The organism is Clostridium sp. AM34-11AC, from assembly GCF_003435375.1.
In the GTDB taxonomy this organism is placed as follows: domain Bacteria; phylum Bacillota; class Clostridia; order Lachnospirales; family Lachnospiraceae; genus Pilosibacter; species Pilosibacter fragilis.
The window spans coordinates 1-44,189 of record NZ_QWGL01000026.1; the positions used below are offsets into that span (position 1 = coordinate 1).

Here is a 44,189-nt window from a genome sequence, read left to right on the forward strand (position 1 = left end):
AGAATTGGTGGTAGACAATCATTCATGCGTTTGTCGTGGGAAAGAGAACAGCACAGATTGACAAAATTATTTTCATGCTTTACACTTTAAATTACAGAACACTTCCCGGAACCAAGAACTGCCGGGAGAAATATGAAACGAAAGTAAAGGAGAACTCTAATGAAAAAACGGGGCGACTATTTAAAGAAAGCATATTATCACTTAATGAAGATCGAGCAGAAGAAAAACAAGATCCTTCAGGTGGAGAACTATGGCGAGATCAACGCGGAGTTAAACCGCAAGTTCGCGAAGGGCGAGTATTTCGATTCCAGCGAAGTTTATGTTGAGGACGGTTACCTCTGCGTGGGCGAAGGTTTCTTCCGCCTTTCCGGAAAAGAGCAGGACGCTCTGATTGAGTATCTCTGCCCGGAAGAGGACAGCACTGAAGAATAAATGAAGATAAAAAAGAATGTGTCTTCCTGTTAAACAAAAAAGATACCGGTATGAGCTGTGCGTTTCGCGGTCATACCGGTATCTTTTTATATGAGCACGGCATAGAAAAAATAGTCAGCCTCTGCACTGCGTGGACGTGCGAATTCTTATAAAATGCAAGTCAGACTTTTGATAAATGCGTCTTTCTCTGCAATCTCAGCCGCATTTGCGAGGAACTCAGCGATACCGCTGGTGGTCTCCTCGTCAGCCTCATAAAAAACAGCCCATGTGTAGAATACGCATTTTAAATGCTCCATCTCGTCTTCGCCGGCCTTTGCCAGAGCGATCATCTTATCAATGAATTCTTTTTCAGAAACTCCAGTGGTTGGAAATTCTGCTGGTGTAAAATCCATAGCTGCAAACTCCTTTCCTGTGATCCGGACTTGGATCGTAGTGCGTGATGATTCGGGATCCTCACGATCACTTAAGTGTTTTCATATCCGAGCTTCAGGGTGACCAGAGAATCATCATCCAGAACCTCGCCCTTTTTGTAGATATAATCGCGGATCAGCACTTTCAGCTTTTCGTCAACGGCAGAACTCGAATAGATCGTGTCCGGAACCGACTTTACGAATTCCTTGAGATCTGTTCCGGCAGTTCCCTCCGGACACGGAAGCGAAGCCTGACGGCACGCCATGCCGACTGCGCAGGATAATTCCATATGGTTGATCAGTCTCGCCGGTGTCTCAAAATTTTTGATCTTAATTTTCACGGACATCGGGACAAGCGTATGTACCATCGGACGGATCTCCTTTCTGTCCCTCGCGTTCACGGACCATCTTCCAGATCAGGTCGTGCATCCACTGGACGGTCTCCTGAAGCTTTGAATTTTCGTCCTTTAAACGGGCAATTTCGGCTTCCAGTTCCTGGATTTTTGCATCTTTTTCTTCGGACATGGTAAAAACCTCCCTGAAAACTGTATGAGAACAGAACAAGTATAACATCAGAATGGAAACATGTCCAGTGGAGGAGCGGGCAAAACAGGCGGAAAAAGAATGATTGATTCAAGTGTGACTTTGAGATATAATAAACTTTGTTTCTATTTCTGCGAGAAAATACATAAAAAGAGGAACATGAAATATGAGTTCAGTTTTACTAAAAGCGGGCTGCTTTTTCCTGATCATCCTGATGGGATATGGTCTGAAAAAAATTGGTCTTTTAAGCCAGTCGGATCTTCCGGTCTTCTCGAAGCTCGTCACGAAGATCACACTCCCGGCAGCGATCATCCATAACTTCAGCCAGGCGACCATGGATGTCTCCATGCTGGTGATCGTGCTGATCGGTTTCCTGTGCAGCGGTGCGTATGCGGTGATCGGATACGGACTTTTTGCGAAAGGGACGAGGGATCAGAAGGCGTTTGGCCTCGTAAATGCGTCGGGATACAATATCGGCTGCTTTACGATGCCTTTCGTCCAGGGATTCTTAGGAGCGCCGGGCGTGGCCTGTACCAGCCTTTTTGATACGGGAAACGCGGTGGTCTGTACTGGTGGTTCCTACGCGGTGGCTGTGTCAGTGGCAGGAAAAGGCGGTGCCGGAGATAAGCATCAGATCCGCAGGATCGTGATCCAGCTCTTAAAATCCATCCCGTTTGACTGCTATGTAATTATGACAGCACTGACGATGGCGGGACTCCGTATTCCGGTCTTCATGGACCAGGTAGCTGAGACTGTGGGGAACGCCAACACCTTCCTCTCCATGACTATGATCGGCCTCGGACTGGAGTTACATATGACAAGAGAGCAGACGGGCAGTGTCGCAAAAATCCTGGGAACAAGATTTGCGGTTTCCGCAGTCCTGGCAGTTCTGTTTTACCGGTTTTTGCCGTTCTCCCTGGAGATCCGCAGAACCCTGGCGATCCTGATGTTCGGCCCGGTATCGGCCCTTGGCGTTCCGTACACCTCCATGCTTGAGGGAGATGTGAACCTTGCCAGCGCGGTGAACTCGGCATCAATCATTCTCGGAATCGTGAGCCTGACAGCGGCGATCATCATCTTCTAAGAAATTTATAGTCGTGCATAGGGCGGTATCAGATATACCGCGGAGGCTCTGCATAGCTGTATCACACAAAATAAGGAGGAACACAATGGAATTACGGAACGAAAAGGACGCGCGGTTTATCATCCGGCATCATGTGACGGAAGAAAAGCTGCTTCATCTGGAAAAGGGAGTCCGGAAACTCGGTTTCCAGTCCGGCGGAAAGAGGATCATGTCGATCTTTCTTGGGCTTTTCCTGCTCTGCATGGCAGCAAAAGTCGTAATCGGAGGAACGATCGGGGACGCACTCATGATGATCGGCATTCTCTGTGCCATGGGATTCGTGTTTGGAACCTATGCCCTTTTGAAAGGCTGGCTGGACGCGAAAAAGCAGATCCATCTCCAGTTCGAGGCGGGGAGGATGGAAGATAACTATCAATGGGAATACCGCTTCTACGAGGACGGATATGAGGTTATCGGAAAGAATGAGAAATCCCGTGTGCAGTATAAAAACGTGGGACGCCTTATTGATATGTCTGGTATGTATGTGCTGGTGGAGCGCGGAAATGTGGTGCGTTACTTCATGAAAGATGACGCGGTTCAGGGAAATTCCGCGGAGCTTGCGGGATTTCTGACAGAGAAATGTCATCTTCCGATGGAACGGATCACAGTACGATAGGAGGTGCGGAATGGAACCAATATACGCAGTAAAATCTACATATGACGAAGATATGTTTTATCACCAGGTCGTGGCTTCCAAGCCGCGGATGATGCCGAAGGAGGGGGATGGGAAGAAGATCAAGTTCCAGCTTCCTGATTTCGGGCTGAAAGATACATTGATGGCGCTTCTTGTGGGCGCAGCTGTTTACATGGCATTCGGACAGCTTGAGCAGTCCACGAGGATCCTGCAGGCGGTGCTCTGCGGACTTGTGGCGGCTGTGGTGCTGCGGCGAATGAATGAGAGACAAAACGGGGAGACTTCCGGGAAGAAGGCGAATTCCGTATCGGCTGATAAAAATCAGGCCCTGCAGCTTCTGGAGAGTTCCGGATTAAAGGGTGACCGCTGCACTATGAATTTCTACGAGGACACCTTTACGGTGGAGCGGCCGGGCATCATTACGGAGTACCAGTACGAGGGAATCGCATGGATCAAGGAGACCAGCAAGTATTACATGGTCTTTTGGAACAGATCCCTTGCGATCCCTGTGGAGAAGGCGGGATTCTACCGCGGAAAGAAGGAGACATTCGGATCTTTCCTTGAAAAACGGTGCAATAAGGTGATCGAGAAGGTAAGAAACGTATAGAGGGACGAAGGACCATTTCTATATGGAAGTCCATAGCTCCGGACGGCGGAGCTGTGTAAAATAAAATGGAGAGGATCTTTTGGGGATGAAAATTAAAAAAGAAGAGAAAATGCAGATCGAAAAGCTGCCGACACTGAAGTTGAAGTATACACTGGTCGTGCCGTTCATGGGAATCGTGGATGCGCTGACTATGGGAAGCTTCTTTATGAATCCGGCGGCAGATGGAAAACTGCTCATCAAGGCGTTCTATGTGATCTGCGGAATTGCGGGGATTTTATTTGCACTGTGGGGACTTTTGTGGAAGACTACGATTGACGGCAAGACGATCAAGGTAAACCCGGTAATAGGAAAGAAAAAGGTGGTCCCGTTTTCAGATTTGAAAAAAGCGGTTGTTTATAAGAAGAAAAAGACGGGATCTATCGTGAGTTATGAGCTGATCGATAAGAATAACCAGTCCATCGTTACGATCTATCCGCTTATGAAGGACAGCAGTACATTGATGGAGAGATTGAAACGCCTGAAATATCCGGTGGAGGAAGCGTAAGGCAGAAATCCCATCAGGGAAGCTGAACTGGAATGGATTTTTGCGCGTAACTATGAAGGTACTGAATAATTATGCTGGTTTTAGGAAAAATCCCGGGAGAGTGAATACTTCGGGATCTTTCTGCGCATAATGACCTCTGATGAAACAGGAAAAAGGAGGCCATTTTATGACAAAACTGGATTGTACCGTGACGACATGTGTCCATAATGCGGAGAAGTGCTGCTGCAAGAGCGGAATCCTCGTGGAGGGAGCGCAGGCGAAGAACTGCTGTGATACCTGCTGCGGAAGCTTTGAGGAGAACAGGGGCGGTCTTTTTAAGAATCTTTTTAAGACGCCGGAATCAAAGCTTGAGGTGGAATGTGATGTAGCGAACTGTCTCTACAATGATGACCATCAGTGCAGGGCAGAGCGGATCACGATCGCCGGGGACGGCGCCATGGCTGTCGGGCAGACGGAATGTGCAAGCTTTAGGGAGAAGTAGGAATAATGAAGGAACTGGCTGCGGAGAAAGCTGATGACAGCAGACTGACCGTTGCCGGTTCCTTTTTTACTTAGCAGGAAAGCCGCTGTTTTGCCTGAAAGAAAGGCACTATGGATTTGCGATATGGGTCTTTGCAAAGATAGATCCATGGGAGCAGTATGAAAGGTCTGTGGAGAATACCGGGCAGAATCATGGAAGGTGCACTTGAACCGAAAAAAGTATTGGAAATTCTGGGAAAAGTGATTGACAAAACGATAGCGGTATAGTAAAATAACAAAAGTTGTGAGAACAACTGACAGGAAAGCAGGTATCCGCCTCACCCTGGCACGAGTAAGTGACCCGGGTTCATAGACATCGGTTTTTATCATGCAGCAGCATGCCAAACCAATGCAGTTACGAGCGGATAGTTACCTATCTGCTTTTTCTTTTCTATCGACATATGTAGAGTATGAGAGTTGGAGGTGTACGGCTATTAGCGAGTTAATGATTAACGAGCAGATCCGTGATAAGGAAGTTCGTTTAATTGGAGAAAATGGTGAGCAGCTTGGAATCATGTCTGCAAAAGACGCTTATAAAATGGCGAGAGACGCAGAACTGGATCTTGTAAAGATTGCTCCGGCAGCGAAGCCGCCGGTATGTAAGATCATTGATTACGGTAAGTACAAGTATGAGATGATCCGTAAGGAGAAGGAAGCGAAAAAGAAGCAGAAGACGATCGAGGTGAAGGAAGTACGTCTTTCCCCGAACATCGATACAAACGATCTTAATACAAAGATCGGATCTGCGAGAAAGTTCATCGAAAAAGGCAACAAGGTAAAAGTTACGCTTCGTTTCCGCGGTCGTGAGATGGCTCATATGAACCAGACAAAGTATATTCTGGATGATTTCGCTGAGAAACTTTCCGATATCGCTGTTGTCGATAAGCCTTCCAAGGTAGAGGGAAGAAGCCTGGTAATGTTTTTAACTGCAAAACGATAAGGGAACAATTTTAAGGAGGAAACAACAATGCCTAAAATGAAAACAAGCAGAGCAGCTGCAAAACGTTTCAAAAAGACCGGAACTGGTCAGTTAGTGAGAAATAAAGCTTATAAGTCCCATATCTTAACTAAGAAATCCACAAAGCGTAAGAGAAATCTTAGAAAAGACATCGTTACCGATATCACAAACAGCAAGGTAATGAAGAAGATTTTACCGTATTTATAATTTGTTTCGGAAGTAAGATTAAGGAGGAAATTAAGCAATGGCAAGAATTAAAGGTGGCTTAAACGCCAAGAAGAGACATAACAGAGTGCTCAAGTTAGCCAAAGGTTACAGAGGAGCTCGTTCCAAACAGTATAGAGTAGCAAAACAGTCCGTTATGAGAGCATTAACAAGCTCCTACGCTGGCAGAAAAGAGAGAAAGAGACAGTTCAGACAGCTCTGGATCGCTCGTATCAACGCTGCAGCAAGAATCAACGGCCTTTCCTACAGCAAGTTCATGTACGGCTTAAAGCAGGCTGGTGTTGTTATGAACCGTAAGGTATTATCCGATATGGCTATCAATGACGCAGAGGGCTTTGCAAAGCTTGCTGAGTTAGCAAAAACAAAACTGGCTTAATTAGTCGATGAGAATAGAAAAAACCTTTCCGGTGGAGTGATCTGCCGGGGAGGTTTTTTTGCGTTTTTTGGGAGAGGCTCATAGTGGTGGGAGTTACGCGCCGACGGGCCTCCGGGCGCGGACGCTTCACGGGATTCCGGGAGGGTTCCTCTAAGCTCCCGGAAAAATGCTAAGGGCGGAGGTCCGAGGACACAACTCGCAACTTTCGTTGCTCAAACAAGTGTCCTCGGACCTCCAACGCATTTTCCTGCGAGCCAAGAGGAAACCAGCTCCCTCCACCCAGGCTCGTCCGTGCCCGGATGCCCGTCGGCGCTGTGTATTGGCGGGATGAGGGAAGGAAAAGGAAGGGTGTGGAGGGAGAGATGGGATTGGCGGAAGCCAGACGATACGCGGGGCCCTTTGGGCGCCGCGGCATCGCGAGATTGTTGATGTGAAACTAAAAAAGGCTTAAGTCTTTCGACTTAAGCCTTCGTGCAGAAGAAGGGACTTGAACCCTCATGATATTGCTATCACACGGACCTGAACCGTGCGCGTCTGCCAATTCCGCCACTTCTGCATCTCGTCAGATGACGTATCTCATTGACAAAACATATTATAGTATAAGGCGTGGGATTTGTCAAGAGTTTTTTAAATATTGCTAAAAAAACATTTTTTTTAAAAAATTCAAAAAAGTACTTGTCAAACAGAAAGAACTATGGTATATTAATATGCGTCGGTGAGAGATACAAAATCTTGAAACACCCGATACGCGGAAGTGTCGGAACTGGCAGACGAGCAAGACTAAGGATCTTGTGGTGGTTACATCGTGTGGGTTCAAGTCCCATCTTCCGCACGAAAGACTCAAGTCGAAAGACTTGAGTCTTTTTGCGTTATAGAGAAAATAGCGATAGATGTGGAGAGCCTGGTGATTGAGGTGATGGTACTGGAATTGTCAAATTAATGTATGAATGCGTATTTTGAGGAAAATGCCACGCAAAGTGTAACATGGAGAGAAGGAAGCGCGGTTGCGATGAGCACCAGAGGGAAGCGCTATATCCGGCATTTGTGGGAAGAGCAGGAGAAAAGGCGATGGAAATTTAAGATAGATGATATTTCTGAAGGATGACTGCAGAAGATGTTTTGTGAGATATAGCCGTAGAGATCATTGCATGATATCTTTGGGATGGGTCTTACTGTGGAGATGATCTCTTTAGCGGATTTCGGTTATGCCATGGGATAGAATATAGTACAAATTGAGTAAAAAAAATATGTTATTAAAAAAATAAAAAAAGTTTAAAAAAGTACTTGCCAAACAGAAAGAACTATGATATATTAATATGCGTCGGTGAGAGATACAAAATCTTGAAACACCCGATACGCGGAAGTGTCGGAACTGGCAGACGAGCAAGACTAAGGATCTTGTGGTGGTTACATCGTGTGGGTTCAAGTCCCATCTTCCGCACGAAAGACTCAAGTCGAAAGACTTGAGTCTTTTTGCGTTATAGAGAAAATAGCGATAGATGTGGAGAGCCTGGTGATTGAGGTGATGGTACTGGAATTGTCAAATTAATGTATGAATGCGTATTTTGAGGAAAATGCCACGCAAAGTGTAACATGGAGAGAAGGAAGCGCGGTTGCGATGAGCACCAGAGGGAAGCGCTATATCCGGCATTTGTGGGAAGAGCAGGAGAAAAGGCGATGGAAATTTAAGATAGATGATATTTCTGAAGGATGACTGCAGAAGATGTTTTGTGAGATATAGCCGTAGAGATCATTGCATGATATCTTTGGGATGGGTCTTACTGTGGAGATGATCTCTTTAGCGGATTTCGGTTATGCCATGGGATAGAATATAGTACAAATTGAGTAAAAAAAATATGTTATTAAAAAAATAAAAAAAGTTTAAAAAAGTACTTGCCAAACAGAAAGAACTATGATATATTAATATGCGTCGGTGAGAGATACAAAATCTTGAAACACCCGATACGCGGAAGTGTCGGAACTGGCAGACGAGCAAGACTAAGGATCTTGTGGTGGTTACATCGTGTGGGTTCAAGTCCCATCTTCCGCACGAAAGACTCAAGTCGAGAGACTTGAGTCTTTTTGCGTTATAAAAGCTACTTTTTTTCAGGGGTTATGACAAAAGAGTAAGGGACCAATCGTTAAATAGGTGTGTGAATATGTTTTGCACAGAAAATTTCAACACGCCGCTGTCAGACAGAGAGCGGAAGAGTGCACTGGAGACATGGATCGAGCTGATACAGCCGGGGGAGACCATGAAATCGGTAGGCTGCGAATGGACCGATGATGGAAAAATATCAGCCGAGAGGGAAGGAGAGAGGCTGGTATGAGGATCAGGGAGAAGAATACCTCTTCATCAAAGCCCCGGCAGTGAGTTGCGGAGAGTCCGAGAGGAAGAGGGAGAAAAACTCTGTAAACAGGTCCGACTGTGATCATTAAGGGCGATGAGCTTATGAATCAGGCTTGTCGCTTTTTGTTTTGACAATACAAATGATCCGGGGGAAGTTTTATAGAAATGTAAAGAAAAATCAATAGGTCTGTCATGAAAGTTATGATAAGATATTAGAACAGAGGGACGATTCGGAACGTAATACTGAGATGTGCGCGCGGAAGGATCGGAATACCGGAAAGACATCATACATGACAATAGAAGAGAGGTTTTACATATGCCGGAATTAAGCAGAAGAGTACAGACATTTACAGACTCCGTCATCCGCAGGATGACAAGGATCAACAATATGACACCGGGAAGCATTAACTTAAGTCAGGGATTCCCGGATTTTGATCCGCCGCAGGAGATCCTGGACGCGTTAAAGGAAGCGGCGGAGCATGGTCCACACCAGTATTCCATCACCTTTGGGGCGAAGAATTTCCGGGACGCGCTGGCAGAAATGTATACAAAGAAATTTGCCCGTGAGATCGATCCGGAAAAGGAGATCGTTGTGACCTGCGGGGGAACGGAAGCGATGATGGCGGCGATGATGACCGTGTGCAATCCGGGAGATAAGGTCGCGGTGTTCAGCCCGTTCTATGAGAACTATGGGGCGGACGCGATCCTCTCCGGGGCAGATCCGGTCTATGTGCCGCTTGTGCCGCCGGATTTCCATTATGACAGCGAAGCTCTGGAACGGGCGTTTCAGGCCGGTGCGAAGGCACTGATCCTCTGTAATCCGTCGAATCCCTGTGGAAAAGTATTTACGATGGAAGAGATGGAGGAGATCGCGGAGCTCGCAAAGCGGTATGACGCCTTTGTGATCACGGACGAGGTGTACGAGTACATTATCTACGGTGAGAACCGCCATATCTCCATGGCTGCTTTGCCCGGAATGTATGAGCGGACGATCACCTGCAGCTCCCTCTCAAAGACATACTCCATGACCGGATGGAGACTCGGCTATCTGATCGGACCGGAACATGTGATCGAGGCGGCGAAGAAGGTCCATGATTTCCTGACCGTAGGCGCTGCGGCACCGCTTCAGGAAGCGGCAGTCACTGGTCTGAAATTTGGACCAGCGTACTATCAATGGTTAAAGGATCTCTACACAGAAAAGAGAGATTATCTCTGTGGAAGGTTGGAGCAGATGGGACTTTCCCACACGACACCTCAGGGCAGCTATTTTGTTCTCGTTGATATCTCGGGATTTCTTGAGAAGCCGGAGTTTACCGGCTGGACAGATTTGGAATTCTGTGAATGGATGATAAAGAATTACGGTGTGGCAGCTGTGCCGGGTTCCAGCTTCTTTAAGGAGCCGGTAAACAATTACATCCGTCTGCATTTTTCCAGAGGGAAAGAGACGCTTGAGGCGGCTGCTGACCGTCTGGAAAAGATGGCAAAAGATTACGGATTTTGTTAGTTATCCCTTTTGTTTCTGTTTCGGACGTACTTTAAGATCAGCGCGTAGCCGTAGAGCATCACCGGGATGACGATGACGCAGAACAGGAGCGCCAGGATGACATTCTCCGGGCCACCGGTGAAGGTCAGGACGATGAGGGCGAGGAAGACCGCGGCGATGATGAGGATCCCGGCCCAGGCGAAAAATCGTTTCATATATTTAGGTTCCTTTCATGTACATACTTTGAGTTCCTGTTTAGTATAAGGTATTTTAAAGCGGGATTCAAGATAATGAGGCATAAAGAATGTAATTCCGGTTCCGGAAGGAAGATTTTTGAACAGAATATATTGTAACCATTCAGCAGGTCTGCGCACTTGCTGCGCTGATCGTAAGAAAACATAGGCCGGAAGACAAAAATCCCATCAGCAAAGCTGATCTGGAATGGATTTTTGCGCGTAACTATGAAGGTACTGAATAGTTACCAGCATTTGATAAAAACGGAAAGGAGGAGTGACCATGAAGAAAAAACGAACACTTATCCTGATCGGCGCTGTCGGCATCCTGCTTGCTGTGCAGACTATAACATCTTTCGCTGCGGATGGAAAATGGACGCTCACGGATGCCGGTTACACCTTCACATACTCGGATGGGCGCAAAGCCCGGGGTACCTGGGAGGATATCGACGGCGAGTGGTACCATTTTGACAGAAACGGGATCATGGAGACCGGATGGAAGACGGTGGGAAACATCCGTTACCATTTCAACCAGGACGGTTCCCTCTCGGAGGGCTGGCAGTACGACGGTCCGGGCGGCGGAAACTGGTACTACTATGATTCCGCGGGGAACGCGAAGATCCAGTGGTTTCAGGATAAGGGAAACTGGTACTGGTTTGACTCGGACGGAAAGATGAACAAGGAAGCTGTCCGCACAATAAAAGGAAAGACATACGCGTTCCGCCCGGATGGAAGCATGCGGGTAAATGAGTACGCGGGCTTTTCCTACACCGACTACGACGGACAGCCGGATCCGGCGGGGGATATTCTGGCGGTCAACGCGGATGGAACGGCGAAGACGGTGAGCGAGGCCGAGAAAAATGAGATCGCCGTGTATATCAACGCCTTCCCGGATGGTTGGAGAAAGAAGTTCCGGGATGACGGATGGAGGTTTGTGTACTGTCCGTCGGGCGGGGCATATAGAACCTTCAAAGATAAGAGGGGAAACGTACTCTATTCCTGCAATTATTCTCTGGATGAGGAGAAGAAAGAACTCCGGTTTTCGAAAACGGATGCCGTGAAGGGCGGATTCGGGGCGTATGTCTATGAAAATTCCGGGGATGAGATGAAGAAAGACCAGTTCCCAAAGGCGGCGAGGTACCGGTTTGCGGAGATCGCCCAGGCGACGGGCCTGCCGGAAGGCGCGAAGAGAGAGTATGACGTGATCTTTGGAGCGCTGTTTCATATATATCAGGACCCGGATGTCTGGAACGCGCTGAAAGCAAAAGCTTCAGATATTACTTGGACTATCGAGCGGATCGCGGATAACCGGTCGGCGGATGGACGTCTGGACTTAGAGTAGGAAAATATAATACTTTGAGGCGAAACTGCAAAGCAGGCAAAAATGAAAGTAGAACATACGTACGAATAAACTTTGGTTTCACTTGACGAACACCACACAATCTGTTACTATACACATATAACAAATGGAATACTATGATACCGGAAACGCATAAACGGTCCCGGCATCAAAAATATTAAGAAAAAAGATGGTGATCAAATGGTACTGAAGATCGATTTTGACAGTGAAGAAGCACTCTATACCCAGCTCTGCAACCAGATCATCTGCGGCATCGCAATGGATGTGCTTCACGATGGGGATAGTCTCCCGTCGGTGAGACAGCTTGCAGATGAGATCGGAATTAACATGCATACAGTCAACAAGGCATATGCTGTATTGAAACAGGAAGGATTTCTGCGCCTGGACCGCAGACGCGGGGCCGTGATCGCCCTGGATATGGATAAACTGCGGACGATGGAAGAGATGAAGAACGACCTCGCGCTGATCGTTGCCCGGGGAATCTGTAAAAATGTCGGCAGAGATGAGATCCACAGCCTTGTAGACCAGATCTATGATGAGTTTGGCGGACAGGCGTAAAGGAGGGGCAGTATGCTTTGTGAACATTGCAAAAAGCGGGAAGCAACCGTAAAATATGTGGAAGTGATCAACGGCGTGAAGACAGAGCACAACCTCTGTACCCAGTGTGCCGCCCATGCGGACCTTGGACAGTTCTCAGCTCTCTTTGAGGGAGAATTCCCGTTAGGAAAACTTCTCTCCGGACTTCTTGGAACCCAGGAGACGGAGGAAGAAGATGAAAAGTACTCCGGCGTCGTGTGCCCGACCTGCGGAACGACTTATGAGGAATTTGTAAAGGACAGCCGGTTCGGATGCCCGGACTGCTACAGCGTGTTTGATCCTCTGATCAGCGACAATATCCGTCATCTTCAGGGCAGCGAAAAGCACGTCGGAAAGCGTCCGGCGGGATACTGGTCCGAGATGGAAGAAATGAACGGGACGGGAACTACTGGAGAGGATCCGGTGAATATTCCGGAACTCTCAAAGGAAGAGAAGATCCGCCTGATGGAGACGAGATTAAAAGACGCGGTGCGCCGGGAAGAGTACGAGGAGGCCGCGAAGCTCCGGGATGAGATCCGGGTGTTGAAAGAGGAGAGACAGAATGGATAAATGGTATGAAGTACCGGGAAAAGCAGGTACAAATGTGATCTACAGCCGTGTCCGTCTGGTTCGAAATCTGAAAGAGTATCCGTTTCCTGGCCGCCTCACCAAGGAGCAGAGCGCGGAGCTTTCGGAGAAGCTTCTCGGCGGACTCACCGGCATCGCGTCCATGGACCGGATGCAGTATCGGTTTACACACTTAGAGCGGATGGGCGACCTGGAAAAAACAGCGCTTTTAGAGCGCCGGGCGATCAACCGCAGTGTAATAAAGAAGAAAGACCCGACGGGAATGATCCTGTCGGAGGACGAATCAACGGCGATCCTCCTAAATGGGGATGATCATGTGCGAATCCAGACGCTGCAGACGGGGCTGACCCTGGAGCAGCTTTACGAGAGAGCAGATAAGATCGATGACTATATCAGCGAGCGTTTTGATTACGCCTTCGATGAAAAATACGGCTACCTGACCTCGTTCCCCACAAACGTGGGCACAGGACTTCGGGCAGCGGTGGTCCTGCACCTGCCGATGCTGTCCAAGAATAAAAATTTCAACAGTCTCGTTGCGGATATGGGCCGGTTCGGGACCCAGGTCCGGGGCGTGTACGGTGAGGGCGCGGAGAACTTCGGCTCCCTGTACCAGATCTCAAACCAGAAAACCTTAGGACAGACGGAGCGGGAGATCATCGATATCGTCAGGAAGGCAGCCCTGGAGCTGGATGTCCAGGAACGGCGGGTACGCCGGGAATACCGTCAGAGAAAGCCGGTGCAGGCGGCCGATGAATGCTATAAATCCTACGGCGTCTTAAAGTACGCGAGACGGCTGACGAGAAAAGACGGAATGGAATTCCTGTCCCAGATCATGACAGGAATCACGGATGGGATCTTAAAAGTGAAGGAACCGTACTCTGTATACGGTCTGATGCTGGGGATCCAGCCTGCGAACCTTTTGAGTCTGGCGGACCGCCCGCTTGACAAGGATGAGCTGGATGCCGCCCGGGCAGAGTTCCTGAGAAGGCGGCTGCCGGAGATCATAGAGATAGAAAATTAGTTGACTGTTCGGCAGATCTGCGCTTTTGCTGCACCGACCGAAAGAAAACATAGGCAGGAAGGCATAATTTTAATCGGCGCAGTTGATTTGGAATGGAGTTATGTTCGTAACTATGAATGGATTGAATGGTTGCGCAGTTGACGGAAAAGTTCAGGAGGAAATTAGAACAGATGGCACAATATACAGAAAAAGCCCAGGAAGCTCTCGTCCTCGCCGGTGAAGCGGCGGAGGACATGGGTTCCCCTGTGATCGGAACGGAGCACATCCTGGTCGGGCTGATCGAGGAGGGGAGCGGTACCGCTGCCATGGTCCTCGAGGCCAACGAGGTGAAGCTCGACAGACTGCTGGCTCTTGTGGAGCAGCTTGTCTCTTCCTATCAGAATACAGCCACCAAAGAGCGGGACGGCTACACTCCAAGCGCGAGACATGTGCTGGAAAACAGCTATAAAGAGGCTGTCCGGTTTCATGCGCCGCTGATCGGTACAGAGCATATTCTGATGGCATTATTAAAGGAATCGGACTGTGTGGCAGTCCGCCTGTTAAACACCTTAAATATCAACATTCAGAAGGTCTACATCGACCTTTTATCCGCTATGGGTGAGGACGGAAATGCAGGAAAAGAGGACCTGGCCCAGGGACGCCAGCAGCGGGGCGGACAGAGCGCCACACCGACACTTGATGCCTACAGCCGCGACCTTACAGTCCTCGCAAAAGAAGGAAAATTGGATCCGGTCATCGGCAGGGAGAAGGAGATCCGCCGCGTGATCCAGATCTTAAGCAGAAGAACAAAAAACAACCCGTGCCTTATCGGAGAACCAGGTGTCGGAAAGACGGCTGTGATCGAAGGTCTCGCGCAGCTCATCGCTTCCGGCGACGTCCCGGATACGATCCGCGGAAAACGCGTGGTGATCCTTGACCTCTCCGGCATGGTAGCGGGATCCAAGTACCGCGGTGAGTTCGAGGAGCGCATTAAAAATGTGATCAACGAGGTGACAGAGGCGGAGAATGTCCTCTTATTTATCGACGAGATCCACACGATCATTGGCGCAGGCGGAGCGGAGGGTGCGTTAGACGCGTCTAACATCTTGAAACCATCCCTGGCCCGCGGTGAGATCCAGCTCATCGGTGCTACGACGCTTGAAGAGTACCGGAAATATATTGAAAAGGACGCGGCATTAGAGCGCCGGTTCCAGCCGGTGACCGTGGAGGAGCCGACGGAGGATGAGGCGTTCCAGATCTTAAAGGGACTCCGCCCGAAATATGAGGAACATCACCATGTGACGATCACCGACGCGGCCTTAAAGGCGGCAGTGCGCCTCTCCGCCCGCTATATCAACGACCGGTTCCTGCCGGACAAGGCCATCGATGTGGTGGACGAGGCGGCCTCCAAGACGAGACTGACCGTCTATGTGGAGCCGAAGGGAATCAAGACTCTCGAGGAGGAGATCAAGAAGCTCGAGAAAGAGAAAGAGGACGCGATCCGTGACGAGGCATATGAGCTCGCCGGTGAGATCAAGAAGAAACAGGCCTCAAAGCGGGAGAAGATCCGCAAGCTGAAGGAGAAATGGGAGAGTGAGAAGGAGAGCCGGGAGCTGACCGTCGACGAGAATGACATTGCAGACGTGATCTCCGGCTGGACAAAGATCCCGGTGAGCAAGCTGGCGGAAGGCGAGACGGAGCGTCTCTTAAAGCTGGAATCCATTCTCCATGAGCGCGTGGTCGGGCAGGACGAGGCGGTGGTTGCCGTCGCGAAGGCGATCCGCCGCGGAAGAGTCGGCTTAAAAGACCCGAAGCGCCCGATCGGTTCCTTCTTATTCTTAGGACCCACAGGTGTCGGAAAGACGGAGCTCTGCAAAGCCCTTGCGGAGGCCATGTTCGGAACGGAAAACGCCCTGATCCGCGTTGATATGTCAGAGTACATGGAGAAGCACAGCGTCTCCAAGATGATCGGATCCCCGCCAGGATATGTGGGATACGAGGGCGGCGGGCAGCTGAGTGAAAAAGTCCGCAGAAACCCGTATTCTGTGATCCTCTTTGATGAGGTGGAGAAAGCCCATCCGGATGTTTTCAATATTCTTTTACAGGTGCTGGACGACGGTCACATCACGGACTCCCAGGGCCATAAGATCGACTTTAAGAATACCGTTATCATCATGACCTCCAATGCGGGCGCCGAGAACATCATCGCGCCGAAGCAGCTTGGATTCATGTCCCAGGACGATGAGAAGGTCCGCTACCAGAGAATGAAGACCGGCGTCATGGACGAAGTGAAACGGATGTTCAAGCCAGAGTTCTTAAACCGTATTGATGACACCATCGTGTTCCATCCGCTGACGAAGGATCACATGAAGGAAATCGTGACGATCCTCTTGAATGTCCTCGCAAAGCGGACAAAGAATCAGATGTCCATCCGCTTAAATGCCGGGGATGACGTGAAGGAATACCTTGTGGAAAAGGGATACGACGAGAAATACGGCGCGCGACCGCTTAAGCGCACGATCCAGAACCTCATCGAGGATAAGCTCGCGGAGCTGGTCCTGGAAGGAAAAGTGCGGGAAGGCGATTCCGTGAAGATCACCTGCAAGGACGGAGAACTGAAATTTTCAGCAAGACATCCACAAACTGCTGGAAAAACTTCCGCCAGTGTGGTAAAATCATAGGCACGACGTAACGGTTAGAAGGGACGGCTGCCTGTGACCGTTACCTATTACAATAGCAATAGCAATAGGGAAAATTTAGTCCTTGTTGAAACACACAAAAGGAGAGTAAGCATTATGTCAGTAATCAACGAACTGATCCGCACAGAGGCAAATGGAACCTTAAGCTTCGGAAACTACAGCCTCGCGGCAAAATCCAAGGTAGAAGACTTCGAGCACGAAGGTGATCTTTATAAAGTTAAGACATTTAAGGAAATCACAAAGTTAGAAAGAAACGGAATGTTCGTTTACGAGTCCGTTCCAGGAACTGCAGTAACAGAATTTGCAGTGACCGATACAACCGTTACCTTCAAGGTTGAGGGCTTTGAGGATGCCCAGATCACCGTACAGTTAGAGGACGACTGCGAGTACGAGATTTACGAGGACGGCGTTGGCGTCGGCGGAATGAAGACAAATATGAGCGGCAAGCTGAGTCTTTCTGTTGAGCTCAATGAGGGCAAGGAAGTAGAAGTTAAGATTGTTCGCAAGTGATCAGGAAATTGAAGATTGCTGCTGGCCGGGGTATGGACGGTAGTATTTTATGGCGCTCCGAGGGATGAACTTCGGAGCGTTTCCTGTTTTATGAAATATTTCTGTTCACCAAGAAAGCATTGCACAAAGGTCGTGCGAATTCACGCAGGAATATCGATTGGCGCAGGCAGTCAGGTAAGGCAGCTAAACGTATCATGGCATTTTGACTATAAAAAGGGAGAATATTGTGGCAAAAGCAAGAAACACAGCTTTTTTCTGTAAAGAGTGCGGCTATGAGTCCGCAAAGTGGCTCGGACAGTGTCCGGTGTGCAAGGAATGGAATACATTTGTTGAGGAGCCGGTGGCCCAGGCGAAAAAGGCACCGTCGGGGCAGATCGCCGCGGTGGGAGCCGGAAAGACGGCGGTCCCGGTCCATATCTCGGAGATTTCTCTCGATGAGCAGGACAGGACGCCCACAGGCTTCGGGGAGCTTGACAGGGTCCTCGGAAGCGGGATCGTGAAGGGAAGTCTCGTGCTTGTCGGCGGTGATCCGGGAATCGGGAAGTCGACGCTGCTTTTACAGGTCTGCAGAAACCTCGCCGGGGCGGGAAAACGTGTCCTCTATATCTCCGGTGAGGAATCCTTAAAGCAGATCAAGATGCGCGCAAACCGCATCGGGATGATCACAGGAGACCTTTTATTCCTCTGCGAGACGAACCTCGATACGATCCATGGCGCCATCGAGAGGTCGAAGCCGGACATTGTGATCATCGACTCGATCCAGACCATGTTCCGGGAAGATATTTCTTCTGCACCGGGCAGCGTGAGCCAGGTCCGGGAGTCCACGAACCTTCTGATGCAGATCGCGAAGGGATACGGGGTGACGATCTTTATTGTCGGACATGTGACGAAAGAGGGCGTGGTGGCAGGTCCCCGGGTGCTGGAACATATGGTGGACACGGTGCTCTACTTTGAGGGGGACAGAAACGACGCCTACCGGGTCCTCCGGGCGGTGAAGAACCGTTTTGGTTCCACGAACGAGATCGGCGTGTTTGAGATGGAGGAGAAGGGGCTTTCGGAGGTGCTGAATCCGTCGGAGATGCTGATCTCCGGGCGGCCGAAGGAGGCGTCGGGGGCGGTTGTTGCCTGCTCCTTAGAGGGAACGAGGCCGATCCTTCTGGAGGTCCAGGCGCTCGTGACCGCAACAAATTTTGGTATGGCGAGACGGACAGCGAACGGAGTGGATTACAACCGGATCAATATTCTGCTTGCGATCCTGGAGAAACGCTGCGGCTTCGCCATGAGCCGGTATGATGCTTACGTGAATATCGCAGGTGGAATGAAGATGAATGAACCGGCCCTGGATCTGGCGGTGGTGATGGCACTCGTGTCGAGCTTCAAAAACCGGGAAGTGGATCCTGGAATGCTGATCTTCGGAGAGGTAGGTCTCTCCGGCGAAGTAAGAGGCGTCTCCCAGGCTGCCCAGAGAGTGTCCGAGGCTATCAAGATGGGCTTTACGAGCTGCCTGCTGCCGAAATCGAATCTGGAGAAGCTGAAGGATGAGAAACGGATCAGGCTGATCGGGGTGGAGAATGTGAGAGAGGCGATACAGTTGATCTGATGTTGGCTGGGTGGTGCGATCTTCTTGTTTTCATTTGCAATGAAAACAAGAAGCATATGCCGCCTGTTCAAACTGGCAAAATAAATTTTCAAATTAGTGTTGACAATTAAAACATTTCATGCTATTATAATGGAGCATTAAGTGATGAGCAACAAAATATAGGGGAATAGTTCAATGGTAGAGCAGCGGTCTCCAAAACCGTAGATGGGGGTTCGAGCCCCTCTTCCCCTGCTTCTGATGTACCGGAAAATTTCGATTTTCCGGTTATTTTTTTATACCGGAAAAGAGGCAGATCAGTTTGGAGAAATTATCTAATGGATTGATAAAAAAGCGTCCGCGGATCCAGGGTGCCGCATGGCGGCGGCTGGACAACACGGCGAAGCTCTTCGCGGCGGTGTCCGGGGAGGACTTGAGCAGTGTGTTCCGGATCGCGGCGGTCTTAAAGGAGCCGGTGGAGCCGGAGCTTCTGCATAAGGCGCTTCTTCTGACGCTTCCGGAATTTGAAAACTTTCGAGTAAAGCTTCGAAAGGGCTTTTTCTGGTACTATTTTGAGACAAATAACCGGGATCCGGTGGTGGAGGAGGAGCAGAGTGCGCCCTGCCGCTTTATCGATCCCCACCGGGGCGGGAGGTTTCTATTCCGCGTGAGTTACTATGGCTGCCGGATCAACTTTGAGGTGTTCCATGGCCTTACAGACGGTCTTGGGGCGGTGGGGTTTGTCTCGCGGCTCACGGAACATTATCTGGAATTAAAGAATGGTCTTCCAACGGAGATAAGGAAACGTGAGTTTTCTCCGATGAGGGCGGATGATTATCTCCGTTATTATAAAAAACTGCCCCACAAGCGCTACGAGAGCCGGCCTGCGATCCAGGTGAGCGGGGAGTTTCTTCCCTTTGACCAGATGGCGGTGCTCCATGGGACGTTCCATGTGGATGACCTTAAGAAACGCAGCAAAGAGGTGGGAGTCAGTATCACGAAATACCTGGCGGCAGCCCTTTTGTGGTCCATCATCCAGACCGAGACAGACGGAAAAGAGATGAAGCATCCGGCAGCGTTAAATCTTCCGGTGAATCTGAGAAGTTTTTTCGAGTCGGAGACGTTAGCAAATTTCTTTGCGGTCATCAATATCTCCTGGTCGGAGCGGCGGGCACCGGAAAGCTTTTCGGAGGTCCTGGAGGCGGTGAGCCGCCAGATGGACGAACAGATCGTGAAGGAGCGCCTGGAGAAGACGATCTCCTACAATGTGGGGAACGAGAAAAAATGGTATGTGCGGGCGATCCCACTGTTTGTGAAACACCTGGCGATGCAGATGATCTTTCTGCATAGCACCCGCGCCCATACAATGACATTTTCAAATATCGGGCGGATGGATGTCCGGGAGGAGCTGCGGGATCAAGTGGAATCTTTCCAGCTCCTCGTGGGCGCGTCCCCGAAGCAGAGGATGAAGTGCGGGGCGGTTGCCTATGATGGAAAACTCTGCCTCTCCTTTGCCAGCGCTATGGCGGAGAACCGGCTGCCGGAGTATTTCTTCCGGTTTCTGGAAAAGCAGGGGATCCCTGTGGAACTCGAGAGCAACGGGATTTACGACCGGGAACATGACAAAGGGCGGTATCCGGTGGTCGGCGGCGATAAGAATAAGATAAAGAGGGCTGTCAGGTTCTTCTATATTTCCCTGGCTGTCGTCTCGGTCCTTGCGGGGGTCGTAAATCTCGCCACTTACCGGCAGATCCCGTTCAAATGGGCATTTCTCACCTGGGGAGCGGCGGCCTATGTGGCGATGACGCTGCGGTTTTCCGTCATGCGTCGCGCCAGTATGTCCGGGATCCTGGTGCGGCAATGCCTGGGAATCCAGGCGATCCTGCTGCTGGTCGACACGATGACGGGGCTGCACGGCTGGTCCGTGGACTACGCGATCCCTTGTGTGGTGCTGTTTGAGGTGGCGGCGATCCTGCTCATGCTGCTTGTAAACCGCATGAACTGGCAATGCTATTTCATGTACCAGATCGCGGTCACGTTTTTGAGTCTTGTACCGCTCGTGTTCTTAAGGATCGGATGGACGAAGCATCCGCTGCTCACGGTGATATCGGTGGTAATCTCGGTGAGCGCGCTGGTGCTTACGATTCTATTGGGAGATAGAAGTGTGAAGAGAGAACTGCGCCGGCGGTTTCATGTTTGAGAAAGAACAGAGCGAAAAAGAACAGTTCCAGAAACACGCAGAATAAAGAAGGAGATGAACTATGAGCCGGAAAGAAGTCAGCATGATCGGGAATCTGACCCGGGACATGATGAGGGATGTGATGGAGACATCCTTAAAGAAGCCGATCCAGACGGGAGAGTTCCGGAAAAATCCGGTGGAACCGGCCTGGAGATGTCCGGGTGACTATATTTATGAACTGGTTCCCACAGGGAAATTTGTGATGGAATATTTAAAGCCGAAGCAGGCGGTCACAGGCCGTGTGGTCTTACAGCTCCACGGCGGCGGCTATATTGGTCCGATGAAAAACATTTATCGCCGGTTTGCGGTAAAATACTCGGAACTGGGTCTCGGTGCGGATGTCCTGACACCGGACTACCGCGTCGCGCCGGAACATCCGTTCCCTGCGGCGCTTGAGGACACTGTTTGCGCCTACAAATGGCTTTTAAACGAGAAGAAATACGCCCCGGAACAGATCGTCATCGCGGGAGACTCCGCGGGCGGCGGACTTGCCCTGGCGCTCTGCCTCTACGCGAAGGACCACGCCCTGCCGCTCCCTGCGGGCATCATCACCATGTCCCCGTGGACGGATGTGACCCTCAGCGGAGCGTCCTATGAGGAGAATTACACGATCGATCCCCTGTTCGGAAATTCGAAGGAAAACATGCTCTACCAGTGCAGCTATATCGGGAACGCGGACAAGAAAGACCCTTATCTTTCCCCACTTTTCGGAAACTTCGAGGGATTCCCGCCGATGCTGATGCAGGTCGGCGCCTACGAGGTCCTCTTAGATGACACGAGGGCCGCCGCAAAGAAGGCGAGGGAAGAGGGCGTAAAGGTCCGCTGCTCCGTCTATGACGGAATGTTCCACGTCTTCCAGATGGGCCTCGACCTGATCCCGGAGAGCCGCGAAGCCTGGGAAGAAGTCGGAGAATACCTGCGCATCGTCTACCACATCCGCCGCGACCAGGAGGGAAAGGTCGTAAAAAAGGTGAAGACGAGGCGAAGAGACACCGAAGAGCGGGCGAAACTGAATCTTCTGGCATTTTTAAAACGGGAGCTGAAAAGCAAATGATTATTAAAAAGCCTTCTTTCTTAAGTTTTCATGAAGCCGTGCTTTTTCCAGCCCTTAGCGCTTGCGTTATCCTGAAAACCCCTGTATAATGACTTTAGCTGATAAAAACCCATAAAGGAGTGGATTTCAAATGAAATTAAAGAAAGTTATGCTCATGGCAGCTCTCGCTGCAGCAATTGGCAGTGTAAATATGGTGACTGCTCTTGCGGATGAGAACGAGACAGAGACAAAGTACGGTTGGGAAGGCAGCGGAAATACCTGGCGCTACTATGATTCCAACGGAAACTTAAAGAGCGGCTGGATCAAGGCTGAAGATGGTGATGGACGCGGAAATGATGTGTGGTATTATATCGATCCGTCCACAAACCTTATGATCTATAATACAACAAGAACCATCGACGGCGTATCCTACACATTCAGCGATGACGGAAGCTGGGTTGCTCCGGTTCAGACAGCACCGAAGGGACACGTTACAGGCGGAAGATACTACAACACATGGTCTAACCTCTGCATCCCGCAGATCATTGGAACAACAGAGTCTGATTTCGAGGCAGCTGACCAGTACACAGGCGGCGAGTATGCGGCAATCGGAAGACCGTCCCTGACACATGATCTCTATATGAGTACAGACTTCGGTGATGTGGAAGTCTACTATCTTAATATGAAGGACAAGCAGGATATGGATGCCCAGACATTCGCAAATACTCTTGCAGGAATCGAGAAAGGTCAGAAAGGTCAGGCTACAACAGCTGAGACTGTGACGATCGCAAACCAGCAGTACTCCAAGGTAACAGTAAGCGGAAAGAAGACATCAAGAACGTACTACTGCCGCAAGCAGGACGGCTATATGGTAGTTGTCCAGACAACTGGAAGAACCAAAGATGTAGCTTCTCTCAACAGCATCGTTATGAGTATGACAACAGCACAGTAATTAAATAAGACGTGACATTTGCCCCCGGCCCCGATGGCTCTGGGGGCTTTTTAATATTGTTTTTGAGAAAACGAAAGTCTTAAATAAAGCATGCCGCATAAAATATTCAGAATGGGATCTGTCTTTCAGAAACGGCATGGAAAAATGCGGGACAGACAGAATATAGAATGGATGTGGCGCGGCAGAGATGGAAGATCAGAAGGCGGAAAATCTATTGAATCTGGCACTTTCTGTCCCTGAGGAGACGAGGGAGCGGACAGAAGAGCTGAACGTGGGATATGACAGGGTGGAGCGGACATGGGAGATCATCGTGAAATACCATGGGAACCTGGAGAGCACTTTGAATGAGCAGTTTCCGGGTGTCTCCGGAACATACCTTTTAAGCAGCTTTGCGATCCTGCGTGTCCCGGAGCGGGATGTCCCGGGGGTGATCGCACTTCCTGAAATTGAATACGCGGAAAAACCAAAGAGGCTGTTTTTTGCCCTGAACCGGGCGAGGGCGGCCTCCTGTTTTCTTCCGGTGCAGACAGGGACCGATGGGCTTACGGGAAAAGGTGTCCTGGTGGCGGTGATCGACTCGGGAATCGACATCTTTCATGAAGACTTCCGGAATGAGGACGGAACCACGAGAATCCTGTATTTGGATGACCAGATCAGTGGGAAAACATATGAAAGGCGGGAGATCAATGAGATCCTGCGGGGAGAGAATAAATCCGGCGGAACAGGCGGTCTTTCCCTGGATACCAGCGGCCATGGCACGGCGGTGGCGGGGATCGCGGCTGGAAACGGGAGAACAAGCGGCGGACTGTACCGCGGGGCGGCCTATGAGAGTGAACTTATCATTGTCCGTCTCGGAATCCCGGATTCAGTTGGATTTCCGAGAACCACGGAACTCATGCGGGGGATGGATCTCGCGGTGCGGAAAGCTCTGGAACTGGGACGCCCCATGGCAGTGAATCTGAGCTTTGGAAATACATATGGATCCCACGACGGCGGCGGACTTTTAGAGCGGTACCTCGATTCTCTTGCACAGATGGGGCAGTTTGTCTTCGTCACAGGATCGGGAAATGAGGGGGACTCCGGGGGACATGCGAGACCTGTGATCGAACCCGGGAAGATCACGGAGATCCGACTCTCTGTTGGGACATACGAGACGGGATTCGGCATGCAGATTTGGAAAAACTATGAGGACGGGATGCGGATCTTTCTGAGGGATCCCTTTGGCGGTGCGGAGATCGAGCTTGTCCCGGTGAGGGGAACGGACCGGATCCGGGTCGGAGAGACGGAACTTTTGATCTATTACGGGGAACCGTCCCCTTTTAATGCGGCCCAGGAGATCTATATTGAGTTTGTGCCGGAAAGAACTTATGTGGAGAGCGGGATCTGGACATTCCGATTCCTCGGAACAGGGGATGAGGAGACGGCAGCGGATCTCTGGCTTCCCTCCGCGGCGGCAGTCGGGCGGGACACGGAATTTTTGGAATCGTCGCCGGATACGACCCTGACGATTCCCTCCACGGCGTTCCGACCGGTGACGGTGGGCGCCTATGACAGCGGGACCGGAATCTATGCCCCGTTTTCTGGCCGCGGGGACACCAGGGTCTATCGCGCCCAGAAGCCGGACCTCGCCGCCCCAGGGGTGGGAATCATGGCCCCGGACCGGGACGGCGGCTATTCCCCTGTCACCGGAACATCCTTCGCGGCGCCCTTTGTCACCGGGGCCGCGGCGCTTCTCATGGAGTGGGGGATCGTCAGGGAGAATGATCCGTATCTTTATGGGGAGAAGGTGAAGGCGTACTTAAGAAAAGGAGCGAGAAGACTTCCTTCTGAGCTGGCCTATCCGAATCCGAGGCTGGGATATGGAGCGCTCTGCGTGGCGGACAGTCTGCCGAAATAATTTGTAAATTTTCTTGAAAATTTCTAATAACAGATATATTATAGAAACGTATACAAAATAGAACTCGGATTTTTAAGAGATGAGGCATAAATACTTTTAAATCTTAATGGAAATCTGAATTCAAATGAGGGATGCCGGGGATCATTGCGGAGAATCATCCCAGAAAAATTTCCGACAATACAGAAAAATTGAATCATGAGGAGGAAAAAGCTATGGAAGCGTTGTTTCAGGCCGTAAATGTCATATGCGGAAAGATCCAGATCGTCTCGAACCTGTTCTGGGATTTCCCGACGAACTTTGACTGGTACGCGAATATCCCGATCCTCGGAAACTTCAGTCTGGCGATCATCCTTTTAGTGGGAACAGGAATCTATTTTACATTCAGACTCCGGTTTATCCAGGTGCGGAAATTCCGCCACGGACTCCATGTCCTGATGAGACAGAAGAGCAGCGGCACAGGAATCTCATCCCTGGCGTCATTCCTCCTGTCGACGGCCATGCGTGTCGGCCCCGGAAATATCTTAGGCGTCACCGGCGCGATCTCCACCGGCGGTCCGGGCGCCCTGCTCTGGATGTGGATCTCCGCCTTCTTTGGTATGTCCACAGCTTTCGTTGAGGCGACACTCTCCCAGATCTTTAAGGAGAGAAAAGATGATGAGTATGTGGGCGGCCTGCCGTATTACGGAAGAAGACTCTTAAAGAATGCGGCATGGGCAGGAGCGGCGCTCAGTGTCCTCTACATTATCTATGCGTTCCTCTGCTTCCCGGCCCAGGGCTTCAACACGATCTCCGCGGTGGGAGCGATCGCGGGCGTATTTACGGGAACCGTCATCGAGACAAACTCCGCCCTGTACTGGATCTCCTTCGCGGTCCTCATCGCGGCGACGGCGGTCATCAGCTTTGGTGGAATCAAGAAGGTGACAAAGGTTACAGACCTCTTAGTTCCTGTGATGGCAGTGATCTATATCCTGACAGTCATTCTTCTCATCGTATTTAATATCCCGAGAATCCCGTGGTTCTTCGGAGCAGTATTCTCCGAGGCTTTCCGGCCGGAAGCAGTCTTCGGCGGTGCCTTCGGTATCGCGCTGAGCCAGGGAATCAAGAGAGGCCTTATGTCAAATGAGGCTGGACAGGGAACGATCACCATGCCGGCAGCGGCGGCGGACGCAAAGCATCCCTGTGACCAGGGCTGTGTCCAGGCGCTTGGCGTTTTCTTAGATACCATCGTGATCTGCACCCTGACAGGATTCGTCGTTGTCATGGGAAGAGTGTGGCTCACGGAGGACAGCGCAGCATGGTTTGAACTCGGAAAACTTGACAGGTTCTTAGCATCCTGCGGAGCGCTCACCGGGAACGGAACGATCTATCACCTCGTGACGATGCTCGTCAGCGTCTGCTTCGGTCTGTTCGCGTTTACCTGCCTTGTGGGATTCATGTCCTTCACGGAAATGTGCGCGAACCGGATCTCCACGAGACCTGCCTTTATTAACACGATCCGCGTGCTCTGCCTGGTAGTCATCTCCTTCGGCGTTATCACGAACATTGCGGGCATGGACTTAAGTGCCCTGTGGGATCTCAGCGATTTCGCGAATATCCTCATGGTATACTGCAACCTGCCATTACAGTACATAGGCTTTAAGTATGTGCTCCGGGCATGGGAACACTTCGAAAAGAACGATGGAACCGCATTCACATCAAAGATCGCCGGAATCGATGTTACGGTGTGGGATGAGCGGGCAAAGATGAAATAAGAGAAAAAAGATGCCGCCCGGTGGATTCAGAAAGAAACGCAGGGCGGCATTACTATGCGGATAATAACAGAACCAAAGTACAGGAAGCAGGGCAGTTAAAAGACCTGCGGGAAGCTTCCATATTATATTAAGTAGAAACGGATTCCGGACAGTGGAAAAAGAGGCTGCCGGATCAGCCGTCAGCCTTCTCCCAGAAATCCCTGAGCGCAAAGCGGCAGACGCTTTCCACGAAGGTCTTCGCGTCATATTCATCCGCCAGCTCTAAATAAGATCTTAGCGTCGTCAGATAAAAGCTTGACATAAACGAAACATAGAGTGGGAGCGGGATCTTTAACCGAACGCCCTGGTTCTCGCCCTGCCAGCCGCTCTCCGTGAGGATCTTCGCCAGGTCTCCCTGGATCGTGAACATCAGGGAGCCGTTTTTGTTCGTCTGGTAGATCCGGCGGTAGAGAGTGATATTCTCATCCACCTGAGCGATCAGATATTCTAAAAACTGACGCAGGGAATCGGTGCTTTTAAAGTAGATCAGATCCTCCACCGGGCGGAGTCCCTCAATGTACATGTTCACGCAGTAGTGCAGAAGATCATATTTGTCCTCAAAATACCGGTAGAACGTGGACCGGGAGATCATGGAGACCCGGCAGAGATCAGTGAGGGAGATCTTCTCAAAAGGCATTTCCGCCAGAAGGTCCAGGAGCGCCTTCATCAAAAGCAGGTAGGTCCTGCGGACAGAAACATGTTCTTCCTGGATCGGTAATTTTATCATAAACTACAAAACTCCTCTATCCATTCCAAATTGGACAAAAAGTGATAATTTGTCTCATTTGGTACACTTTTCAAAAATTGGTTCTTGAGTATTTTAGCATAAACATAGATAATATTGCAAGTGAAAAGGAAAGAAAAAAGCGGAGGCGATCATATGATCCGAAGAAGAGAAGTACGAAGAATGGCAGCGATCCTCTGCATGATCACGGGAATGACAGCAGTTCCCGCATATGCGGCAGCTCCGGAGCCATTCGGAGCGGTACCGGGATGGAATCAGATCTCGGGAAAGTGGTACTACCTTATGGAAAACGGTGCCTGGAGCACAGATTTTATAGAAGATGAGAATACATGCTACACGTTTACAAAGGACGGGACGCTGTCCTATGCGCGGAAAACCCCGAATACGCAGGGCGGCGCGTATCCTGTATACGTGCTGGATCAGAAGGAACAGGAACTCTTTGATGATATGAATGATGAGAAGAGCGACCTGTTTTTTGACACTTATCCGGAGGCGGAGGATGATTACGACAACGGGGATGTGGAGTTTTACGATGGACGCGCCACATTTGTCCTCGACATGGATCTCTGCGATATCGCAAAGGCAAGACTTTCTTCCGCTATGGAAAAGGGATATTCCAAGAGCAAAAATACGATCCCGGGAGAGGGAACCGTAAGCGATTACGTAAAGACAGCATTTCCGGAGCGAAAGAGTGCCACATTTTTTGAGATGTACCTCTGGGGCCCTGAGGAGACATACGATCCGTATGATTCTGTTATGATCCGGATGCAGGAAAAATTCGACCGGAAGGACGATAAAAAATATTCCCTGGAATACTACCGTAGAATGGGAATTGCCCATGAAAACCAGAATGGAAAGGACTATTACATGGTGGTTCTGGAACGGTAGGAATGTGGACGGTGACGGAAAATGACCTGTGTGGGTACTGAACAGTTACGGACAGGGAATATAAGGAGAGAAGACATGGGAGAGAAAATAAAAAACATGTTCCGCGGGCATAAAGAAAAGAAAAAGAACCAGAACGGCGGCTTTTCCTACATGCTCGCGTCATTTATCATCCATAAACGCGGCTGGATCGAGTCGGTCTTCGTGATCGGCTGCCTGCTCTCGCTTTTGACGATGAACTTTGTAAATGTAAACTATGACCTGACGAAATATCTTCCGGAAACGGCGGAATCCGCTATCGGACTTGACGTTATGCGTGATAAGTTCGGTTATCCCGGAACGGCGCGGGTCATGGTGAAGGACGTCTCGCTGTACGAGGCGAAGCAATATAAAGATGAGATCGCCGATATCGATGGCGTGGACCAGGTCTTATGGTGCGACAGCACGGTAAATATCTATGCCGGTGAAGACTTCATTGATGAGAGTGAGATCAAGGATTATTACAAAGACCGGAATGCGGTCTACGATATCACATTTGTGGAGGAGAGTGATTCCACCCGAACCTCCACTGCCATCGACGAGATCAAGGATCTCTTAGGGGACAAAGGATGCTACGTCGGCATGGCGGTCCAGAACAAATCCATGACAGAGTCCATGGCAAGCGAGATGAGCAAGATCCTCGTTGTGGCGGTGATCATGATCTTCGCTGTGCTTTCCGTGACGACAACGGCATGGACGGAACCGATATTATTCCTGTTGGTTATGGGCGTCGCTGTCCTGCTTAATAAGGGAACGAACATCTTTATCGGAACCGTCTCGTTCCTGACGGAAAACGTGTCGATCATCCTGCAGCTGGCAACATCCATGGACTACTCGATCTTCCTGCTTGACGCGTTCATGAACTACAGAAAGCAGGGAATGAACGAGGAGGACGCGATCATCAACGCCGTTCAGGAGGCGATCAATTCCATCTTCGCCAGCAGCCTGACGACAGTCGTCGGCTTCTTGGCCCTTGTGACGATGAAGTTCTCCATCGGATTTGACTTGGGTCTTGTCCTGGCGAAAGGTATCGTATTCAGCTTGCTGACAGTCGTCTTCTTCATGCCGGCGATGATCCTGAAGTTCGCGAAGCTCAATGAGAAGACAAAGCACCGTTCCTTTATGCCGGATTTCCACGGACTTGGAAAAGCGATCTACCGGATCCGTCCCATCGTGTTCGCGGTGATCGTCCTCGTGACACCGCTTGCATACACGGCCCAGGGCCTGAACGATTTCCTTTACGGAAACGACTCCATGGGTGCCTCGGAGGGAACACAGGTTTATGAAGATGACCAGCAGATCACGAAGATCTTCGGCCGAAGCAACATGCTGCTCGCCCTCTATCCGAACACATCGGAGGTCAATGAGCGGGCCATGGCGAAGGAGATCAAGGATCTATCCTATGTAAAGAACGTTACAGCTTTAGCGGATACGTTGCCGGAGGGGATCCCGGAAGAGTTTCTCCCGAAGTCCACGGTGGAGCTCTTACATAAAGACGGCTATTGCCGGATGCTGATCTACACGAGAACGAAGACCGAGAGTGCCGAGGCATTCAAGGACTCCGACGCGATCCAGGAGATCGTAAAGAAGTATTACCCGGAAGGAAGCTATCTCGTCGGTGAGACTCCGTCCACCCAGGATATCAAGTCCTTCATCGTAAAGGACTATGAGAATGTAAATGTTCTGTCCCTGGCGGGCGTATTCCTCGTCGTCATGATGAGCTTCAAGTCGGCTGTCATGCCGATCCTCGTCATCATTCCCATCGAGGTGGCGATCTTCATCAACATGGCGATGCCGTATTTCCAGGGTGTCGAGATGGTGTACATGGGTTATATCATCGTCAGCAGTATCCAGCTGGGTGCCACGGTCGATTACTCGATCCTGCTTGCAAACAACTACCTGGCGAAGAGAAAGACGCTGCCGAAGAAAAAGGCATGTGTGGAGGCCATCGCAGCGTCCTGTTCCTCGATTTTTACTTCCGGATCCATCATCACGCTGGCCGGATATATCGTGTATATGATCTCGTCCACAACGGCCATCGCGGACCTGGGACACCTGATCGGACGAGGCGGACTGTTCAGCCTTGTGCTGGTACTGACGGTGCTTCCGCTGCTGTTAACATTATTTGACAATTTTATCGTCGGCGAGAAACCGGCGGCAGCTCTTGCGAGACGCCTGCACCGCCGTGTGAAGAACCAGAGAGAGAAGAGACGTTCCGGAAAGAACGGGGACGAGACAGAAGAGAGTACAGATGAAGGCGGAGATCCCTACGAGGACGATGAGAACGAGGCGGCGGCCAGCAGGGAATCGGAGCCGGAATTGACAGATAGAGAAGAAATGGAGGAGAACGGTGATGAGACAGAAAAATAGAAGGATCATGGCAGCGGGCATGGCGGCTGTCACACTCTGCACCAGCCTTGTTTCTGCGCCGGTCTATGCGGCAGAGGCGTCTGTGAGCGTCGATGAAGCGATGTACGTGAACCTGGATTACTATGGTTCCGTTGATAAGGTGAATGTCGTGAAGGGTGTGAGCTTAAATGGTCTCACAAGCTTTACGGATTATGGAAATTATCTTGATGTGACAAATATGACCAACAACACAGCTCCGGAGATCAGTGACGGAAAGGTCACATGGAATCTCCCGGCGGACACCAAGGGATATTTCTACTATAAGGGAGCGATCGATAAGGACGCGGTGACACTTCCGTGGACCATGGATGTGTCCTACAAATTAAACGGCGTCCCGACGGACGCTGAGAAGCTTGCGGGTGCTTCCGGTCTGGTGGAGGTACATGTGACAGCGACACCGAATGAGGCGGCGAGAGATTACTATAAGAACAATATGATGTTAGTGGTAGCGATGCTTGTTGATATGAGCAAGTGCTACAGTGTGGAAGCGGAAGATTCCCAGACCCAGAGCCTCGGTTCCCAGACCGCGATCATGTACACGGCGCTTCCGGGCGAGGAGGGCGATTACACGATCCGCATTGGCAGCGACAAGTTTGAGACCTCCGGTGTCATCATGGCGATGGTTCCGGGAACGGTGAAAGACTTAGAGCACATCGTTGACCTGAAGGACGCCAAGGACACCTGGAAGGATGCCGGTGACCAGTTATACGACAGCATGGACCAGATGGCGGCTTCCGTCGAGGCCATGAGAAGCGGCGTCAACGAGCTGCGCCAGGGCTTAAATGAGGCGGAGAGCGCGAGAGGCGTCATCAGCGGTTCCAAGGACGAGATCCTGGACAGCAATGACCAGACACTGGCTTCCCTGACGGCGCTCTCCGAGCAGCTTGGAACCATCGTTCCGTATATCCAGACTGCAAAGGATGCCTCCGAGGTTGCCCACAACAGCATGACAGACGTTGTCAACACACTCGGAAACATGCAGGAGCCGATCCGCAGACTGGACACGAGCTTACGGGGCTTAAGGGATAGCTCTGAGGGCGCGTCCGGCAGTATTGGAAACGTAGTCGCTTCCGTTCAGCTGATCAAAAAGCTTGACACACAGCTTCAGCAGAGCGTTCTGGAGTTTATCAAAAACCTGGCTTCTGCCCAGGAGTCCATGCAGGACGCGATCGCAGATTACTGCAACGGTGAGGCAGGGGATGAAGATACCCAGGCACTGGCAGCGGCAGCAGCGGGAGCAGACACCTCCGCCGGACATGCGGGAATGCTGAATGCCCAGGAACTTATCGGAATCTTAAAGCAGAAGGAGAAAGCGCTCCGCCAGGTGGCTTCCTCCAGCAATGCCCTTGTGGCAGATACAGCAGATATGCTCGACGATGTATCCAATACATCAAAATACCTGGCACAGACCACAGACCAGATGGACTATCTGATCGAGGATGTGAAGGCGTTAAAGGATTCCCTGGATGTGTATTACCCGGATCTCCAGTCAGCCCTGGATGATTCCGGGGAGCTCGTAAACCGAACCACGGATGCCCTTAATAAGAGCACGGATTCCCTGACTCTGGTACAGAATACCGTCCGTGCCAGCGCGGACAGCCTTGACGCGGCGGCGAAGGACTCCATCAAGGGAAGTTTGAATGTCCTCGACAAGAGTTTAAGCGTCCTCGACAGCACCAGCTCCATGAGAAAGGCCGGCCGGACTATGAAGGACACCATGGACAATGAGTGGAACGACATGGAGGACGACAACAATTTCTTAAATATGGATCCAAACGCGGAGAAGGTTTCCTTCACTTCCGATGAGAACGCGGAGCCGAACACCCTGCAGATCATCATGAGAACCGAGGAGATCAGCGTGGACGATGACGCGGAGCTTCTCGATGCGGAGACAGCGAAGGCGGATGTGAACCCGCTTGAGAGAATGTGGAACATGCTGGTCCAGATGGTCAGGGCGATCATTGAGATCTTTAAGAACAGATAATGAAAGAATATCTGATGGATTTGTGCAGGAGGATGTACGGCAGAATTGTTCTGCGTGGACGTTTTTCTGCACAAACTGGTATATGAGGGGATAAAGAGAAGCGAGTGGAAGAACTTCTTACGGGAAGGAGAAGACATGAAAAAATTTGGAAAGAAGATTGCGGGATTTCTGCTGGCGGCGGTTCTGGCAGTGACTGCGGCGTTTCCGGCTTTTGCAGCCAGCAAGACAGCGGTCGGAAAGATATACCTGACCATCGACAGCACTGTGGGACTTAAAAATGACTCTGAGGACGTCACAGTGACGCCCTACGGGGATAATACAGATCTTTACTATGTAGATAACATTTATATCGAAAATAACGACGGAAACGGCTATACGGAGTCCAATCCACCGAAGATCACGGTGACGCTGGAGGTAGCGGACGAGGATAATTATTATTTCTCCGGGACAGCCTCAAAGGACTTCCGCCTGACACTGTCCGATTCCGCAAAAAACGGATACGGAAAAGCGGAGTACGTGAAGGCGGTAAAGAAAAATGACAGAAGTACCGTCGAGCTGACGTTCCGCCTGACATTCGATAAGAAAACCACCGCATCCACCACAAGTACCGTCAAGGCGCCCACAGGTGTGGCCTGGTCTCCGAACGCCTACGGAACGGGAACATGGTCAGCGGTCAGCGGGGCGAAATATTACCAGCTCCGCCTCTTAAAGGACGGCAGTCTCACGGGGGACGAGTTTACGATCTACGGAACGAAGTACGATTTTTCGAGACTGATGGGAACCTCTGGATCCTACAGCTTTGAGGTCCGCTCCGTGAAGTCCACAAACAACACGAAGAGCGCCTGGGTCCGCTCAGGGGAGATCGGATCCTACGCCGCAGGCTCCTGGAAGCAGAGCGCTGACGGCAGATGGTGGTGGGACTACGGTGATGGCACATGGGCGGCGGCAGAGTGGCTCTACATCAGCGGAAAGTGGTACTATTTCCGGGAGGACGGATATATGGCCACAGGATGGATCACCCTGTACAACAAGTCCTACTATCTGGATCCGGTGAGCGGGGCCATGTATAAGAGCGGGAGGACGCCGGACGGGCTCTATGTGAATGAGAGCGGCGTGTATGTGCCGGGGATGTAAGACCAAAATCGGGATGATCCGTTCAGGGCATATAAAAGCTGAAGGTACTGATATGAAATTGTCATCAGGAGATAACAGAGGTCGAAAATCCGGTCTCAGCGGTCAAACCTGCGGATTTAACATCACAGACGCGTAGAATATTCCGTCTTTCCACCTAAATCTCGCGTCCCCGCTGTACCGCTCTGCGATCATGCGGATAGACTCCGTTCCAATGCCGTAGCCGGAGTGCTTTGTGGAAAGCAGCTTATCTCCGGACCAGTTCGGACTTCCGGAGCTGGTGTTGTCGGCGGTGATGGAGAGCATGGAGGAGCCGGTCTGGACTACATGGAGTCGGATGAAAGACTGGATCTCCGCATCGGTATCCGCGCAGGCGTCCACTGCGTTTTCCAGTAAATTTCCGACTAGAACACAGAATTCCGTTTCCGGGATCACCGGCGGGTCAGCCATCTGGATGGTGACCTGCATGGAGATCCCGTTTTTTTCTGCCTTTTCCGCGTAGAAGGAGAGGATCGCGTTGACTGCGTAGTTTTTGCAGTAGGTGCGGACCTCCTGAATCGGGAACATGTTTTCGTAATCGTTCAGATAATTTTTCAGGGAGGCGAGATCCCCGCGGTCGGCGCAGTCCCTGATGACGGCCAGATGCTGGCGGAAATCGTGCCTTGCCCGGCGGTTGTCCTGGATCCTGGCGGTGAGAAGGCTGTATTGGTCTGACTGGATCTCCAGGAGCTTTTCCATGGTCTCCGATTTTGCCGCGGCTTCTGCCTGGTCCTTAAAGAAGCGCAGGAGCATGATCAGCGTGTGGCTGATGAGGAACATGCAGACGAGCAGCAGGACTCTGGCGAAAAGGTCTGCCTGATCAAAATTCCCATCCCGGATATTGCCGGTGAGAAGGAAGATGATCATCGTGGCGGAAAATGGAAGAAGCCATGCGGTTTTCCAGATTGCAGGCGCCTGGATCGCGGAGAGACTGTCGATGATCTCTGTGAGCCGCTTTATCATAAACCGGGTGGTGAGGAGCACCAGGAGTAACGTAGTGACGCCGGACTGCCAGGTGTAGAATCCGCAGTGCAGAAACTGTCTGCAGATAAAAAAGGAGGAGGCGCGGATAACCATGAGGTAGTCAAGGACAAAGGTGTACTGGAATGTGACGATTCCGATGTTTGCCTGAACCAGATGGTAGAGAAAAAATCCCAGAATGGGAATCGCAAGATACTGTACAGATACGGCTGGAAACCCCGCATGGACCAGTATCGCGAAGACTGCCAGATATATGATCTCCGCAAGGGCAGAGAGCAGGATCGTTATTTTTCCCGGATAACGCAGATTCGTGTGAAACGGAAGATACGCGAACATGTGGAACGGATAAGTGCTGAAAAATTCATTAATAAGCAGTTCCGCCATACTGACCTCCCCGGACTTTCGAATAGGAATACTCAAGAAATTGCTCCCGCACATTCCGGTATTTCAGACGGCTGATAGGGATCTGGATCCCGCTTTTTAAGAGAAAACGGTCTTCTAAAAGCTTATCCACGTCCTCAAAGTTTACGAGGATCCCCTTGATGCAGTCGCAGAACCACGGATACTGGAGCAGAAGGGCGGAGAAATCCTTCTGGCTCATGGAGACTTCCATATCCTGCCCGTTCTTAAGGTGTATGAGAACCTGCCGTCTGACATACTCGGTGTAGGAGATATCGTGGACCGGGAGAACTGTCTTTCCAAAATGTGTTGCAACCTCCACCGCCCTGGTGCGTTCAGCATCCTGGAGCCCGCACCGGTCGAGGGCAGCGAACACACCGTTCTTTTCAATAGGTTTCAGGAGATAGAAGGATGCGCTCACGTCGTAGCTCTCCACGGCAAATTCAGGGGAGGTGGTGATAAAGATGATCCTGCAGCCATGATCCGCCCGCCGGATCCGCTTCGCCGTCTCCATCCCGGTGATGCCATCCATGTAGATATCAAGGAAGATGAGATCATACTTTCCGGCCGTAAACGCGCCCAAAAACTCTTCCCCGCTGGAAAAACGGTCCATTGCCCCCCACTGAAGCCTATGCTGTTCCGCATATGTATCAATAAATCCGACAAGCCGGTCAGAATCCGTCTTTCGGTCATCGACGATCGCTATGTTCATGTTCGGTCGCTCCTTTGATGTTAAACTGTTAAAGCTATTTTAACATGTTTTTGGGGAAATGTGTGGAAGAATGAAACTTTTCTTCCATTTTCCGCCAAATAATGATATGATGGATACCGGCAGCATAAAGCGCAAAGGAAAAATGCCGCTGTTTTGGCATTTTATGGCGGCGGAAAAGACAGAAAATTGGATGCTGCATAGAAAGGTGAGCACGACAATGAATTTTATTGTACCAGCCGGTTATACTCCGGATATTGACTTAAAAGAGACCCAGATCGCCATCAAGGTCGTGAAGGATTTCTTCCAGAAGGAACTTACAAAACAGTTAAATCTGACCCGAGTTTCCGCTCCGTTATTTGTAACGCCGGAATCCGGATTAAATGATAACTTGAACGGTGTGGAGCGCCCGGTTGCCTTCGATATTAAGGAAGGCGGAAGAAAGGCAGAGATTGTCCACTCCCTGGCAAAATGGAAACGTTACGCGTTGAAACAGTACGGCTTCCAGCCGGGTGAAGGTTTATACACCGATATGAACGCCATCCGCCGCGATGAGGACACCGATAACATCCACTCCATCTATGTGGACCAGTGGGACTGGGAAAAGGTGATCACGAAGGAGGAGAGAACCCGCGGGACACTGGAAGAGACTGTCCGTGCCGTATATAAGGCATTAAAGATCACAGAGGACTATATGGCATACGAGTACGACTATATCGGCCGTGTTCTCCCGGAGCACATCGAGTTTATCACATCCCAGGAGCTTGAGGACCTCTACCCGGATCTCACCCCGAAGCAGAGAGAGTATGAGATCGTGAAGCTTCACGGCGCTGTGTTTATCGAGCAGATCGGCGGAAAGTTAAAATCCGGAGAGCCGCACGATGGACGTGCTCCGGACTATGATGACTGGAAATTAAACGGCGATATTATCGTCTACTATCCGGTTCTCGACATTGCCCTTGAGTTAAGCTCCATGGGTATCCGTGTGGACGAGATCTCCCTGCACGAGCAGTTAAAGGCGGCAGGCTGTGAGGAGCGCGAGAAGCTTGCATTCCAGAAGGCATTGTTAAACGGAGAGCTTCCATACACCATCGGCGGAGGTATCGGACAGTCCCGTATCTGTATGTTCTTCTTAAGAAAAGCCCATATCGGTGAGATCCAGTCTTCCTTGTGGCCGGATGAGGTCCGCGAGGAGGCGAATAAGGCGGGAATTCCGCTGCTGTAAGCAGCAGGCGGATGCGGATCTGCACAGACTTATTATGAGAACGACCCGGCGGCGCAAGCCTGACCGGTATTAAATATTCAGGAAAACAGTTACGGTCCACAAAGATGTGTGCGGTAACTTTTCCTGCTTATGGAGGTAAAAAAATGGCAAATGAACGTTTGAGGGAACTCAGGACCCTGATGAAAGTGAGAAATGTGGACGCGTACTATGTTCCGTCTTCTGATTTCCACGATTCTGAGTATGTGGAGGATTATTTCAAATGCCGCGCATTCCTGTCCGGCTTCACAGGTTCCGCGGGGACCATGGTGATCACCCAGGCTTTTTCCGGCATGTGGACAGACGGAAGATATTTTGTCCAGGCGAAGAAAGAGCTGGAAGGCCAGGACACACGTCTGATGGCGATGGGCGAGGAGGGCGTCCCGACCATTGAGGAATACCTGATGGACCATATGCCGGAAGGCGGCGTTTTAGGCTTTGACGGCCGCGTGGTAAATGCTGCCCAGGGAAGAAAATTTGAGACCATGATGGCAGAGAAACATGCCACACTTTCCGTCGGCGATGACCTTGCGGGTGAGGTCTGGGAAGAACGCCCGATCCTTCCGGCACCGGAGGTGTGGGTCCTCGACGTGAAGTACGCAGGCGAGACCGTTGCGGAGAAGCTTGCCCGCCTCAGAACCGCGATGAAGAAGGAACACGCGACCGTGCACATCCTGTCAAGCCTTGACGATGTGGCATGGCTCTTTAATATCCGCAAAAATTCCGACGACGGAAATGTACTGGCACCGGCATTCACCCTGATCACAGAGGATGAGGCGAGACTTTTTATTAACAGCCGCAAATTCTCCCCGGAGCTCCGCGCTTATTTTGAGGAGAATCATGTCGCCATCGAAAAATACGACGCGATCTACGACGCGGTGGCAGGGATCAGAAACGAGACGGTCCTCTTAGAGCCGGGTAAGGTAAACTTTGCCCTCTATAAGAAAATCGATGCCTCCAACCGCATTGTGGAGGCTATGAACCCGACTTCCCGGATGAAGGCAGTGAAGAACCCGGTGGAGATGGAAAACCTTCGCAAAGCTCATTTAAAGGACGGCGTGGCGTTGACGAAATTCCTGTACTGGATGAAGAAGAACGCGGGAAAAGTGGAACTCACAGAGACAGAAGCCGCAGAGCGCCTGGAGGATTACCGCAAGGCCCAGGAAGGTTACCTCGGACCGAGCTTCACGACGATCTCCGCATTCGGCTCCAACGCGGCGATGTGCCACTACCATGCGACAAAGGAGCAGGAGAGCCCGGTGGGAACAGATGGCTTCTATCTGGTAGACTCTGGCGGACAGTACTATGAGGGAACCACGGACGTCACAAGAACCATCGCGGTCGGTCATGTGACAGACGAGATGAAGGAACACTTTACACTTGTCATGATGGGAATGCTCCGCCTGATGAACGCGAAATTTTTATACGGCTGCCGGGGTCTCAATGTGGATTACCTTGCGAGAGGACCGCTCTGGGAGCGGGGGTTCGACTTCAACCACGGTACCGGACATGGCGTTGGCTTCTTATCCGCTGTCCATGAGCGACCGAACGGCATCCGCTGGCGCATCGTTCCGGAGCGTCAGGATTCCTGCGTTTTGGAGGAGGGCATGCTGACATCCGACGAGCCGGGTCTTTACATCGAAGGCAGCCACGGAATCCGTACTGAGAACCTGTCCCTCTGCAGAAAGGCGGAGAAGAATGAGTACGGTCAGTTCATGTGCTTCGAGAACATGACATTCGCGCCCATCGATCTCGATGCGGTGGATATTTCCGTGATGGAGCCGTCTGATGTGAGAATGCTGAACGCGTACCATAAAGAAGTCTGCGAGAAGCTTTCCCCGTATATGACTGAGGAAGAGAACGAGTGGTTAAAAGAAGCGACAAGACCGATTGGAGAGGATTACACATGGCGGATTTAGAGAAAAACATTCTGGTGGTGATCCCGGTAAACGAGGCTCATAAAAAGTTCCTTGAAGAAAAAGCTGCCTCAGGTGACAAGAACTGCTGCATCCGATATGTGAGCGGCGAGGAAGTCACAAAGGAGGACGCGGAACGGGCAAATGTTATCATCGGAAACGTAGATCCATCCCTGCTCTCCGGCACGAAGAACCTGGAGCTGCTCCAGTTAAATTCTGCTGGGGCAGATCTCTATATCAAGGCCGGTGTGATGCCGGAGGGAGCAGTGCTCGCAAACGCCACAGGTGCTTACGGACTCGCGGTCTCCGAGCATATGCTGGGTCTTACGTTCGACCTGATCAGACGTTTAAACCAGTATCATGCCAATCAGGCAGAGCATGTATGGAAAGCCATGGGAAATATCATTTCCGTGGAAGGTTCCACGATCCTTGTCCTGGGTCTGGGCGATATCGGCGGGGATTACGCGAGAAAGGTCCACGCGCTGGGCGCCCATGTGATCGGTGTCCGCCGTACGAACCGGAATAAGCCGGATTACCTGGATGAGCAGCACACGATGGATGATCTGGATACGCTCTTAGGCAGGGCAGATATTGTTGCCATGGTCCTTCCGGGCGGAAGCACTACGAACCACATCATGGATGAGAGAAGACTCCGCCTGATGAAAAAGGGCGCATACCTCATCAATGTGGGTCGCGGAAACGCCATCGATCCGGATGGACTTTATAAAGTTTTAAAAGATGGACATCTCGGCGGCTGTGGTCTCGATGTTACGGAGCCGGAACCGCTTCCGGCGGACAGCCCGTTGTGGGAGCTTGAGAACCTTGTGATCACGCCTCATGTGGCAGGTAATTTTTTCCTCCCGGAGACATTTGAGCGGATCATCCGGATCGCGGGAGAAAATCTCGCGGCCTGGGCGAACGGAACGCCGTACCGGAATGTGGTGGATTTTACGACGGGATATAGAAAGCAATAGTCAGATAAAAAGTAAAGACAGCTGTTCTTTTGTGTGCTTATATGGCGGGTAAAGAGGACGGCTGTTTTTGCTGTCATGCATTCGAAAGAGGCAGGAGGTAGAGGTCTCCTGTGAATATGAAAGTTAGAAAAACAGCAAAAACAGCAACAAAAAATGCAGGACAGCCGTAAAAACTATCCTGCACAGGTTTGAAGTTATTATATTTTAGAAGCTCGTCTCGTATTTTTTCTTCTTTTCCGCCTCCGGTGCATAAGCAATCGGGTAGATGACGGATGCCATGAGGAGCGCGCCGACCACATCGATCACGGAGTGCTGCTTTAAGAACATTGTTGCCAGGCAGATCAGAACCATCAGAACGCCGGATGCCCCGATGATCATCGGATGTTTCTTTAATTCTTCGCTGTGGCAGACCGCGATGTGGACACCGACGGAGTTGTATACATGGATGCTCGGGAAGACGTTGATGCACGGATCAATGCTCCAGAGTCTCGATACCAGGTAGCAGAAAATATTTTTATCCGGATCGATCGCTGGACGGAAGTCCGTTCCGTTCGGGAACAGGGTGCAGACGAGAAGACTGATCGTCATTCCTGTGAAAAGGAAGGTGCAGAGCCTGTAATAGTCATCACGATTCCGAAAGAAGAAAAATGCGATGGTGGCTGCTACATATAAAAACCACATCAGATAAGGTACGATAAAGATCTCTTCGAAAGGAATCATATCATCGAGTGCCGTGTGCATGACGTGGTAAGGTTTGTTGATGTTTTCCTGAAGTCTTGCAAACCAGGGGATATAGATGAATGCATAGGACAGCATCCATACATGCCCATATTTTCTTATCAGCTTTTTCAAAAGGATGACCTCCTTTACTTTCGGAACAGGCATCATATTTATAGGCCTGCTCTGTAATACTTTTGTCATATTTCTCTTGCGTTGCCAAATTATAACACTTTAAAAGTGGGGTTTCAACCCCCATTGGTAAATTTTTATCGAAAAGTAAGGAACACTTTAGAAATGTAAGAGGGCGGTAAGACTTTTGACATTGTTTCGGCTTTATGGTATGTTAAAGGAAGAAAATATATTCGGATTTTCAAACCTGGAGGGAGGAAATTCATGGAAAATAAAGAACTGGTAAGGGAAGCTCTGGAAGCAAGAAAACAGTCCTACTGCCCATATTCCAGCTTTGCGGTGGGAGCAGCGCTTCTATGCGGGGACGGAACGATTTTTCGCGGCTGCAATATCGAAAACGCGGCGTATCCGGCGACAAACTGTGCGGAGCGGACGGCGATGTTTAAGGCTGTCAGCGAGGGAAATATGGACTTTCGGGCGATCGCCATCGTGGGCGGTCCGAAGGGAAAAGAACCGAAAGATTTCTGCGCACCCTGCGGCGTCTGCCGCCAGGTGATGGCAGAGTTTTGTGACCCGGAGACCTTTCGGATCGTCCTTATGAATGGAGACGGGGAGATCCGGGATTACCTCCTGAAAGAGCTGCTACCGTTAGGCTTTACGGGGAAAGCACTGGAAAAATAGAAGGCACACTGGAAAGGATGTAAGAGAAAATATGACATACAGAGATATATTGAAGAAAGTTGATCATACACTGTTAAAACAGCCGTCCACCTGGGAACAGATCAGGGAGATCTGCGATGACGCGGTAAAATATGGAACCGCATCCGTCTGCATCCCGCCGTCCTACGTAAAGCAGGCGGCAGAATATCTGGATGGGAAGATGCCCGTCTGTACCGTCATCGGATTCCCGAACGGGTACAACACGACGTCTGTGAAAGTCTTTGAGACGAAAGAGGCGTTAAAAGACGGAGCGGAAGAGGTTGACATGGTGATCAACATCGGCTGGGTCAGGATGGGACAGTACGATAAGGTCCTGGCGGAGATCAATGCCTTAAAAGAGGCCTGCGGAGATCACATTTTAAAGGTCATCATCGAGACCTGCCTTCTCACGGATGAGGAGAAGATAAAGATGTGCGAGATCGTATCCGCCTCTGGAGCGGACTTTATCAAGACATCTACAGGATTTTCCGCCGCAGGAGCGACAAAGCCGGATGTGGCGCTCATGAAGGCTCACATGGCCGCAGAAAAGAAGATCAAGGCGGCCGGCGGTATCGCAGACTTTTGCGACGCGGCGGAGTTTGTCCGCCTGGGGGCTGACCGCCTCGGAACAAGCAGACTTGTAGAACAGGCAAAGAAAGGGGTAGATTTAGATGCCGAAATATAATCGGATCTTTACGATCGTAATTGATTCTCTCGGAACCGGGGCAATGCCGGATTCCGAAAAATTTGGTGATGTGGGCGTGGACACCCTGGGACACATCGCGGAACACATGAAGGGGTTTCATATCCCGAATCTCCAGAAGCTTGGAATCGCAAACTTAAGACCATTAAAGGGGGTTGCCCCGGTGGAAAAGCCGACGGGCCGCTTCACAAAGTTCTCCGAGGCCAGCAACGGCAAGGACACCATGACCGGACACTGGGAGATGATGGGGATCTACACGACGAAACCGTTCAAGACCTTCACAGATCACGGTTTCCCGGAGGAGCTGATCGACGAGCTGGAAAAACGCACCGGTCACAAAGTAATAGGAAATAAGAGCGCCAGCGGAACCGCGATCCTGGACGAACTGGGAGAGGAAGAGATCGCTACCGGTCACATGATCGTGTACACATCTGCCGATTCCGTCCTTCAGATCTGCGGAAATGAGGAGACATTCGGACTTGACGAGCTGTACCGCTGCTGTGAGATCGCCAGGGAGATCACGATGAAGGAAGAGTGGCGTGTGGGTCGCGTCATCGCGAGACCTTATGTCGGAAAGAAGAAAGGCGAATTTGTCCGCACCAGCAACCGCCACGATTATGCGTTAAAGCCGACAGGAACGACGGCGCTCGATATCTTAAAGGACAATGGATACGATGTGATCTCCGTCGGAAAGATCCGTGATATCTTCGACGGACAGGGCATCACGGAGGCATTCCGCTCCAAGAGCTCCGTCCACGGAATGGAACAGACCATCGAGATCTGCAAGGATAAGGATTTTAAGGGACTCTGCTTTGTGAATCTCGTGGATTTCGATGCCCTGTGGGGCCACAGGAGAAATCCGGTGGGTTATGGGGAAGAACTGGAACGCTTTGATGTGAAGCTTGGAGAACTCCTTGAAAACCTCCGGGAAGGTGATCTTTTGATGATAACGGCGGATCACGGAAATGATCCGACTTACACGGGAACAGACCATACGAGAGAAAAAGTTCCATTTATTGCCTATTCCCCATCTATGAAAGAGAAGGGAATGTTTGAGGAACAGAAGACCTTTGGTGTCATCGGCGCGACGGTGCTCGATAACTTCGGGCTTAAAAAAGCGGAGAATATGATCGGGGAGTCGATCTTAAAAGAATTAGAATGATCGGGATCTGCCTGAGATCTGCGTGGATCCGATAGTTTCGTGGAACAGGTAAAATAGAATAAAAAAGGAAGATCCGCATCCCCGGTATCCGGGAAATGTAGATCTTCCTTTTATGTTCAGACAGAAGTGCGAGACTTATTCTGCGCCGAGTTTCGTTTTTACATCCTCGATGGACATGTTCTTCTCTTTTACGATCGCGTATAATTCAGCCATTTCTTTGGCCTCGATCTGTTTTTCAATGTCCTTTTTCTGAGTTCTTAATGCTTTTAATTTCTGCTCTGTCTCTTCGATAGAAGCAAGGACCTCATTTAAAAGATCCTGCGGAGCAACGTCAGTCTTCTTTCTTCCTCTTGGCATAATTACAATCCCTCCTGTGCAGGTTCATATTATTGGAATCCGCGAATCGGATTCTTATACACTATACTATAAACAAGATGTATTGGGAATGCAAGAGAAAAATAGGAGATGTCAGTCTTTTTTTTAAATCGTGTAGATAGAACAGGAAAAATCCATTACAAAAAATTTCAAAAAACTGTTGACAATTTCGAAAAAATAGGTTAAACTGTCAAAGCAATCGTGCTTGACGGAAACGTCAGACAGAAGCAATGGGGTCTTAGCTCAGCTGGGAGAGCATCTGCCTTACAAGC

Annotated in this window: 42 protein-coding genes and 5 tRNA genes; 37 read left to right on the top strand and 10 right to left on the bottom strand. The window is 50.6% G+C overall.

What is annotated here, in order from left to right; translation table 11 throughout:
- Positions 1-159 precede the first annotated feature (159 nt).
- Positions 160-432: a hypothetical protein gene (locus DW826_RS13460; protein ID WP_015554709.1), complete on the top strand. Its 273-nt coding sequence runs from the start codon at positions 160-162 to the stop codon at positions 430-432.
- Positions 433-578: 146 nt separating this feature from the next.
- On the opposite strand, the gene DW826_RS13465 is transcribed toward DW826_RS13460, so the two are convergent.
- The 3 genes from DW826_RS13465 to DW826_RS13475 all read right to left on the bottom strand — a co-directional run bounded on the left by DW826_RS13465 (position 579) and on the right by DW826_RS13475 (position 1,367).
- Positions 579-824 (bottom strand): hypothetical protein, encoded by a 246-nt coding sequence (locus DW826_RS13465; RefSeq protein ID WP_015554708.1) that lies wholly within the window; start codon positions 822-824, stop codon positions 579-581.
- Positions 825-895: 71 nt separating this feature from the next.
- On the bottom strand, positions 896-1,210 hold the full coding sequence (locus DW826_RS13470; protein ID WP_117469803.1) for a DUF3837 domain-containing protein: 315 nt from the start codon (positions 1,208-1,210) through the stop codon (positions 896-898).
- Entirely contained in the window at positions 1,173-1,367 is a 195-nt protein-coding gene (locus tag DW826_RS13475; protein WP_015554706.1) for a hypothetical protein, read from the bottom strand. Before DW826_RS13475 ends, DW826_RS13470 begins: the two co-directional genes overlap by 38 nt.
- A gap of 184 nt (positions 1,368-1,551) precedes the next feature.
- On the opposite strand from DW826_RS13475, the gene DW826_RS13480 reads away from it, so the two are divergent.
- The 8 genes from DW826_RS13480 (at position 1,552) to rplT (ending at position 6,371) form a co-directional block, all read left to right on the top strand.
- A complete protein-coding gene (locus DW826_RS13480) occupies positions 1,552-2,469 on the top strand; it encodes an AEC family transporter (RefSeq protein WP_117553005.1) in 918 nt (305 codons plus the stop codon).
- Between the two features lie 85 nt (positions 2,470-2,554).
- Positions 2,555-3,124 carry a hypothetical protein gene (locus tag DW826_RS13485; protein WP_015554704.1) on the top strand — a complete coding sequence of 190 codons (570 nt, stop codon included), beginning with the start codon at positions 2,555-2,557 and terminating at the stop codon, positions 3,122-3,124.
- 10 nt (positions 3,125-3,134) lie between these two features.
- Positions 3,135-3,749 (top strand): YcxB family protein, encoded by a 615-nt coding sequence (locus DW826_RS13490; protein ID WP_117553006.1) that lies wholly within the window; start codon positions 3,135-3,137, stop codon positions 3,747-3,749.
- A gap of 85 nt (positions 3,750-3,834) precedes the next feature.
- Complete coding sequence (locus DW826_RS13495) at positions 3,835-4,293, top strand: DUF6560 family protein (RefSeq protein ID WP_021906097.1); 459 nt, start codon at positions 3,835-3,837, stop codon at positions 4,291-4,293.
- Positions 4,294-4,459: 166 nt separating this feature from the next.
- Positions 4,460-4,774, top strand: coding sequence for a DUF1540 domain-containing protein (locus tag DW826_RS13500; RefSeq protein ID WP_015554701.1), 315 nt, complete (start codon positions 4,460-4,462; stop codon positions 4,772-4,774).
- A gap of 483 nt (positions 4,775-5,257) precedes the next feature.
- Complete coding sequence (gene infC / locus DW826_RS13505; RefSeq protein WP_015554700.1) at positions 5,258-5,752, top strand: translation initiation factor IF-3; 495 nt, start codon at positions 5,258-5,260, stop codon at positions 5,750-5,752.
- A 27-nt stretch (positions 5,753-5,779) separates the two neighbouring features.
- On the top strand, positions 5,780-5,977 hold the full coding sequence (gene rpmI / locus DW826_RS13510; RefSeq protein ID WP_021906099.1) for a 50S ribosomal protein L35: 198 nt from the start codon (positions 5,780-5,782) through the stop codon (positions 5,975-5,977).
- A 37-nt stretch (positions 5,978-6,014) separates the two neighbouring features.
- Positions 6,015-6,371, top strand: coding sequence for a 50S ribosomal protein L20 (gene rplT / locus DW826_RS13515; RefSeq protein ID WP_015554698.1), 357 nt, complete (start codon positions 6,015-6,017; stop codon positions 6,369-6,371).
- Positions 6,372-6,843: 472 nt separating this feature from the next.
- On the opposite strand, the gene DW826_RS13520 is transcribed toward rplT, so the two are convergent.
- Positions 6,844-6,927 (bottom strand) — tRNA-Leu (locus DW826_RS13520).
- A gap of 192 nt (positions 6,928-7,119) precedes the next feature.
- Here DW826_RS13520 and DW826_RS13525 point away from each other — a divergent pair.
- The 5 genes from DW826_RS13525 to DW826_RS13540 all read left to right on the top strand — a co-directional run bounded on the left by DW826_RS13525 (position 7,120) and on the right by DW826_RS13540 (position 10,225).
- Positions 7,120-7,203 (top strand) — tRNA-Leu (locus DW826_RS13525).
- Between the two features lie 525 nt (positions 7,204-7,728).
- Positions 7,729-7,812: transfer RNA gene (locus tag DW826_RS13530), tRNA-Leu, on the top strand.
- A 525-nt stretch (positions 7,813-8,337) separates the two neighbouring features.
- A tRNA-Leu gene (locus DW826_RS13535) sits at positions 8,338-8,421 on the top strand.
- A gap of 109 nt (positions 8,422-8,530) precedes the next feature.
- Entirely contained in the window at positions 8,531-8,701 is a 171-nt protein-coding gene (locus DW826_RS18320) for a hypothetical protein (RefSeq protein WP_181968075.1), read from the top strand.
- A gap of 336 nt (positions 8,702-9,037) precedes the next feature.
- On the top strand, positions 9,038-10,225 hold the full coding sequence (locus tag DW826_RS13540; RefSeq protein WP_117553007.1) for a pyridoxal phosphate-dependent aminotransferase: 1,188 nt from the start codon (positions 9,038-9,040) through the stop codon (positions 10,223-10,225).
- Here DW826_RS13540 and DW826_RS13545 read toward each other — a convergent pair.
- Positions 10,222-10,419, bottom strand: a complete 198-nt coding sequence (locus DW826_RS13545) for a hypothetical protein (protein WP_015554695.1) — start codon at positions 10,417-10,419, stop codon at positions 10,222-10,224. The genes DW826_RS13540 and DW826_RS13545 overlap by 4 nt on opposite strands.
- A gap of 301 nt (positions 10,420-10,720) precedes the next feature.
- Here DW826_RS13545 and DW826_RS13550 point away from each other — a divergent pair, with 301 nt between their 5' ends.
- From DW826_RS13550 to DW826_RS13610, 13 genes are all read left to right on the top strand, one after another.
- Positions 10,721-11,779 (top strand): hypothetical protein, encoded by a 1,059-nt coding sequence (locus DW826_RS13550; RefSeq protein ID WP_117503950.1) that lies wholly within the window; start codon positions 10,721-10,723, stop codon positions 11,777-11,779.
- 198 nt (positions 11,780-11,977) lie between these two features.
- Positions 11,978-12,355: a GntR family transcriptional regulator gene (locus DW826_RS13555; protein WP_015554694.1), complete on the top strand. Its 378-nt coding sequence runs from the start codon at positions 11,978-11,980 to the stop codon at positions 12,353-12,355.
- 12 nt (positions 12,356-12,367) lie between these two features.
- On the top strand, positions 12,368-12,943 hold the full coding sequence (locus tag DW826_RS13560; protein WP_117553008.1) for a UvrB/UvrC motif-containing protein: 576 nt from the start codon (positions 12,368-12,370) through the stop codon (positions 12,941-12,943).
- Positions 12,936-13,982, top strand: a complete 1,047-nt coding sequence (locus DW826_RS13565; RefSeq protein WP_117553009.1) for an ATP--guanido phosphotransferase — start codon at positions 12,936-12,938, stop codon at positions 13,980-13,982. Before DW826_RS13560 ends, DW826_RS13565 begins: the two co-directional genes overlap by 8 nt.
- 170 nt (positions 13,983-14,152) lie before the next feature.
- Positions 14,153-16,642 carry an ATP-dependent Clp protease ATP-binding subunit gene (locus DW826_RS13570; protein WP_117553010.1) on the top strand — a complete coding sequence of 830 codons (2,490 nt, stop codon included), beginning with the start codon at positions 14,153-14,155 and terminating at the stop codon, positions 16,640-16,642.
- Positions 16,643-16,756: 114 nt separating this feature from the next.
- Positions 16,757-17,170, top strand: a complete 414-nt coding sequence (locus DW826_RS13575) for a hypothetical protein (RefSeq protein ID WP_015554690.1) — start codon at positions 16,757-16,759, stop codon at positions 17,168-17,170.
- A 226-nt stretch (positions 17,171-17,396) separates the two neighbouring features.
- Complete coding sequence (radA, locus tag DW826_RS13580; RefSeq protein WP_117503954.1) at positions 17,397-18,770, top strand: DNA repair protein RadA; 1,374 nt, start codon at positions 17,397-17,399, stop codon at positions 18,768-18,770.
- A 160-nt stretch (positions 18,771-18,930) separates the two neighbouring features.
- Positions 18,931-19,001: transfer RNA gene (locus DW826_RS13585), tRNA-Trp, on the top strand.
- A gap of 67 nt (positions 19,002-19,068) precedes the next feature.
- Entirely contained in the window at positions 19,069-20,946 is a 1,878-nt protein-coding gene (locus DW826_RS13590) for a DUF6320 domain-containing protein (protein WP_117553011.1), read from the top strand.
- 61 nt (positions 20,947-21,007) lie between these two features.
- Positions 21,008-22,039 carry an alpha/beta hydrolase gene (locus DW826_RS13595; RefSeq protein ID WP_117553012.1) on the top strand — a complete coding sequence of 344 codons (1,032 nt, stop codon included), beginning with the start codon at positions 21,008-21,010 and terminating at the stop codon, positions 22,037-22,039.
- A 130-nt stretch (positions 22,040-22,169) separates the two neighbouring features.
- On the top strand, positions 22,170-22,970 hold the full coding sequence (locus DW826_RS13600; protein ID WP_117553013.1) for a hypothetical protein: 801 nt from the start codon (positions 22,170-22,172) through the stop codon (positions 22,968-22,970).
- Positions 22,971-23,157: 187 nt separating this feature from the next.
- Positions 23,158-24,867 carry a S8 family peptidase gene (locus tag DW826_RS13605; RefSeq protein WP_117553014.1) on the top strand — a complete coding sequence of 570 codons (1,710 nt, stop codon included), beginning with the start codon at positions 23,158-23,160 and terminating at the stop codon, positions 24,865-24,867.
- Between the two features lie 212 nt (positions 24,868-25,079).
- A complete protein-coding gene (locus DW826_RS13610) occupies positions 25,080-26,618 on the top strand; it encodes an amino acid carrier protein (protein ID WP_165859970.1) in 1,539 nt (512 codons plus the stop codon).
- A 172-nt stretch (positions 26,619-26,790) separates the two neighbouring features.
- On the opposite strand, the gene DW826_RS13615 is transcribed toward DW826_RS13610, so the two are convergent.
- Complete coding sequence (locus DW826_RS13615; RefSeq protein ID WP_117484129.1) at positions 26,791-27,384, bottom strand: TetR family transcriptional regulator; 594 nt, start codon at positions 27,382-27,384, stop codon at positions 26,791-26,793.
- Positions 27,385-27,537: 153 nt separating this feature from the next.
- Here DW826_RS13615 and DW826_RS13620 point away from each other — a divergent pair, with 153 nt between their 5' ends.
- The 4 genes from DW826_RS13620 to DW826_RS13635 all read left to right on the top strand — a co-directional run bounded on the left by DW826_RS13620 (position 27,538) and on the right by DW826_RS13635 (position 33,853).
- The gene (locus DW826_RS13620; protein WP_117553015.1) at positions 27,538-28,290 is read left to right on the top strand and encodes a hypothetical protein; all 753 of its coding nucleotides are present in this window, start codon (positions 27,538-27,540) and stop codon (positions 28,288-28,290) included.
- Positions 28,291-28,365: 75 nt separating this feature from the next.
- Positions 28,366-30,696 carry an efflux RND transporter permease subunit gene (locus DW826_RS13625; protein WP_015554682.1) on the top strand — a complete coding sequence of 777 codons (2,331 nt, stop codon included), beginning with the start codon at positions 28,366-28,368 and terminating at the stop codon, positions 30,694-30,696.
- Complete coding sequence (locus DW826_RS13630; RefSeq protein ID WP_117469725.1) at positions 30,680-32,719, top strand: hypothetical protein; 2,040 nt, start codon at positions 30,680-30,682, stop codon at positions 32,717-32,719. The genes DW826_RS13625 and DW826_RS13630 overlap by 17 nt, the downstream gene beginning before the upstream one ends.
- A 135-nt stretch (positions 32,720-32,854) precedes the next feature.
- The gene (locus DW826_RS13635; protein ID WP_117553020.1) at positions 32,855-33,853 is read left to right on the top strand and encodes a hypothetical protein; all 999 of its coding nucleotides are present in this window, start codon (positions 32,855-32,857) and stop codon (positions 33,851-33,853) included.
- A 102-nt stretch (positions 33,854-33,955) separates the two neighbouring features.
- Here DW826_RS13635 and DW826_RS13640 read toward each other — a convergent pair whose 3' ends face one another.
- Positions 33,956-35,254, bottom strand: coding sequence for an ATP-binding protein (locus DW826_RS13640; RefSeq protein WP_181968076.1), 1,299 nt, complete (start codon positions 35,252-35,254; stop codon positions 33,956-33,958).
- Complete coding sequence (locus tag DW826_RS13645; RefSeq protein ID WP_015554680.1) at positions 35,235-35,981, bottom strand: LytTR family DNA-binding domain-containing protein; 747 nt, start codon at positions 35,979-35,981, stop codon at positions 35,235-35,237. The genes DW826_RS13640 and DW826_RS13645 overlap by 20 nt, the downstream gene beginning before the upstream one ends.
- A gap of 217 nt (positions 35,982-36,198) precedes the next feature.
- On the opposite strand from DW826_RS13645, the gene asnA reads away from it, so the two are divergent.
- The 3 genes from asnA (at position 36,199) to DW826_RS13660 (ending at position 40,129) form a co-directional block, all read left to right on the top strand.
- Complete coding sequence (gene asnA, locus DW826_RS13650; RefSeq protein ID WP_117553021.1) at positions 36,199-37,203, top strand: aspartate--ammonia ligase; 1,005 nt, start codon at positions 36,199-36,201, stop codon at positions 37,201-37,203.
- Positions 37,204-37,346: 143 nt separating this feature from the next.
- On the top strand, positions 37,347-39,158 hold the full coding sequence (locus DW826_RS13655) for an aminopeptidase P family protein (RefSeq protein WP_117469723.1): 1,812 nt from the start codon (positions 37,347-37,349) through the stop codon (positions 39,156-39,158).
- A complete protein-coding gene (locus DW826_RS13660) occupies positions 39,146-40,129 on the top strand; it encodes a D-2-hydroxyacid dehydrogenase (RefSeq protein WP_117553016.1) in 984 nt (327 codons plus the stop codon). Before DW826_RS13655 ends, DW826_RS13660 begins: the two co-directional genes overlap by 13 nt.
- Before the next feature lie 204 nt (positions 40,130-40,333).
- Here the strand turns inward: DW826_RS13660 and DW826_RS13665 are convergent, their stop codons facing one another.
- On the bottom strand, positions 40,334-40,981 hold the full coding sequence (locus tag DW826_RS13665) for a phosphatase PAP2 family protein (RefSeq protein ID WP_343220643.1): 648 nt from the start codon (positions 40,979-40,981) through the stop codon (positions 40,334-40,336).
- Between the two features lie 261 nt (positions 40,982-41,242).
- On the opposite strand from DW826_RS13665, the gene cdd reads away from it, so the two are divergent.
- The 3 genes from cdd to DW826_RS13680 are packed head-to-tail and all read left to right on the top strand — an operon-like array spanning position 41,243 to position 43,542.
- The gene (gene cdd, locus DW826_RS13670) at positions 41,243-41,659 is read left to right on the top strand and encodes a cytidine deaminase (RefSeq protein WP_117513390.1); all 417 of its coding nucleotides are present in this window, start codon (positions 41,243-41,245) and stop codon (positions 41,657-41,659) included.
- Positions 41,660-41,690: 31 nt separating this feature from the next.
- Positions 41,691-42,362 carry a deoxyribose-phosphate aldolase gene (gene deoC, locus DW826_RS13675; protein ID WP_117553018.1) on the top strand — a complete coding sequence of 224 codons (672 nt, stop codon included), beginning with the start codon at positions 41,691-41,693 and terminating at the stop codon, positions 42,360-42,362.
- The gene (locus DW826_RS13680; RefSeq protein WP_117553019.1) at positions 42,349-43,542 is read left to right on the top strand and encodes a phosphopentomutase; all 1,194 of its coding nucleotides are present in this window, start codon (positions 42,349-42,351) and stop codon (positions 43,540-43,542) included. The genes deoC and DW826_RS13680 overlap by 14 nt, the downstream gene beginning before the upstream one ends.
- A gap of 135 nt (positions 43,543-43,677) precedes the next feature.
- Here DW826_RS13680 and DW826_RS13685 read toward each other — a convergent pair whose 3' ends face one another.
- Entirely contained in the window at positions 43,678-43,899 is a 222-nt protein-coding gene (locus tag DW826_RS13685) for a hypothetical protein (protein WP_015554672.1), read from the bottom strand.
- Positions 43,900-44,189 lie beyond the last annotated feature (290 nt).

Bases quoted from the DNA above. Each gene is read 5' to 3' on its own strand.
- DW826_RS13460 (WP_015554709.1), top strand. From the start codon at position 160: ATGAAAAAACGGGGCGACTATTTAAAGAAAGCATATTATCACTTAATG.
- DW826_RS13465 (WP_015554708.1), bottom strand. From the start codon at position 824: ATGGATTTTACACCAGCAGAATTTCCAACCACTGGAGTTTCTGAAAAA.
- DW826_RS13470 (WP_117469803.1), bottom strand. From the start codon at position 1,210: ATGGTACATACGCTTGTCCCGATGTCCGTGAAAATTAAGATCAAAAAT.
- DW826_RS13475 (WP_015554706.1), bottom strand. From the start codon at position 1,367: ATGTCCGAAGAAAAAGATGCAAAAATCCAGGAACTGGAAGCCGAAATT.
- DW826_RS13480 (WP_117553005.1), top strand. From the start codon at position 1,552: ATGAGTTCAGTTTTACTAAAAGCGGGCTGCTTTTTCCTGATCATCCTG.
- DW826_RS13485 (WP_015554704.1), top strand. From the start codon at position 2,555: ATGGAATTACGGAACGAAAAGGACGCGCGGTTTATCATCCGGCATCAT.
- DW826_RS13490 (WP_117553006.1), top strand. From the start codon at position 3,135: ATGGAACCAATATACGCAGTAAAATCTACATATGACGAAGATATGTTT.
- DW826_RS13495 (WP_021906097.1), top strand. From the start codon at position 3,835: ATGAAAATTAAAAAAGAAGAGAAAATGCAGATCGAAAAGCTGCCGACA.
- DW826_RS13500 (WP_015554701.1), top strand. From the start codon at position 4,460: ATGACAAAACTGGATTGTACCGTGACGACATGTGTCCATAATGCGGAG.
- infC (WP_015554700.1), top strand. From the start codon at position 5,258: ATGATTAACGAGCAGATCCGTGATAAGGAAGTTCGTTTAATTGGAGAA.
- rpmI (WP_021906099.1), top strand. From the start codon at position 5,780: ATGCCTAAAATGAAAACAAGCAGAGCAGCTGCAAAACGTTTCAAAAAG.
- rplT (WP_015554698.1), top strand. From the start codon at position 6,015: ATGGCAAGAATTAAAGGTGGCTTAAACGCCAAGAAGAGACATAACAGA.
- DW826_RS18320 (WP_181968075.1), top strand. From the start codon at position 8,531: ATGTTTTGCACAGAAAATTTCAACACGCCGCTGTCAGACAGAGAGCGG.
- DW826_RS13540 (WP_117553007.1), top strand. From the start codon at position 9,038: ATGCCGGAATTAAGCAGAAGAGTACAGACATTTACAGACTCCGTCATC.
- DW826_RS13545 (WP_015554695.1), bottom strand. From the start codon at position 10,419: ATGAAACGATTTTTCGCCTGGGCCGGGATCCTCATCATCGCCGCGGTC.
- DW826_RS13550 (WP_117503950.1), top strand. From the start codon at position 10,721: ATGAAGAAAAAACGAACACTTATCCTGATCGGCGCTGTCGGCATCCTG.
- DW826_RS13555 (WP_015554694.1), top strand. From the start codon at position 11,978: ATGGTACTGAAGATCGATTTTGACAGTGAAGAAGCACTCTATACCCAG.
- DW826_RS13560 (WP_117553008.1), top strand. From the start codon at position 12,368: ATGCTTTGTGAACATTGCAAAAAGCGGGAAGCAACCGTAAAATATGTG.
- DW826_RS13565 (WP_117553009.1), top strand. From the start codon at position 12,936: ATGGATAAATGGTATGAAGTACCGGGAAAAGCAGGTACAAATGTGATC.
- DW826_RS13570 (WP_117553010.1), top strand. From the start codon at position 14,153: ATGGCACAATATACAGAAAAAGCCCAGGAAGCTCTCGTCCTCGCCGGT.
- DW826_RS13575 (WP_015554690.1), top strand. From the start codon at position 16,757: ATGTCAGTAATCAACGAACTGATCCGCACAGAGGCAAATGGAACCTTA.
- DW826_RS13595 (WP_117553012.1), top strand. From the start codon at position 21,008: ATGAGCCGGAAAGAAGTCAGCATGATCGGGAATCTGACCCGGGACATG.
- DW826_RS13600 (WP_117553013.1), top strand. From the start codon at position 22,170: ATGAAATTAAAGAAAGTTATGCTCATGGCAGCTCTCGCTGCAGCAATT.
- DW826_RS13605 (WP_117553014.1), top strand. From the start codon at position 23,158: ATGGAAGATCAGAAGGCGGAAAATCTATTGAATCTGGCACTTTCTGTC.
- DW826_RS13610 (WP_165859970.1), top strand. From the start codon at position 25,080: ATGGAAGCGTTGTTTCAGGCCGTAAATGTCATATGCGGAAAGATCCAG.
- DW826_RS13615 (WP_117484129.1), bottom strand. From the start codon at position 27,384: ATGATAAAATTACCGATCCAGGAAGAACATGTTTCTGTCCGCAGGACC.
- DW826_RS13620 (WP_117553015.1), top strand. From the start codon at position 27,538: ATGATCCGAAGAAGAGAAGTACGAAGAATGGCAGCGATCCTCTGCATG.
- DW826_RS13625 (WP_015554682.1), top strand. From the start codon at position 28,366: ATGGGAGAGAAAATAAAAAACATGTTCCGCGGGCATAAAGAAAAGAAA.
- DW826_RS13630 (WP_117469725.1), top strand. From the start codon at position 30,680: ATGAGACAGAAAAATAGAAGGATCATGGCAGCGGGCATGGCGGCTGTC.
- DW826_RS13635 (WP_117553020.1), top strand. From the start codon at position 32,855: ATGAAAAAATTTGGAAAGAAGATTGCGGGATTTCTGCTGGCGGCGGTT.
- DW826_RS13640 (WP_181968076.1), bottom strand. From the start codon at position 35,254: ATGGCGGAACTGCTTATTAATGAATTTTTCAGCACTTATCCGTTCCAC.
- DW826_RS13645 (WP_015554680.1), bottom strand. From the start codon at position 35,981: ATGAACATAGCGATCGTCGATGACCGAAAGACGGATTCTGACCGGCTT.
- asnA (WP_117553021.1), top strand. From the start codon at position 36,199: ATGAATTTTATTGTACCAGCCGGTTATACTCCGGATATTGACTTAAAA.
- DW826_RS13655 (WP_117469723.1), top strand. From the start codon at position 37,347: ATGGCAAATGAACGTTTGAGGGAACTCAGGACCCTGATGAAAGTGAGA.
- DW826_RS13660 (WP_117553016.1), top strand. From the start codon at position 39,146: ATGGCGGATTTAGAGAAAAACATTCTGGTGGTGATCCCGGTAAACGAG.
- cdd (WP_117513390.1), top strand. From the start codon at position 41,243: ATGGAAAATAAAGAACTGGTAAGGGAAGCTCTGGAAGCAAGAAAACAG.
- deoC (WP_117553018.1), top strand. From the start codon at position 41,691: ATGACATACAGAGATATATTGAAGAAAGTTGATCATACACTGTTAAAA.
- DW826_RS13680 (WP_117553019.1), top strand. From the start codon at position 42,349: ATGCCGAAATATAATCGGATCTTTACGATCGTAATTGATTCTCTCGGA.
- DW826_RS13685 (WP_015554672.1), bottom strand. From the start codon at position 43,899: ATGCCAAGAGGAAGAAAGAAGACTGACGTTGCTCCGCAGGATCTTTTA.